Origin of the sequence: Nesterenkonia lacusekhoensis (genome assembly GCF_017876395.1) — a bacterium.
In the GTDB taxonomy this organism is placed as follows: Bacteria; Actinomycetota; Actinomycetes; order Actinomycetales; family Micrococcaceae; genus Nesterenkonia; species Nesterenkonia lacusekhoensis.
Genome location: NZ_JAGINX010000001.1, coordinates 1,894,486 through 1,951,357, shown reverse-complemented (window position 1 = coordinate 1,951,357; position 56,872 = coordinate 1,894,486). Strand labels below are relative to the sequence as shown.

Sequence of the window (56,872 nt, the reverse complement as noted above, 5' to 3'; positions counted from 1 at the left end):
CGTGCGTACCACGAAGGTGTCGATGAGGATCCCGACGGCGACCAGGAAGGCCAGTTGGACCATGAACATGATCGGCAGCACGGCCAACGCGGCAAAGGTGGCCGCCAGCACGACGCCGGCCGAGGTGATCACCCCTCCGGTGACGACCAGGGAGCGCAGCGTTCCCTCGGCGGCTCCGTGCTGAGGCGTCTCCTCACGAGCACGGGTCATCAGGAAGATGTTGTAGTCCACGCCCAGGGCCACCAGGAACATGAACCCGTAGAGCGGCACCGAAGGATCGGCGCCGGGGAAGTCGAAGAAGTGGTTGAAGACCAGGGCTGAGATGCCCAGCGCGGCCACATAGGAGAGCACAGTGGTGGCCACCAGGATCAGCGGAGCGACCACAGAGCGCAGCACCAGCACCAGGATGGCGGTGATGGCGATCAGCACCAGCGGAATGATCACCGTCAGGTCCCGCTGGGCAGTGTCATTGGTGTCCACCTGGGTGGCAGTGCTGCCTCCCACCAGAGCCTCGCCGTCCAGTGAGTCCAGGGATGCCCGGAGCTCGCGGACGGTCTCCTCGGCTTCCAAAGAGTCTCCTGCCCGGTCCAAGGTGGCTGAGATCTGGACCCAGCCGTCCACCTGCTGGGCGGCATCAGGGTCCGCGGCCGGGGCGGAGTCCTCGTCCACCAGGTGCGCGGCGACGATGCCCTCAGTCTCGGTGACCGTCTCCAAGGCTTCGGCGGCCTCCTGCGCAGGCGCGAAGACAGTGCTGGGTGTCCCGGTGCCGGCGTCGAAATGCTCCTCCAGCAGGGCCTGGCCGGCCTGAGTCTCAGTCTCGGCCAACACAATCTCAGTCTGCGGGACGCCGTGGGCCTTCAGCTGGGTGACGCCCGCCGCCGAGGCCAGCAGCAGGAGGGTCACCACCAGCCAGACGGCTCGGGGCCGGCGTCGGACCAGTTCTGCGACGCTTCGCCACAGCCGGAACTGGGAGGCAGCGGTGTCGGTCTGGGCATGCGGGACCTTCGGCCAGAAGGCCGGCCGGCCGATCAGCGCCAGAAGGGCGGGCAGGAAGGTCAGCGTGGCCAGCATGGCGAAGACGATGCCGGTGCTGGCGACCGGGCCGAGGGCCTGATTGGAGTTCAGGTCCGAGAACAGCAGGCAGAGCATGGCTACGGCCACCGTTCCTCCGGAGGCGAGGATCGGCGGCGTGGAACGGCGCACGGCAGCCCACAGAGCGGCATGGCGATTCTCTGTGTGGGCCAGCTCCTCGCGGTAGCGGGCCACCAGCAGCAGCGAATAGTCTGTGGCCGCGCCGATGACCAGGATCGAGAGGATGCCCTGGATCTGGTCGTCCAGAGTGATCCACCCCTGCTGGGCCATGGCCCAGATGACGGTGATGGCCGCACAGAGGGCGCCGATCGAAGAGAGCAGCACCAGCACCGGCAGCAGGACGGAGCGGTAGACCATGATGAGGATGAGGAACACGGCCACCACTGCGACCAGAAGGAGTATTCCGTCGATGCCGGCGAAGGCCTCCTGGAGATCCCCGGAGAGTGCCGCGGGGCCGGTCACGTAGGCCTCCCAGGTGTCTTGGTCGAGGCCCTCGCTCACCAGGGTGCGCAGCTCGTCCAGGGTCCCCTCCTCGGCCGCGGTCTCTTCCATCAGGACCAGCATCTGTAGGGCGGCACCGTCCTCAGACGGCTGGGGCGGGATCACCTGGGTGACACCGGAGAGCTCCGCGACCTGCTCGGAGAGTTCGGCCGCCTCCGCGGTGCCTTCGGCGGGGAGTTCACCGCCGTCGGCGGACGCGGCCACCACTGTGGCAGGGACGGCGTCGTCCTCGGCGAAGCGTTCCTGCAGATCACCGGCGCGGGTGGACTCAGCATCCACAGGGAGGAAGGCGGTCTGGTCGCTGGTGGTGACCTCGGAGAGATCAGCGAAGGTCTGGCCGCCCCACGAAGTCCAGGCCAACCAGAGGATGGCCAGGACGGCAGGCAGCAGGATTCGACCGCGTGAGGTTCTGCTGCGTGGGGCTGGCGCCGCCTGGGGGTCGGCGGACGGAGTCTGCAGGGGAGCGGGGGCATTCATGAGATGGGGGAGTCCTTGCTGGCGAGAGGCTGGGCTGAGTTCTCGGGGCTGAAGTTGGGGAGGCCGGCGTCGGGCTGGGCGGAGTCTGACGGGCCGGCGTCGGGCTGGGTGATGCGTGCTGAGAGTGTTTCGAGGAAACGGGCGATGGTCGTCAGGTCTTCGGCGTCGGTGGTCTCGATGAGCCTGTTCATCGCGCCCAGGTGCCCGCTGAAGTGGGTGAAGAAGTGCTGCCGTGCTGCGGGCGTCAGAGTGATGATCCGCGAGCGGCCGTCCTCAGGATGGCGGGTGCGCTCGACGAAGCCGTCGCGGGCCAGCCGGTCGATCAGGGAGGTGGCGGCGGCGGTGGTGATCCCCAGATGCTCGGCGATGGCATGCGGGGTGACCGTCTCAACCTGCTGCTCGCGGATGGCGAGCATGCGCAGCGCGCGCAGGTCAGAGGTGTGCATCTCCATCCGGCGGGTGAGATCGCTGTGCATGCGGTCCAAGGAATCGGTGAGCAGCTGGACGGCTCGGAGTGCGCGCAGGGCAGGGCCGTCCGGGGCAGCAGGGTCGGACATGCTGCGATCTTATAGGTAGCTAGATGATTTAACTAATTCTCCTCTGTTGAGTGGGCGAAGACGTGCCGTCTCAGCGCCGAAAGCCGGCTCAGACGGCACGTCTTCGCCCACTCAACTGGGGGATCACTCCCACGTGGCGGTGTCCGGGTCGATGCCGTGGGCGCGGGCGTTGGCCTCCACGGCGGCGCGGAGCCAGTCAGCCAGGCCCTCGGCCAGGGAATCGTAGTGGGAGCGGAAGCGCTCATCCTCGGTGTACATCCGGGCCAGACAGATCTGCATGGAGCGGCTGCAGTGGAAGTGTTCGGAGATGGAGGCCCGGTGCAGCTCCACCAGCTCCGCGGCCTCGGAGGAGACAGGGTCCATGCCGGCATCGACGGCCTGCGCCAGGTCGGCTTCCAGCTGCTGGACCCGTGCGGTCAGCTGTTCCCAATGCTGGGCGCTGCGGGAGGCCGAACGCTCGGCGTATTCGGCCCACTGCGGGGAGTCGCCCCAGGTCTGCCGGGCCTCCTGTGCCCACTGCGGATTCCAGGTGGGGCCGAAGAGCCGCAGCTGCTCCTCCGGGGAGAGCAGCAGTCCCTGCTGGTGTGCGGCGATGAGCCGGTCCACTGTGCTGCGCAGCCCCTGCAGACGCTCGATGCGTTCCTCCAGACGGTGGTGCTGCTGCTCCAGCGCGGTACTGAGCTCCTCGGCGGAGGACTCCAGCAGATCCTTGATGGCGGCCAGCGGAATCTCCAGCTCCCGGTAGATCAGCACGCGGTGCAGGCGGGAGAGATCGCCGCCTGAGTAGATGCGATAGCCCCCAGCCGAACGTTCCGAGGGGCTGATCAGCCCGATCTCATCCCAATGGTGCAGCGTGCGGACTGAGACGCCGAGCTGGGAGGCCACGGCGCCCACGGTCAGGGGCAGGGGGGTGTGCGGGACCTGCTCCTGCGGATCCTGCTGCCCCGGCGTCGACTGCTCAGACATGGGGACCCTCGATCCCCATCTCCCGCAGAGTCTGGGCATGCTCGCTGCCGGCGTCGTAGGGCTGCGCGGCAGTCATGATCACAGCAGTATTCTCCGGCGTGGTGACCGTCAGGTCCAGAGTCCCCCACGGGGTGATCGTCGGTTCGGGCGCAGTGCCGGGGAGCAGGCTGTTGCAGGAGGAGGCGATCTCGGCGATCTGGCTCTCCACGCAGGCGAAGCTCACGGTGGCGGGGCCGGGATGCTCGGCCGCCGAACCGGTCACCAGGAGCACGTCCTGGAAGGCCCAGCGGCGCAGATGGATCATCTGACCCGGCAGGGAGAAGATCTCGAAGAAGCCGAGCCCCTCGCGCCAGAACCGCGAGGACGCCTCCAGTTCAGAGGTGGGGACAGTGACGAACATCGGCATCCCGTAGATGCCGCGGAAGAGATCCGGAGCCTGTACGCCGGGACCGGGTGCGGGGACAGGACTGATGCTGAAGGCGTCGAAGTGTTCACTCATGCACCTCAGCCTGGGCCCTCACGCGGCGTGAGACTCAAGCCCGCCATCCCCACCCCGAGAACGGCTGAGGCCCGGCCCCCGTAGCGGGGAACCGGGCCTCATGCCTGCCTCAGGTGTGCAGCCTCAGCTGCTCAGCGTCGGATCACTGCTGCTCCGCCACGGCGGCGGAGGTGCCGAAGCGGCTCGGGAGCACCGAGCTCCACGCCTCCTTGAGCTCATCGATCGGCAGAGTGAAGCTCCCACCCTCGAACGGGCCGGCCACCTCGATCTCGCCGGACTGAGCGTCCACCACGCCGATGCGGATGGCCGCGAAGCCGCGCGCGCTGGTCATATCGGTGAACCGGATCTCCTCCGAGCGCGGCAGCGCCACGATCGCCCGGGACTGGGACTCGCTGAACAGCGCAGTGAAGGCGTCGACGCCGTCGCGCTCGCAGACACCGTCGAGTGCCACCCGAGCCCCGACGCCGAAGCGCAGGCTCATCTCCGCCAGACCGGCGGCCAGCCCGCCCTCGGAGAGGTCGTGGGCGGCGTCGATCATGCCGTCGCGGGAGGCGTTGATCAGGATCTCGCCCAGCGTCTTCTCCGTGGCGAGGTCCACCTGTGGGGGAGTGCCGCCCAGGTGGCCGCGGCCGCGGGCGAACTCGGAGCCGTCCAGCTCGTCGGCAGTGGTGCCCAGCAGGTAGATCGCCTGACCGTCGGCCCAGCGCTCGTAGCCCGACGGGGTCCGGCGTCCGACGTCGTCGAACTTGCCCATCACGCCCACCACCGGGGTCGGGTGGATGGCCCGGCCGGCGGTCTGGTTGTACAGGGAGACGTTGCCGCCGGTGACCGGGATGCCCAGCTCCTGGCAGCCATCGGCCAAGCCGCGCACGGCCTCGGCGAACTGCCACATGACCTCCGGGTCCTCGGGGGAGCCGAAGTTCAGACAGTCGGAGACCGCCATCGGGATGGCTCCGGTGGTGGAGACGTTGCGGTAGGCCTCGGCCAGCGCCAGCTGGGCGCCGGTGTAGGGGTCCAGGTAGGCGTAGCGGGCGTTGCAGTCGGTGGCCAGCGCGACGCCGAGCCCGGTCTCCTCGTCCACACGGATGACCCCGGAGTCATCCGGCTGGGACAGGGCGGTGTTGCCGCCGACGAACCGGTCGTACTGGTCGGTGATCCAGGAGACGTCCGCCATGTTCGGGCTGGTCATCAGATCCACGACGGCGTTGCCCAGCTCTGAAGCAGTGGCGGGCAGGTCCTTGCCGACCTCGGAGGCGCGGAAGGAGTCAGCCTGCAGATCGTCCTGCCAGGACGGACGCTGGTAGGGGCGCTCGTAGACCGGGCCGTCGTGGGCCACCGTGCGCGGGTCCACGTCGACGATGGTCTCGCCGTCCCATTCGATGATCAGGCGACCGGTGTCGGTGACCTCGCCCAGCCAGGAGTACTCCACGCCCCACTTGGCCATGATCTGCTCGAAGCGTTCCTGGTTCTCCGGGGTCACCACGGCCATCATGCGTTCCTGGGACTCCGACATCAGGATCTCGCCCGGGGTCAGAGTGGGGTCGCGCAGCAGGACATTGGTCAGCTCCACGTGCATGCCGCCCTCGCCGTTGGAGGCCAGCTCGGAGGTGGCGCAGGAGATGCCGGCCGCACCCAGGTCCTGGATGCCCTCGACCAGCTCGTTGCCGAAGAGCTCCAGGCAGCACTCGATGAGCACCTTCTCGGAGAAGGGATCGCCCACCTGGACGGCCGGGCGCTTGGAGGGCTTGGTGTCGTCGAAGGACTCGGAGGCCAACACAGAGGCGCCGCCGATGCCGTCGCCGCCGGTGCGCGCACCGAAGAGCACCACCTTGTTGCCCACTCCGGAGGCGTTGGCCAGACGGATGTCCTCATGGCGCATCACACCCACAGCCAGGGCGTTGACCAGCGGGTTCTGCTGGTAGACCTCGTCGAAGACGACCTCGCCGCCCACATTCGGCAAGCCCAGGGAGTTGCCGTAGCCGCCGATGCCGGAGACCACACCGGGCAGGACACGCTGTGTGTCCGGATGGTCGATGGCGCCGAAGCGCAGCGGATCCATCACGCCCACCGGGCGGGCGCCCATGGAGATGATGTCGCGCACGATGCCGCCGATGCCGGTGGCTGCGCCCTGGTAGGGCTCCACATAGCTGGGATGGTTATGGGACTCGATCTTGAAGGTGACCGCCCAGCCGTCGCCGAGGTTGGTCACGCCGGCGTTCTCGCCGATGCCGACCATCAGGTCCTTCTTCATCTCCTCGGTGACCTTCTCGCCGAACTGGCGCAGGTGGACCTTGGAGGACTTATAGCTGCAGTGCTCGGACCACATGACCGAGTACATGGCCAGCTCGGCCGCCGTCGGGCGCCGTCCCAGGATCTGGACGATCCGGTCATACTCATCAGACTTCAGGCCCAGCTCCGCCCAGGGGAGCTCGGTGTCCGGGGTGGTGGAGGCGTTCTCCACGGTGTCGATGTTGAACTCGTCGCTCACTTCGAGCCTCCTGCCAGGGAAGAGATGACGGAGGTGAACAGGGTCAGTCCGTCGGTGCCGCTGCGCATGCCGGTGGAGTCGTCCGGACCGTATCCGGCCTCCACGGCGTGCTCGGGGTGAGGCATGAGGCCCACCACGTTGCCGGCCTCGTTGGTCACACCGGCGATGTCGTTGCGGGAGCCGTTGGGGTTGCCGCCCAGGTAGCGGAACACCACGCGCCCCTCGGCCTCCAGGGCCTTGAGGGTCTCCTCATCGGCCACGTACTGGCCGTCCTGGTTCTTCAGCGGCACCGAGATGATCTCGTCGTCGGTGAACTGGGATGTCCAGGCGGTGGAGCTGTTCTCCACGCGCAGCGCCTGGTCCTTGCAGACGAACTTCAGGTGGTCGTTCTTGATCATCGAACCGGGCAGCAGGTGCGCCTCGGTGAGGACCTGGAAGCCGTTGCAGATGCCCAGCACCGGCAGGGGCCCGGAGGAGGAGGCGGAAGCTCCGGCCTCTCTGACCAGAGTGTCCATGACCGGGGCGAAGCGGGAGATCGCGCCGGCGCGCAGGTAGTCGCCGTAGGAGAAGCCGCCGGGCAGCACCACAGCGTCCACGCCGTGCAGGGAGGCATCGGCATGCCACAGCGAGACCGGGGTTCCGCCGCCGAGGCGGACCGCACGGGCGGCGTCGCGGTCATCCAGAGTGCCGGGGAAGGTGACGACGCCGATCCGGGCGCCGTCCAGGGGAGCGTCGGGTGCGGCGCGGAAGTCGCCGATCAGAGGGGTCTCGGTCATCTCAGCCCTGGTCCTCCACGTGGACGTCGACGACATCCTCGATGACGGGGTTGGAGAGCATCTCGGCGGCGGCCTTGCGGGCCTGCTCGAGGATCTCCTCTGTGACCTCGCCGTCCACGGTGAGTTCGAAGCGCTTGCCCTGGCGGACCGCCGAGAACTCCTCGAAGCCGAGGTGGGGGAGAGCGTTGACGATGGCCTTGCCCTGCGGGTCGAGGATCTCTGGCTTGGGCATGACCTCGACGATGATGCGCGGCATGTTTCTCCTGTGTCAGCTGGATGCGGGTGAGCGCCCGCGGATGCTGATGGAGGTGCCGTCTCACGCTGACCACGACGACGGCGGCCGGCGCTCCGCGAGCTTGCTGAGTCAGTCTACCCGTCGCGCAGAGCGCATGAGGACAGAGGCGAATCGTGACGGCCGGGAACAGGATCGGGCGGGCCCGTGTTCTACAAATTTGAAAATTCCTCTCACCTTCTCAGGAGCACTGTGATGAGCACTCCGCTGACCATCGGAATTCTGGGCGCCGGCCGCGTGGGCACTGCTGTGGCGCGCCAGGCCCTGCGCGCCGGCCACACCGTGAAGATCGCCACGGGCAGGCCGGCCGATGAGATCCGCCTGCTGACCGAGGTCATCGTCCCCGGCGCCACCGCTGTGGGCCGCGAGGAGCTGCGCGGCAGCGACCTGATCATCGTGGCGGTGCCGCTGCACAAGTACCGCAGCATCGACACCTCGATCCTGCAGGGCCACATCGTCATCGACACGATGAACTACTGGGCTCCGGTGGACGGCATCATGGACGAGTTCGAGCAGGGCGCCTCCACCTCGGAGGTCATCGCTGAGTTCTTCGGCGACGTCCGCCTGGTCAAGACCCTGAACCACATCGGCTACGGCGACATCGAGGTGGACTCCTACCCCGCCGGTGACCCCAAGCGCCGGGCACTGGCCGTGGCCGCCGATGACGAACAGGCGAAGCAGATGGTCTCGGCCTTCATCGATTCGCTGGGCTACGACGCCGTCGACGCCGGCCCCCTCTCGGCCGGCAAGACGTTCGAGAACGGCACCGAGATCTTCAACGGCCGGCACACCGCCGAGCAGATGCGCGCGCTGTTGGACACCTGCCAGAAGGTGCTGGCCGAGGTCTGAGGCTCGGGCTTCTCTGAGACTGAGCCCGAGACTGAGATCGCCCCGGGCTTCTCCCGAGATCGGCGTGAAATCGCCTGTTCTCAGGAAAAGCTCGGGGCGATCGGCGCTCGAGCGGTACTGCTGCTCGGCGGATCAGGCGGTGCGTACGACCATCTTGCCGGTGTTCTGTCCCTGCATCATGCCCAGGAAGGCGTCGACGGCGTGCTCGATCCCGTCGACCACCGTCTCGTCGTAGACGATCTCCCCGGCGGCGAACCACTCGGTCATGCGCTGGGCGTACTCGTCGGCGAGGTCGAAGTGCCCGCCGAGGGTGAAGCCCTCCATGCGCAGGCTGCGGGTGATCAGCGCGCTGAGGTTGTCCGGACCGGGGGTCGGCTCCTCGGCGTTGTAGCTGGCGATCGCTCCGCACAGCGCCAGTCGGCCGCCGGTGTTCATCACGTCGAGCGCGGCCTCGAGGTGATCGCCGCCGACGTTGTCGAAGAAGACGTCGACGCCGTCGGGAGCGAGCTCCGGCAGCTGCTCGCGGACCGGGGCGTCCTTGTAGTTGAGCGCGGCGTCGAAGCCGTACTTCGAGGTCAGCAGCTCAACCTTCTCCGCTGAGCCGGCCGAGCCGACGACGCGTTCAGCACCCAGCAGGCGGGCGATCTGTCCGGCGGCCGAGCCCACAGCCCCGGCGGCACCGGAGATGAACACGGTCTCACCGCTGCGCAGCCCTGCGATGCGGGTGAGGCCGACGTAGGCGGTCAGTCCCGTCATGCCCAGGATGCCCAGGTGCAGCGAGAGCGGGGCGCCGTCGATCTCGGTGACCGGACGGAAGGCGCTCGCCTCGGCCTGGGCGATGTCGCGCCAGCCCAGCTGGTGCAGCACTGCCGTGCCGACCGGAAGGTCCTCGGCGCGGGAGGCGACGACCCGGCCGACGGCGCCGCCGGTCATCGTCTCGTCCAGCGCGAAGGGCGGGACGTAGCTCTTCACATCGTTCATCCGTCCGCGCATATAGGGGTCGACGGAGATGAACTCGTTGGCGACTCGGACCTCGCCCTCGGCCAGGTCCGGCAGCTCGACGGTGACACTGCGGAAGTTCTCGTGCGTCGGCCAGCCGACGGGGCGGCTGGCCAGCTGGATCTGGGTGCTGGTGCTGGGGGTCGTGGACGACATCGTGTCCGCCTTTCTGAGCCCGAGACGTGGCCCCGGCGAGTCTTTTTGGAATGACCGTTCCAGTATATTCTGGTGCAGAGCTCACACAAGGGGAAGAACGGAGGGGCCATGCCACGTACGCGGGAGTTCGTGACGGACGACGCCGTCGTCGCCGCCCGGTCGGTGTTCTGGGAGCATGGCTACGACCAGGCCTCGGTCCCGGCGTTGGAGCGCGCCACCGGGCTGGGCCGCTCCAGCATCTATCAGGCGTTCGGCAGCAAACGCGGGCTCTTCGACGCCTGTGTGGAGAACTACCTCGACGAGATCCTCCGGCCGCGGCTGCGGCCGCTTCAGCAGGAGCCCGTGGCTCCCCAGGCCCTGGTCGACTATCTGGAGGGGCTGCGCGCAGCGCTGGCCGACGCCGGCTCCGCCCCCGGACAGCACGGATGCCTGCTGCTCAATGCCGCTTCAGGGCCGATCGGGCGGCAGCAGGCAGTCGCTGAGCGCGTCACGGCCTACCGAGAGGAGCTGCGCACGGCGATGCGCCGCGGGCTGGCCGCCGCGCGAGCTGCGGAGGCACCAGCTGCAGACGCACGACCTGCCGAGGCCGGTGCGGCCGGTTCCGGGGCCAACGGCGAGCCGGACGATGACGTGCTGGAGCGCGATGCTGAGGCCTGCGCCTCACTGGTGACCTCGGCCTTCATGCTGACCCGCGTGGACAACTCCGCGGCGCTGCGCTGCGTCGACGCCGCCCGAGCGATGATCTAGAGCCGCTTCACCTCGGATCGCCCCGCCCTGTTCCTGGAAAGGGCCGGAAATCGCCTGATCTCAGGAAGGCGGCGGGGCGATCCGCCCAGATGCGGGGTCCTCAGCGCCCTCAGCATCCGCCAGCTCATCGACCTCGTCGAGCACGGCCAGGATCCGGCTGCGCAGCACCTGAGCCTCCTCCGAGAATCCCTTCTGCGCCCGTGCATACTCGGCGCGGCCGGCCGGCTCTTCGATCCGCACCGGCGCATAGCCCCAGTCCTGCAGGTCATAGGGAGAAGCGCGCATATCCAGCTCCCGGATGCGCCAGGCCAGGTCGAAGCAGTCCAGCAGCAGGTCGCTGCTGACCACCGGGATGAGCTTATAGGCCCATTTGTAGAGGTCCATATTCGCGTGCAGGCAGCCCGGCTGCTCCAGATCGACCTGGTTCTCACGCGTGGGCTGCAGGGCGTTCAGCGGCCGCGCAGACGGGGTATAGAACCGGAAGGCGTCGAAGTGGGTGCACCGGATGTTCAGCGACTCCACCACTTCGTCAGTGCCCTCGGCACCCAGACGCAGCGGGACCTGATCGTGGCGCTGTCCGTGTTCGCGCGAGCGGTAGACCATCGCCCACTCATGCAGGCCGAAGCAGCCCAACTGCGCCGGCCGGGCCGCGGTGCGGCTCAGCAGACGGCGGGCGAAGTCGATGATGGAGGCCCGCTCCCGGCGGAACCGTCCGACGTCGACCGTGGCTCCTGACGACGGCGTCCCGTCCGGCGTCGTGGTGTAGAACTTCCATCCGGCCTGCTCCGAGGCGCCGGCGCCTTGGATCACGCGGCCTGCTCCGGGGTGCCAGCGGGAGAGCTGCCCCGGCTTATAGGAGTAGTAGGTGAAGAGGAAGTCCTCCACCGGGTGCTTCTCTCCTGCGTTGCGCCGGGCGAGGAAGGCGTCAGCGTAGCCGCGCACCTTCTGATGATGCGCGGCGGCGCGTTCACGGTGCTCCTGTTCGGAGATGACGACGCCGGCGGGGTAGAGGACAGACATAGCCTCACCAGGGTACCGGGGCGCCGGCGGCGGGCCGGCATCGGCATCAGGTCTGCGTCCAGCTGTGGGCCGGAGGCTGGCAGAGTGCTGGACTCAGGCTGTCGGTTCGCTACACTGGCGGTATCTCGCACCTGAAAGCAGAGGCGGCAGAACCCCCGAAAGGGATCTGCCGCCTCTGTCGTCTCGCGGGGAAGGTCTCAGCGGCCGGTGCCGGCGTAGACTGTGGCCTCCTCCTCGGAGTCGAAGCCGAAGGCGGTGTGGATGGCCTTCACGGCCTTGCCCATGTCCTCGACGTCGGTGATCACCGAGACGCGGATCTCCGAGGTGGAGATCAGACCGATGTTGATCCCGGCATCGCGCAGTGCGGTGAAGAACCGCGCGGAGACGCCGGGAGCGGTGCGCATGCCGCCGCCCACCAGAGACACCTTGGCCACCTGGGGGACGAAGTCGAGCTTCTCGAAGCCGATGCGCTCCTGGTGGGTGGTCAGGATGTCGGTGACCTTCTTGCCGTCGGCGCCGGGCAGGGTGAAGGAGATGTTCGTCGTCCGGGTCTCATCAGAGACGTTCTGGACGATCATGTCGATGTTCGCGCCGACCTCAGCGATCAGGTTGAAGATCTCCGCGGCCTTGCCGGGGACATCCGGCACGCCGCTGATGGTCAGTTTGGCCTCAGAGTCGTCATGCGAGACGCCGGAGATGATGGGCTGTTCCAAGGGTTCCCCCTCCTGAAGGGTCACAGGGTCGTCATTGCCTGGGATGACCCAGGTTCCTTCGAGATCGCTGAACGAGGAGCGCACGTGCAGCTTCACCCCGAAGCGGCGGGCGTACTCCACCGAGCGCAGATGCAGCACCTTGGTGCCGGCCGCAGCCATCTCGAGCATGTCCTCACTGGAGACCACGTCGATCTTCCGGGCGTTCTTGACCACCCGCGGGTCTGCGGTGAACACGCCGTCCACGTCGGAGTAGATCTCGCAGACATCGGCGTTGAGCGCCGCGGCCAGAGCCACAGCTGTGGTGTCCGAGCCGCCGCGGCCCATCGTGGTGATGTCCCGGGAGTCCCGGGACATGCCCTGGAATCCTGCGACGATGCCGACGTTGCCGGCGTCGAGGGATTCCTGGACGCGGTCCGGGCTGACTTCGATGATCCGGGCCTTGCCGTGGATGGCATCAGTGATCATGCCGGCCTGCGAGCCGGTGAAGGACTGGGCGGACTCGCCCAGCTGGTGGATGGCCATGGCCAGCAGGGCCATGGACATGCGCTCGCCGGAGGACAGCAGGATGTCCATCTCGCGCTCGGGCGGCGCCTCAGTGATCTCGCCGGCGAGGTCGAGCAGGTCATCTGTGGTGTCTCCCATGGCGGAGACGACGACGACGACCTGGTTTCCCGCCTTCTTGGTCTCGACGATCCGTTTGGCCACGCGCTTGATGCTCTCGGCATCCTGCACGGAGGAACCGCCGTACTTCTGGACGATCAGGCTCATTCTCACTCCTGGTGAGTGGTCTTCTTGAGTTGCTTTCGAACAATGAACCTGACCAGTGTAGGGCGGTTGTGACATATGGCGCAGGCCGGGATGAAAACCGTCTCAGCTTTTGATAAAGGCGCATACGCGCGATCGTCTGCTGAGGGGTGGCTCAGTGCCCCAGGACCGCACCCAGGAACTTCTGGGTCCGCTCGTGGTCTGGGGCGGTGAAGATCGTCTCCGGGTGGCCCTCCTCGACCACCCGTCCGCCGTCGAACATCATGACCTTATGCGACACATCCCGGGCGAATCCCATCTCATGGGTGACGATCAGCATGGTGACGTTGGTGGTGTCGGCGACCTCGCGCAGGATGTTGAGGACATCGCCCACCACCTCCGGGTCCAGGGCTGAGGTGACCTCGTCCAGCAGCAGGATCTCCGGGTCCATGGCCAGCGCTCGGGCGATGGCCACACGCTGCTGCTGACCGCCGGAGAGGCTGGTGGGGTGGGCGTCGGCCTTATCCGGAAGGCCGACCTGCTCCAGCAATGACTGCGCCTTCTGGGTGGCTTCCTGCTTGGACTGGCTCAGCACATGGACCGGGGCTTCGATGATGTTCTCCAGCACAGTCATGTTCGGGAACAGATTGAACTGTTGGAAGACCATCCCGATCCGGGTGCGCAGCCTCTTCTGCTGCTTCTTGGGCACCGGGACGCGCCTGCCGTCGCGCTGCTGATGGGTCAGCGGTTCGCCGTCGATGTGGATATAGCCGCCGGTGAGCTCCTCCAGAGTCATCACCAGGCGCAGGATCGTGGTCTTGCCGGAGCCGGAGGGCCCGATCAGCGTCACCCGCTCCCCGCGGGCCACGGAGAAGTTCAGATCCTTGAGGACCACGTTGTCGCCGAAGCGCTTCTCCACGTCGGTGAATTCGATGACCGGAGCTCCGGCCTCCGCAGGTGCGGGGGAGGGGCTCTCAGTGGGCGTAGGCAAGGCGCTTCTCCAATCGGTTGACCAAGACTGCGGTCGGGTAGCTGGCGGCCAGGAACAGGACACCGGCGATGGTATAGACCTCGGTGTAGCGGAATGTGGGGGCGCCGATCTGACCGGCGACAGTGACCATTTCGGCCACGCCGATCACCAGCAGGAACGGGGTGTCTTTGAACATCGAGATCGCATAGTTGCCCAGCGAAGGCACGGTGGAGCGCAATGCCTGAGGGATGACCACTTTTCTCCAGGTGCGGGCGGCGGACATGGACAGGGCCGTGGTGGCCTCCCACTGGCCCTTCGGTACTGACTCGATGCCGGCGCGGTACACCTCTGACATATAGGTGGCGTAGTGGACGCCGAAGACGATGATGCCGATGGTCAGGGCATCCATCCAGAGGAAGGCCCAGAACATGAAGATCAGTTGGACCACGATCGGCGTCATGCGGATGAAGTTGGTCGCCCAGCGGACGATCCAGGCCAGAGGTTTGGGAAGGACCATGATCAGGATGGCGATGATCAGACCGAGCACAGCTGCGATCAGCGTGCCCACCACAGTGACCAGGAGGGTGACTTCCAGAAAGGCCATGAACATCTGCGGGAAGGCTTCTAAGGCGAACTCCCAGTCCCAGAACGGACTGCCTTGGACCTCCTCGTCATCGACCATCGTGGGATCGTCGACTTCGGCGGCGAGGATGCGACTCATCATCGGGCACCTCCCGTGGTCACCGGTTTGGGCGCGGGAGAGAGGATCTCGCGCAGCGAGGGCCCACGGCCCAACCTGTTCTTCGCCCGGGTCTCCAGAGCCTGCATGAACAGGGTGATGACCAACGCGAGGATGAAGTAGACCACCAAGCCGATGAAGGCGTGGGAGAACCAGATGTCAGTGGGGCGTCGCAGCTGGTTGAGCTCTGCGGTGAAGTCGCTGACGAAGGGCATGATGTAGGCGATGGCGCTGCCTTTGAGCAGGTGGACCCAAAGGTTGGTCAGCGAGGGCAGCATCAGCGCCCAGGCCTGCGGGAAGATGACCCGTCGCATCTTATGGGGCCAGGACATCGACAACGCGGTCGTGGCCTCCCACTGGGCCTGAGGGACGGTGGTCATGGAGGCGCGGACCGCCTCGGCGCCATATGCGCCATAGTTGATGCCCAGGGCCATCACGCCGAGCAGGAAGGTGTTGTAGACCAGGCCCTCGAAGGGCAGGCCGTCGGCGCGCATCCAGATCTGGGGCAGCACGAACATCAGCCAGAACAGCAGCACCACCAGAGATACGCCGCGGAACAGTTCGATGATGATGCGGGCAGGCACTCGGAGCCAGATGCGCGGACTTCCTGCGATCAGGCCCAGTACGGCGGCGACGACGAAGGCGAGCAGCCCGCCGTAGATGGTCAGCTGGATGGTGGTCCACAATCCGTCCAGCAGTCTGTCTGACCAGTTGATGGCCACGTCGACGTATCTGGGCCAGTCTTCGAAGAATTCCATGGGCCTCTCGGAGAGTGCGGTGCGGTGACTGGGAGAAGGGAGGAGAGGTAGGAGAGGGACGATCAGTCCTCGAGGTACTCCTCAGTCAGTTCCTGCGGGTCCTCCTCACAGAGCTCTTGGGCAGTCAGTCCGCTCGGGGGCATCTCGTCCTCGGTGAAGCCGAACTCTTCGACCAGGCCGAGGTACTCACCGGATTCCATCAGTTCGTCCAGCTCCGCGTTGAACTCCTCGATGAGGTCCTCATCATCGGGCAGGAAGGCGTGGGCGCCGACGGAGAGCTCATGGGCGAAGGAGTCGGTGACCTCCAGCCCTTCCATATCCCCAGCCATGGTCTCCAGGGAGATGGCCGTCAGGGCGAAGACATCGGCACGGCCGCCTTCGACGAAGTCGATGCCGTCATCGGCGCTGCCGACGGTCTCGTGGTCGATGCCCTCTTCCTCCATCCAGCCGGACTCCACCGCGCCGGAGAGTGCGACGACGTCCAGGCCGGCATCCTGCAGGTCCTCGAAGGTCTCGATGTCGGTCGGGTTGCCCTCTTCCACCAGGAAGGCCGTGGTGTAGACCAGTTCAGGTTCGCCGAAGGCCGCTTCGGCGCAGCGATCCTCGGTGATCGACATGCCGGCGGAGACCACGTCCCAGTGCCCGGCAGCCAGTCCGGGAATGAGGTTGTCCCAGTCAGGTTCCTCCTCGATGGTGATGTCATAGCCCAGGCGGTTCTCGAAGATCTCCTCGGCCACGGCGATCGTGGCACCGGTGGGTTCGCCGGTCTCCTCATCGATCCAGGAGTAGGGCTCCTCGCCGAAGAGTGCGATGGTCAGCTCTTCGCCGTCGCCGCCGTCTCCGTCGCCTCCGTCTCCGTTTCCGCAGGCGGTCAGTGCCAGCAGGGCGGTTGCGCTCAGCGCGCCCATGGCGCGGGCCGAGTGAGTCTTCTGCTTCATGCCTCAGTACCTCATCATCCGGTGTGCGTAGATCCAGGCGATGCTCACGCGGCGCGTGGTGCATCTGGTGCCCCACGCTAGATGTAGGAGGGCAGGACGTTGGTGACGCGCCCCGGGACGAGGCTGGCAGGAGCTTGACCGTCTGCAGCTGAGTGGGGGCGGTGATGATTGTAGTGCTGAACCCAGACTTTCATCGCTTCTCCTCGGGCCGACTCGGAGTCGTAGGTCCTCGCATAGAGGCATTCCTCGGCCAGAATCCGCTGATATCGCTCGACCTTGCCGTTATGCCGCGGCGTGTAGGGCCTGATCCGCTGATGGATCCCGCCGAGGTTGTTCACCGCCTGCGTGAAGTCGCCGGCAGCGAAGTTCACCCCGTTATCGGTGACCACCCGGCCCAGCCGGGTGATGCCTTCGGCGGCGAAGAATGCTCTGGCCTTGTTCAAGAACTCCACCGCGGTGGCGGCCTTCTCGTCTTGCATCACCTCGGTGTAGGCAAGGCGGGTGTATCCATCGACTGCCGAGTACAGGTAGGTGTAGCCGCCGATCTTGTGCCCCTGCTTCTTCGCGGCGCTCTTCGACCGGCTGGCGGCGCGAGCGGCCTCGGAGTCTCGGCCGTGGGCGAACCAGCCACCGCCCTCGGGGATCCGGCCGGCCTTCTTCACATCCAGGTGCACCATCGCCCCAGGTGCGGTGGCGGTGATCGTGCCGGGCTGCCGGTTGGACTCACCGCCCGGGTCGAGGTGGCGACGCTTATTGATGCCCAGGTGCTTGAACCAGCGGCCCACGGTGCGTGGGTGGATGCCGAAGCCGTGCTCGTGCTCAAGCTCGACGGCGATGCGGGAGGCCGCCCACTTATGCTCCCGGCGCCAGGTCTCGATCAGCTCCACCACCCAGTCCGGGGTGGTATCCGGCGATGCCTGCGGCCGCGACGAGCGATCGTGGAGGCCGTCCTCGCCGTGGTGCTGGTAGCGCTTGTGCCATTTCGACAGGCAGGCTCTCGAGACTCCGGCTTCAGCCGCGACATGGGCCAGGGGACGGCCGTTTTGGATACGGCCGATGAGGCGGAGGCGTCCTTGCGGGGTCAGTGGCGCGTTATCGTGGGACATCGAGGAGCAGGTTCTCTTTCGCTGATGACGGTTGTTTCGCGATTACCCATCATGCCGCGAGAAGGACCTGCTCCTCTTCTATGCCTGGCCCCGGGGAGGTGTAAACAGGCCATTCGCGGTTAAGCGTGGAGGTGTCGTGGGTCAAGGGGCTCGCGCCCTTGTTGGATGATGGGTTCTGCGAGGAATCACATCGTCTACACGAAGGACGCGAGCTATGTTCCAGCCTACGGGCCCTGACCTGTCCCTGCCCACTGCCAGCAGCACTGCCGAGCTCTTTCGGGATCCGGACTCGGTGGTGTTCAACCTGCCCGGCTACCAGGTGGTCACAGCGTGTGATCTGCCGATGGGTGGCCGCCGGGTCATCGCCGTCGCCAACAGCGTCGAGGCGGCCTGCCCAGACTGTGGGGCGATCTCCTCCCGGGTGCATCAGCGCACCCGCCAGCGGGTCAAGGACCTCGGGGTCGGCGGCAAGAACATCGAGCTGATAGTCATCAAGCCTCGGTTCCTGTGCACCGAGGTTGCCTGTGCTCGGCGGACCTTCACCCAGGTCACCAGCCAGCTGCCCTTCCGTGCCCGGTGCACCGCCCGGTTGAAGGCCGCCGCTGTCGAGGCGGTGCTGGATGAGGGGATGCCGATCTGGCGGGCTTGTGCCCGTCACCGGCTGGGCTGGGCAACGATCAACGCCGCAGTAGTAGCCGATACGCTCACTATCCCTGATCCTGATCTGGTGCCGGTGCGGGCGCTGGGGATCGATGAGCACCGCTTCGCTCGAGCGAAGTGGTTCAAGCACCCCGAGACTGCTCAGTGGTGCCGGGTTGAACCGTGGATGTCGACCTTCGTCAACGCCGACACCGGCCACATCCTCGGCGTCGTCGATGGCCGCTCCAGTGCGAACATCACCCGCTGGCTGAACCAACGCTCCCAAGCCTGGCTGGACCAGCTGGAGGTCGTGGCGATCGACCCCGCTTCCGCGTTCCGCAACGCGGTGCGCCAGGTGCTGCCGGCGGTGGAGATTTCAGTTGATCACTGGCACGTAGTGCGCCTGGGTAACCAGATGCTCACCGAGGTCCGCCAACGAGTCACCCGCGAGGTCTTGGGTCGGCGGGGCCGCAAAGACGATTCAGTGTGGGCCCACCGGATGCTGCTGCTAAGAGCCGGGGACCGACTCACCGAGGCCGGGCTGTACCGGCTAGAAGAAGTCCTCGAGGATGCCGACTTCGAGGAGGTCGCTGCCGCCTGGGCAGTCAAAGAGCGCCTGCGGGCAATGCTGGCCGCCAAGGACATCCCAGCGGCCCAGAACACCCGGATCGACTTCGAGATGGCCGTGGCAGCCGCTGACATGGCCGAGACGGATAAGCTCGCCGCCACCGTCGCGAACTGGTGGACCGAGATCAAAGTCTTCATCCGCACCCAAGTCACCAACGCACGTACTGAAGCCGCAAATACCGGGATCAAGCACATCAAACGCACCGGCCGCGGATTCCGCAACCAGAAGAACTATCAATCCCGTATCCTAGGCACCAGCATCAGGCAGACACGCCGACGCCGCAGGATCCCCCACCAACAGGGACTCCACGCTCAACGGTGAATAGCCTGTAAACAACGTCAGGCCCCGCAACAGCTAGACCTGAAGAAGCAGAATTGGAACTGGATAGAGCCTGAGTGAGCGCTCACACACGGCTGGACATCATCACTCGAAACATTGCGGAAAAGTGAGGACCCGGAGATAGGCGCAGCGCCCTTCCCCTGTGCGGCAAGCCTTCTGAGGGCGCGGGAAGGGTGGGAGAAGTGGGCACGAAAATGCGCGTGACATCAAACAATCACGCTTGGATAACGATCTGTCTCCTATGGCTCAGGACAGGTCGGTGCGGCCCTCGAACGCACGTCCGAGTGTGACGTCGTCGGCGTATTCGAGGTCTCCGCCCACGGGCAGTCCGGAGGCCAGGCGGGTCAGCTTGATGCCGATGGAGCCGAGCATGCGCACCAGATAGGTGGCGGTGGCCTCACCCTCGAGGTTGGGATCGGTGGCGATGATGACCTCTTTGATCTGGTCGTCGGAGAGGCGGTTCAGCAGCTCACGGATATGCAGCTGATCAGGCCCGACGCCCGCGATCGGATTGATGGAGCCGCCGAGCACGTGATATCTGCCGCGGAAGCTGCGGGTGCGTTCGATCGCCATGACGTCTTTGGACTCTTCGACCACACAGATCACGGAAGGGTCGCGCCGACTGTCCTGGCAGATCCGACAGGTGCTCTCCTCCGAGACGTTGAAGCAGATCTCGCAGAACTTGACCTTCTCCTTGACCGAGACGATGGCGTCGGCCAGCCGCTTCATATCCTCACCGTCGGCCTCCAGGATGTGGAAAGCCACCCGCTGAGCGGATTTGGGGCCGATGCCGGGCAAGCGGCCGAGCTCATCGATCAGGTCCTGGACTGCGCCTTCATACACAGCAGTGCAGTCTACCTGTCAGCGCCGAGACATCCTGCTGAAGCGGCTCCGCTCAGACGGCTCTGCTCATCCCGGGGCGGCGCCGGTCTCACAGCCGCTCCGGGGAGGGCCTTCCCCGCGAACGGCCTGGGGCATAGGCTCGCATCAGCCGAGCAGTCGAAGGAGACCACATCGATGAACGCATTCAGCAGCCCGGAACGGACCTACCGCATCGCCGTCATCGCCGGTGACGGCATCGGCACAGAGGTGATGCCTGAGGGCCTGAAAGTGCTGGGGCGAGCGGCTGAGCGCTTCGGGTTCCGTCTGGAGACCCAGGAGTTCGACTTCGCCTCGGCCGAGTACTGGACCCAGCACGGCCGGATGCTGCCCGAGGACTGGTTCCAGACGCTGAGCGGCTTCGACGCGATCTATTTCGGAGCGGTGGGCTGGCCCGACGTCGTCCCGGACCACATCTCTCTGTGGGACTCGCTGCTGCAGTTCCGCCGCGGTTTCGACCAGTACGTCAATCTGCGTCCGGTGAAGCTGCTGCCCGGTGTTCCGGGGCCGCTGCGCGGTCGAGAGCCCGGAGACATCGACTTCCTGGTGGTCCGCGAGAACACCGAAGGTGAGTACTCCAGCATCGGCGGGAAGATGTTCGAAGGCACCGACCGCGAGACCGTCGTCCAGGAGACGGTGATGACCCGGACCGGCATCGACAGGATCCTGCGCTTCGCCTTCGAGCAGGCTCAGCGGCGCAGCGGCAAGCTGACCTCGGCCACCAAGTCCAACGGCATCTCCATCACCATGCCCTATTGGGATGAGCGGGTGGCCGAGATGGGGGAGGCCTTCCCTGAGATCGAGGTGGATAAGTTCCACATCGACATCCTGGCCGCGCAGTTCGTGCTGCATCCGGACTGGTTCGACGTCGTCGTGGCCTCCAATCTCTTCGGCGACATCCTCTCCGACCTCGGCCCTGCCTGCACCGGAACGATCGGTGTGGCACCCTCTGCGAACATCAACCCGACCGGCGAGCTGCCCTCACTCTTCGAGCCGGTGCACGGCTCCGCTCCAGACATCGCGGGCAAGGGGATCGCCAACCCGATCGGTCAGATCTGGGCCGGTGCCATGATGCTGGACTTCCTGGGTGAGGCCCAGGCTGCCGAGGCGGTGACCAGCGCGTTCGAATCAGTGCTGGAATCAGGCCAGACGATGACTCCGGATCTGGGCGGCAGCGCGTCCTGCGAAGAGCTCGGCACGGCCATCGCTCACGCCGTGGAGACGGCCTAGGGCCGCCGGCAGGCTTGGCCCCGGAGGGTCTGAGCACTACTCGCCCAGGCGTCGTTCCTCGATGAGCGTGGCGTCGAGCAGGCGCTCCAGCGCTTTGCGGCCGAAGACGCTGGATTCCTCCACCGCGATGTCGTCGTCGCTGGGGACCTCTTCCACCTCCGATGCAGGAGCACTGCCCTGCGACCCGGGGCCCTGGGCACCTGAGGCCTGGGCGGCGGGCACCGCCTGATCCAGATCAGGCGGCGGTCCCTGGTCATACATCGGATCAGGCGGCGGAGTGTCATAGGCGACGCCCGCCGTGGCACGGCGCTGAGCCATCCGCTGTTTGATCTCCGCCAGTCGGCTGTTGGCCGGGGCGGACGGGCTCGCCGCGCTCTGCGAGTCTGCCCCCTGCCCGGGAGCAGGGCTGGAGGAACCGCCCGACGACGCCGGCGCAGTGGGCGCGGACTTCCGCGCGAACACCGGGACCTGAGGCTTCTCTGCCAGCGGCTTATAGGCCTCCGGGGCGGGCTCGTGCGTATTCTGCTGCGGGGCGGGGCTCTGCTGCGAGGTGGGGTTCGACGGTGCAGCGCCGTTGCCCGGATGCGGACCGGACCCCTGCGCGTAGGGATCCTCCCAGGAGCCCGGGTGCAGATCTTCCGGCGGCTCCTGAGCTGCTGGGGGAGCAGATGGTCCAGCCTGCGAGGTCTCGTAGAAGGGGTCCTTCTCCTCCGGGGCATCGTCGGAGTCGGTGACTCCAGCCGGGTCACGGCTGGGCTCACCGTTCCAGGCAGGGTGAGGCGACGGCGGCTGCGGCGGTTCCTCGGGCTCAGGCTGCACCGGGTCAGGTGCTTCTTCCTCGCTCACCCAAGCGGGGGCGCCGTCACCCTCGGAGACAGGGCTCGCCCCAGAGGGCGAGGGCGCTGCCGGTTCCGCCGGTGCTGCGGGGGCCGGATCCGGAGTGCGGGCTGGGCCCGCCTCAACTTTTGGGGTCCCACCACCATCTGCCGGGGGAGCACCTCCAGTGACCAGGTCAAAGCTGACCTGCATGCCGAGAACCTGCTGAATGGCCGCGTTCAGAGCCTGCTCGCCGTTGCGGTTGGCGAAGGTGTTGCGAGCGCCGTCGTTGCTGAAGGCCAGAGTGAGGGTCTGGCCGTCGAAGCCGCCCACCGAGACATTGCCCTTGACCAGCATCCACAGCATGCGGGACTGGCCCTTGAGCGTATCCACGATGTCCGGCCACGCGCGCTGCATCATCTGGACCTTAGAGCCACCGGATAGCTGAGCTCCACCCGATGGCTGAGCCCCGCCTGATTGCGGAGCCCCACCAGCCTGCGGAGGTGCGGGCTGGGAGGGCTGTGCCGGCTGCTGGGACGCGGAGGGCTGCGTGGCAGGCGCCTGCGGCTGGGGTTCAGCCTGCTGTGGCGCGTTGACCTGTGGCACGTTGACCTGGGGTGCCTCGGCTTCGGGTGCCTCGGGCTGTGCGGCATCCTGTTGCGGGGGCTGGCGGTCCACACCGGGGGTGGCCCACTCATCGGCAGGGTTCGGCGCAGGAGCGGGCTCGGACTCACGCGGCACACCGGGCATGGCCCAATCGTCGGCCGACTCCTGCGAGGCAGCGCCTGACTGGGTGCCAGCGCCGGACTGCGAGGAAGCGCCGGACTGCGGGCCGGAGGAGGCCGGTGCCGGGGTGGGCTCGGACTGCTGCGGCTGAGTCGGTGCTTCTGGCTCGCCCTGCTGGGATGCAGGCTCCTGCTGGGCTGCTGCCGGCCGCTCAGCAGCGGCCGGCTGCTCAGCGGCAGCTGCAGGTGCAGCCGCCGGGGCCTCTGGTGCAGCCGCAGCCGGCGCGGCAGTCGAAGCCGCAGCACCTTCAGCAGGGGCCGGCGTCGGGTGCTCGTCTGCGGGGGTCGCACCGGCACCGGAGACGAAGTCGACGCGGCGCTCCAGGCGTTCCAGGCGAGCGGCCACGCTGGCGTGGCCCTGCTCAGCGTGAGGCAGCAGAAGCCGAGCCATGAGCAGCTCCAGATGCAGCCGCGGCGAGGTGGCGCCGACCATATCGGTCAGCGCCTGAGCGGTGATGTCGGCCGCGCGGGAGAGCTCTGCGGCGCCCACTGCGGAGGCCTGCTCCTGCATGCGCCGGATCTGGTCCTCCGGGACGCCGCGCAGGATGGCCCCGGGGGATTCCGGAACAGACTTCACGATGATCAGATCGCGCAGCCGTTCCAGCAGATCTTCGACGAACCGCCGCGGATCCTGTCCGGACTGGACCACACGGTCCACCACGCCGAAGGCCGTGGCGCCGTCCAGAGCGGCCACCGAGTTCACCACATCATCCAGCAGAGCGGTGTGGGTGAAGCCCAGCAGGGCGGTGGCGCGCTCGTAGTCGATGCCGCTGGCCTCGGAGCCGGCGATCAGCTGGTCCAGCACCGAGAGAGTGTCGCGCACCGAACCGCCGCCGGCACGGATCACCAGCGACAGCACCCCGGGAGCCACAGGGACGCTCTCCTGCTCGCAGAGCTTCTGCAGATACTCCAGCAGCGGCTCCGGCGGCACGAGCCGGAAGGGGTAGTGGTGGGTGCGGGAGCGGATGGTGCCGATGACCTTGTCCGGCTCCGTGGTGGCGAAGATGAACTTGATGTGCGCCGGGGGCTCTTCGACGATCTTCAGCAGCGCGTTGAAGCCGGCCGCGGTGACCATATGAGCCTCATCGATGATGAAGATCTTGTAGCGGTCGCGGACCGGGGCGAAGGTGGCACGTTCGCGCAGATCGCGGGCATCGTCCACACCGCCGTGGCTGGCGGCGTCGATCTCGATGACATCCAGTGAGCCCGGCCCGCCGGTGGCCAGGTCCCGGCAGGACTCGCACTGCCCGCACGGGTGGCCGGTGGGGCCCTGCGCACAGTTCAGGCAGCGGGCCAGGATGCGGGCCGAAGTGGTCTTGCCGCAGCCGCGCGGACCGGAGAACAGGTAGGCATGTGAGACCGCATCCTTGCCCAGGGCTGTGATCAGCGGGGCGGTGACATGCTCCTGCCCGATGACATCGGAGAAGGTGTCCGGGCGGTAGCGGCGATAGAGGGCGGTGCTCACGCCCTAGACCTTACCGCGTGGCGCTGACACGATGCATTCGCCGTTCGACCCCCTGTGGAGAGCGGTCCGGGTTCCGCGCAGCCACCCCTTCCCAGCCTCGCCGCGGCTCCTTAGGCTGAGGCCATGACTACCGCGAATGAGCAGCAGTGGGCCGCCGTGGACGCCTATGTGGAACAGACCGTGGTCCGGCAGGACGAGGTCTTCGACCGAGTGCGGCGTCGCGCCGATGAGGCAGGTATGCCGCGGATCGAGGTCTCAGCCGCTCACGGCAAGATGTTGGCGCTGCTGGCTGAGATCTCGGGAGCGCGCCGCGTGCTGGAGGTGGGCACCCTGGCCGGTTTCTCGACCATCTGGATGGCCCGTGCCGTGGGGGATCAGGGGCAGGTCATCACGTGTGAGTACGAACCCCGCCATGCGGAGGTGGCCCAGGCCAATCTGGAGGATGCCGGCGTCGCCGACCGCGTGCAGATCCGCCTGGGTGCTGCTGAAGACTCCCTGCGCCAGCTCATCGCCGAAGAGCCCGAACCCTTCGATCTGGTGTTCCTGGATGCGGATAAGGCCGGCAACGCCCGCTACCTGCAGCTGGCCGTGCAGATGGCTCGTCCCGGAACCGTCATCGTGGGGGACAACGTGGTCCGTGGTGGGCAGATCCTCGACGCCGACTCACAGGATCCGGACATCCGAGGCATCTGGGACTTCCTCGAGGCCCAAGGGAGCAGCCCCGTCCTGGAGGCCACCGCGGTCCAGACCGTGGGGGCCAAGGGTTGGGACGGGTTCAGCCTGGCTGTGGTCCGGTCGGCCTGATCCGTACGCCGCTTTGAAACTTGGCCGGGCATGACGGTAGCCTTGAGTGTCGCATCATGGTGGTCCGCCGCTATGACGCAACAGGAGGCGTGCCGGAGCGGCCGAACGGACTTCACTGCTAATGAAGGATCCTCTTAATCGGGGATCGGGGGTTCAAATCCCCCCGCCTCCGCTTTTGGTAGCAGAGAATTTTTCAGCTACCATTGACTCTGCTCTTGAAGCAGAGCACAACTGAAGGAGGATTCGCCTAGCGGCCTATGGCGCACGCTTGGAACGCGTGTTGGGTTAACGCCCTCGGGGGTTCAAATCCCCCATCCTCCGCTCAGAGAAGGGTCCCGGTGTTCGCACCGGGGCCCTTCGTCGTATATACCTGCTGTCCGTACACCATTGTTGTCCGTACACCTGCTGATCGTCAGAGTATGGCCCACAGAGAGGATGAGGATGCCGCAACCGACTGGGGAGACTGTCATCGCCGTCGTCGGGGCAGGCCCCCGTGGCACTTCCTTCCTGGACCGGCTGTTGGCTCACCTGCAGCGTTCGCCCCGCCGCGGCGATCCCGCCCTGCGGGTGATCATCTTCGATCCGGCACCACACGGCCCCGGCCGCGTCTGGAACCCGGACCAGTCTCCGCTGTACCTGATGAACACCCCGGCCTCGTATCCGACGGCCGCATCTGAGGGGCCCACCTGCGACCAGATCCCGCCCTCCTCGGTCTCCTGCGGCTTCGCCCAGTGGCGTCGTCGCCATGCGCCGGCCGAACTTCGGGCAGCAGCCGCGCCCGACGACGCCGACTACCCCAGCCGCGCGGCCTACGGCACCTACCTGCGCTGGCTCCACCAGCGGGTCACCGCGGGTCTGGAGGACTGCGGCGTCGTGGTGGAGCGTCGCAGCACCGCGGCGACCCGCTGTGCGCCCCACGGTCGCCGCTACCTGCTGAGCACTGCGCAGGGTCAGCAGGAGGTCGACGCAGCGGTCCTGGCGCTCGGTCATATCCCCGCCCGGCTCAACGACCCCGGAGAGCGCCTGGCCCAGGCGGCGCAGGACCTGGGGTTGCGCTACCTGGCCCCGGCCGTCCCCACCGACGTGGACTACGACCTCCTGCCCCAGGAGGAGAATGTGTTGGTCCGCGGGATGGGCCTGAACTTCTTCGACCTGATGATCCAAGTGACCCTCGGGCGTGGGGGCTCCTTCCGTGAGCTGCCGGAGGCCCAACCCGGTCGGCGCCTGGAATACATCCCCTCCGGCCGGGAGCCCAGGCTGATCGCCGGTTCTCGGCGCGGGACCCCGTACCGGGCCAAATCCAGCGCGCCCGGCTTCATCCCGGAGGGGGTCGAGCTGGTGCACTTCACCGATGATGCCATCGATGAGGCGGAGCGGCGCCACGACTTCTTGGACTTCCGCGCGCACCTCTGGCCCCTGATCCTGCAGGACGTGCTGCACACCTACTACCGGACGGGGCCGGACGCAGAGCCCGTGGCGCAGGAGGAGGGGCTGGCCCATCCTCCCGTAACCCATCCGCCCGCGGAGCGTCTGCCGGAGGCGGAGAGGTTCGTGCGGTCCTTGGGGAGGCCCTTCGACGGAGCTGCCTTCACCTCCCACGACGACTACCAGCAGCACATGCTCAGCTATCTGGTGGAGGACGCGGCCACCTCCGACGCCGGCACGGCCAGCCCGCTGAAGATGGCCATCGGGGCTCTGCATGCGGCCCGGATGAAGCTCAAGGAGCTGATCTCCCAGGGGCGGGTGGCCCAGGCCAGCCGGATCGACGACGTCGAGACCTGGTTCGAATCGTTGGTCGAAGGCGCGGCCAGCGGACCGCCGCCGCAGCGGATCGAGGAGCTGGCGGCTCTGGCCCGGGCCGGCGTCGTGGAGTTCCTGGGGCCGGAGCCGGTCTTCGACGTGGACCGGGAGACGGGGCGCTTCACCGCCGAATCACCGTGGGTGGGGGCGGAGGAGCCCTACCGTGCCGGGTATCTGCTGGAGGCGATGATGCCGGCCAACCGGGTCCAGCTCTCTGAGTCGCCCCTGGTGGCCGGGCTGCTGAAGGACGGCCTGGCGCGGCCGCAGGAGCTCATCGACTCCTCCGGTGCCCCGCGTGCGGGCAAGGGCTTCGACGTCACGCCTGCTCCGCACCGGCTCATCAGCGCAGACGGCGAGATCTGCGAGGGGCTCTACGTGTTGGGACTGCAGCTGAGCTCAGTGCAGTGGGGGACGGCCATCGCCGCGGAGTCCGGCGGCAGCCCGAGCGGCTCGGCGCGCACCCTGGCCGACGCCGACGCCGCTGCCCGGGCCATCCTCGGCCTCTAGCGCTCAGCGCAGTTCAGCTCAGCGGTGCTTCCATTCGGGGCTGCGCTTCTCCGCGAAGGCCGCCATGCCCTCGGTCTGGTCCTCCGTGGAGAACAGAGCGTGGAAGAGTCGGCGCTCGAACTGCAGGCCCTGATGCAGCGGTGACTCGAAGGCGGCAGACACAGCCTCTTTGGCCATCTGAGCTGCCGGCTTGGACTTCGAGGCGATGGTCCCGGCGGCCTTGGCAGCCTCGGTCTCCAGCAGTTCGTCGGGGACCACCCGGGAGACCAGGCCGATCCGTTCTGCCTCCTCGGCGCCGATGTGCCGTCCGGTGAGGACCATATCCATGGCTTTGGCCTTGCCCACCGACCGGGTGAGCCGCTGGGAGCCGCCCATGCCGGGGATGACGCCCAGATCGATCTCCGGCTGCCCGAACTTCGCACTCTCGCCGGCGATGATCAGGTCGGCCATCATAGCCAGCTCGCAGCCTCCGCCCAGGGCGTAGCCGGAGACGGCGGCCACCACTGGAGTGCGCAGCCGGGCGAACTCATCCCAGCGCCCGAACCAGTCACGGCTGTACATCTCAGCGAAGTCCTTGGAGGCCATCTCTTTGATGTCCGCCCCGGCGGCGAAGGCCTTCTCCGAGCCGCTCAGCAGGATCGCGCCGATCTCCGGGTCGGCGTCGAACTCCACGGCGGCCCGGACCACCTCGTCCATCAGTTCGGCGTTGAGCGCGTTCAGCGCCTCCGGCCGGTTCAGCCGGATCATGCCGATGCGTTCCTCGGTGGAGACGGTGATCGTCGTGAAGTCATTCATACGTCTGATCCTCTCGGACCGGGGAAGTCCTGACAAGAGGTAGGATCTTCGGAATGACGCAGCAGGCATTCCTCAGCGCTGAGGGGCATCGGAAGACCCGCGAGGAGAAGAAGGTCCTCGCCGGAACCTTGGTGGGGACCACGATCGAGTGGTACGACTTCTTCATCTATGCACAGGCGGCAGGATTCGTCCTGGCTGTGCTGTACTTCGAACCCTTGGGCGAGGAGAACCAGACCCTGGCCCAGCTGGTGGCCTGGGCCTCGATCGGCATCTCCTTCCTCTTCCGCCCTCTGGGCGCCATCCTGGCCGGCTGGCTGGGCGACCGCTACGGACGCAAGCTCGTCCTGGTCCTGACCCTGCTGGGCATGGGCGGGGCCACCGCCTTCATCGGCCTGCTGCCGACCTACGCGGCCTGGGGCATGGCCGCCCCGATCCTGCTGGTGGTCCTGCGCATCCTGCAGGGTCTCTCCGCCGGCGGCGAATGGGGCGGTGCCGCTCTGCTGGCCGTCGAGCATGCCCCGCGCCACAAGCGCGGCCTGTTCGGCATGTATCCGCAGATCGGCGTCCCCCTGGGCATGTTCATGGCGGCCATCTCCATGTTCGGTCTGCGTGCTGCGCTGACCGAGGAGCAGTTCCTGGAATGGGGCTGGCGCATGCCGTTCCTCTTCTCCTTCGTGCTGATCGTGGTGGCCTACCTGATCCGCCGCCGGGTGGAGGAGTCCCCGGTCTTCGCCGAGATGAAGCAGCGGAAGAAGGAGTCCTCGGCTCCGCTCAAGGAGCTGCTGACCACCCATAAGAAGAACGTCTTCCTGACCGCTCTGATCTTCTCGGCCAACAACGCCGCGGGCTACATGATCATCGTCTTCTTCGCCTCCTACGCCTCCAGCGCCGTGGGATTCTCCACCACCGACACGCTGATCGCCTCCCTGGTGGGCGCGCTGGGCTGGTTCATCTTCACCTACTTCGGCGGTTGGATCAGCGACCGCATCGGCCGCGTGCTGACCTATCAGATCGGCTTCGGGATCCTGATCCTCTGGTGTATCCCGATGTGGTTCCTGATCGACACCGGCTCTCTGCTGATGTTCGCGCTCGCGGTGTTCGTGCTGACCATCGGCCTGGGCCCCTCCTATGGCCCGCAGTCGGCCCTCTACGCCGAGATGTTCCCGGCGGATGTCCGCTTCTCCGGGGTGTCCATCGGCTACGCCTTCGGCTCCATCATGGGCGGAGCCTTCGCTGCGACCATCGCCCAGGCCATCTACGACGCCACCGGCCAGGGATGGATGATCGGCCTCTACCTCTCCGGCCTCTCGCTGATCTCGCTGATCGCGGTCTCCCTGGTGCCGAAGACGCTGCAGGGCATCGACCTGGAGGCCGGGGGCAGCTCGGCGGAAGGCTCCGAGACTCCCGAATCCGAAACCCGCAGCTCCGGTGAGCATCTGCCGGTGAAGTGAGCCGCTGACCGATGCCCGCAGGCCGTTATGCACCCAGCCCCTCAGGAGATCTGCACCTGGGGAACCTGCGCACGGCCCTGCTCGCCTGGCTGGCCGCCCACGCCGAGGACCGTCAGCTGCTGCTGCGTTACGAGGATCTCGACGCCGGCCGCACCGTCGCCGGCTCGGCTGAGCGTCAGCGCGCTGATCTGGAGTCTCTGGGGATCACCTTCGGCGGCGACGTCCTCCGGCAGTCCCAGCGTCAGGACATCTACGACGACGCCGTCGCTGAGCTCCGCAGCCGAGGCCTGGTCTACGAATGCTTCTGCACCCGGCGCGAGATCCAGGAGGCGGCGCGGGCACCCCACGCCCCGCCAGGCGCCTATCCGGGCACCTGCCGGACTCTCAGCGAGCAGGACCGGGCCCGGCGTCGGGAGCAGCGTCCGCCGGCGCTGCGGCTGCGCGTTCCGGATTGGCAGCGTGAGCAGAGCGTCGAGGACCGGCTGCTGGGCCGCGTGGACGGCGTCGTCGATGATCTGGTGCTGATCCGCAACGACGGCACCGCCGCCTACAACCTGGCTGTGGTGGTCGATGACCACCTCACCGGCGTGGACCAGGTGCTGCGCGGTGACGATCTGGCCTCCTCCGCGCCGCGGCAGGCCTACCTGCGGGAGCTGCTCTACGGTGCGCAGGCCCGCTCGGCGGTGGAGTACATCCATGTCCCGCTGGTGCTCAGCCCCGAGGGCCGCAGACTCGCCAAACGCGACGGTGCGGTCACCCTGGCCCAGCTCCGGGAACGGGGCATCGGACCCGACGCCGTCCGCGACCTGCTGCTGGACTCGCTCGGTCTGCCCCCGGGGTCGTTGGGCCATGCGTCGGAGGCCTTCCGGCTGGAGGATCTTCCGTGTGATCCGTGGACCTTTCAGGAGTCTGCCCTGCCGCAGCTCTGAGCGGCTACACCTCGCGTAACAGTGACTTGCCCTTTTCACGGCGCGCAGGCAGACTTATTCCCAGGTCAAGAGCGCCAGCGCAAAACCCCGGTTTGCTGGCCGGCAACCCTCCACTTCGCGGTGGGGTGCCCCGGGTGACGACCAGGTCCGGCGGAGGACGCCGCCGGGCAAGCGCGAGTTTCACGGAGTGTATTCGATGGCTGCATCGACCGAACCCACCTTGGACATCCAGTCCGCCCACTTCGAGACCCGGCAGATCCATGCCGGAGTCTCCCCGGACCCCGTCACCGGGGCCCGGGCCCTGCCCATCCAGCAGACCACCTCCTTCGTCTTCCCCGACGCCGAGGCCGCCGCACGGCGCTTCGGTCTGGAGGAGATCGCCCCCATCTACTCCCGCATCGGCAACCCCACGGTCCAGGCCGTGGAGGACAAGGTTGCGGCTCTGGAGGGCGGCGTGGGAGCGCTCGCTGTGGGATCGGGCCAGGCGGCGACCACCCTGGCCCTGCTGAACCTGGCCGAGGGCGGTGGGCACATCGTCGCCTCGCCCTCGCTCTACGGCGGCACGCAGAACCTCTTCAAGCACACCCTGCCCAAGCTGGGCATCGACGTCAGCTTTGTGGAGGACCCGGACGACGTCGCCTCCTGGCGGGCCGCCGTTCAGCCGAACACTGCGGCCTTCTTCGCCGAGACGGTGGCCAACCCCCGCACCGACGTGTTGGACATCGAGAGCGTGGCCGACACCGCCCATGAGGTCGGCGTGCCGCTGGTGGTCGACAACACGCTGGCCACGCCGTACCTGTGCCGGCCCATCGAGTTCGGCGCCGATGTGGTGGTCCACTCCGCCACGAAGTTCCTGGGCGGGCACGGCACGGCCATCGCCGGGATCATCGTCGACGCCGGCACCTTCGACTACTCCAAGCATCCGGACCGGTTCCCCGGCTTCAACGAGCCGGACGAGAGCTATCACGGTCTGGTCTTCGGCAGGGATCTGGGGCCCGAGGGCATCTTCGGGGTGAATCTGTCCTTCGTCCTGAAGGCACGGGTGCAGCTGCTGCGGGACCTGGGCCCCACGCTGTCACCGCACAACGCCTTCGAGATCAACCTCGGCCTGGAGACGCTGAGCCTGCGCGTGGAGCGCCACGTGCACAACGCCGCGGCCGTGGCTCGCTTCCTGCGCGATCACCCGGCCGTCCGCCAGGTCTTCTACTCCGGACTTCCGGAGAGCCCCTGCTGGGAGCATGCCCAGAAGTACCTTCCCCACGGTGTGGGAGCCGTGCTGTCCTTCGAGGTCCACGGGGAGGATGCCGCGGCCCAGGCCGCCAACGGCCAGGCCGTGGTGGACGCCCTGCAGCTGCATTCCCTGGTGGCGAACGTGGGCGATGTGCGCTCTCTGGCCATCCACCCGGCCTCGACCACCCACCGTCAGCTCACCCCGGAGGACCAGAAGGCCGCCGGCGTGAAGCCGGGCGTGGTGCGCCTCTCTGTGGGGATCGAGCACCTGGACGACATCCTGGCCGACCTGCGGCAGGCTCTGGACGCCGTGGGGCAGAATGCGCCGCAGCCGGCGACAGAGGCGGCCGCTCCTGCCGGTGCAGCGGCAGGAACCTCTGCGCGATGACTCTGCAGGCCCCCTGCGCCGCGGCTGCCCCGGCGAACGATTTCGGACACCGTCCCGCCGGGGCGCTGCAGATCGCGGAGGTGGGGGCCTACACCTTCGAGACCGGCAGGTTCCTGCCCTCGGTCGAGATCGCCTTCGAGACGTGGGGGACCCTCAACGAGGCCGGGGACAACGCGATCCTCGTCGCCCACGCACTCACCGGAGACACCCATGTCGCCCCGACGGAGGCGGACCCCGGATCCGGCTGGTGGGAGAGCCTGCTCGGTGCGGGCCGTCCCATCGATCCGGAGCGTTGGTTCGTCGTGGCTCCGGCCATGGTCGGCGGCTGCTACGGCTCCACCGGCCCTGCCTCTCCGGACCCGGAGGGTGAGCCCTGGGGGTCCCGCTTCCCGTTCGTGACGATCAGGGACTCGGTGCATCTGGAGGCACGCCTGGCCGATCAGCTGGGGATCACTGAGTTCCATACCGTCATCGGCGGCTCCATGGGTGGGGCGCGCGCTCTGGAATGGGCGGCCACCTACCCGGATCGGGTGGGCGGCGTCGCCGTCTTCGCCTGCGGGGCGGCGTCGACTGCCGAGCAGATCGCCTTCGGGCAGGCCCAGATCAAGGCCGTGGAGAACGACCCTCATTTCCACGGCGGCGACTACTACGGCGGGACCGTGCCCGAGGCCGGTCTGCAGCTGGCGCGGCGGATCGCCCACATCACCTACCGCACAGAGACTGAGCTCTCGGTGCGGTTCGGCCGTGAGCCCCAGGGCCGGGAGGAACCCTTCGGGTGGTCCTCCCGTCGGCGTGGGCGCTACCAGGTGGAGTCCTATCTGGACCATCAGGCGGAGAAGCTGTCCTCCCGCTTCGACCCCAATGCCTACATCGTGCTGACCGAGGCGCTGATGAGCCACGACGTCGGCCGCGGCCGCGGGGGAGCGGCGCAGGCTCTGCAGAACATCACCGCGGTGCCGTTCCTGGCCGCGGTGGACAGCGACCGGCTCTACTTCCCGGAGCAGTCCCGCGAGATCGCCGAGCTTCTGCCCGGCGAGCATGAGGTGCACATGATCGCCTCACCCATCGGTCATGACGGCTTCCTGACCAGCCCGGACCAGCTGGCAGATCAGATGCGCCGCACATTGGGCCTCTGAGCTTCCCGACACTTCGGCGTAACACGGGGCTGTAACACTGTGGCCTATGACCAGAATCCTCCAGCCCGGCGACCATGTCCCCGAAGGTGCCGCCTACCTCCCCGCCACTGATGAAAACGTCCTGTGGGGCCGCCTGCCCTGCGCCGCCGATGACCCGGTGCTGCGCATCGCTCCGGGGGAGGAGGTCGTGATCGACACCCTGTCCCATGAGGGGATTCTGGAGGACCAGGGGCGGGATCCGCGCGCCTACTTCGCCCGGCACGGAGTGCAGGAGGAGCAGGTGCTCCGCGACGCCGTCGCGCTGGCGGCAAGCGATCATCCGCGCCGCCCGACCCAGGACGGTCCGCATGTGAACACCGGGCCGATCTACGTGGAGGATGCCCGTCCCGGCGACTTCCTGAAGATCACGGTGAACAGGCTGGAGCGCCGCGTGCCCTACGGCGTGATCTCCAACCGGCACGGCAAGGGAGCGCTTCCCGAGGAGTTCCCGCGGGCCCAGGAGAGCGTCTCCGTCTTCGCAGCGGTGGATGAATCGCAGGGGAGAGCCAAGGGCACCATCGCACCCTTCGCCGGCGCGGAGCGGACGGTCAGCTTCGACCTGGCCCCCTTCTTCGGCACGATGGGTGTGGCCGTGGACGGCGAGGACCGCCCGCACTCTGTGCCTCCCGGACGCCACGGCGGAAACATCGACATCGCGCTGCTCACCGAGGGCGCCTCCCTCTATATCCCTGTGCAGGTCCCTGGTGCCCTGGCCTTCGTCGGTGATCCGCACTTCGCCCAAGGTGACGGAGAGGTCGCCCTGACCGCCATGGAGGCCAGCCTGCGCGGACATGTGAGCTTCGACGTGGTGGCGCGCGAGGAGGCGCTGACACGCTTCGGCGACCAGGTGGGCCCCATCGCCGAGACGGCCGAGCACCTGATCCCCACCGGCATGGACGAGGACCTGGACCTGGCAGTGCAGAACTGTGTGCGCAATGCGATCGCGCTGCTGCAGGCCCGTTGGGGTCTGGACCCCGAGCACGCCTACGCGTACCTCTCCGCCGCCACGGACTTCAACATCTCCCAGGTGGTGGATATCGTCAAGGGTGTCCATGCGCGGGTGAAGCTCGAGGACTTCAAGGGGGTCCGGTGAACGTTCAGCACGGTGATGACCAGCAGGTGACCATCGACCAGGATGGAGTCCCGCAGTACCGGCGTCCTGCTGCTCAGGGTGATGATCGACCGGATGTGGAAGCGGCCTTCTGGGCCTATGAGCAGGCGCTGATGGCTGATGACCTGGAGACGATGGCTCACCTCTTCGCCCCGGGGGAGCAGACGCTGCGCGGCGACGCCTCCGGGCTGATGGTCTCCCACGAGGAGATCACCGGATTCCGCGGCGCTCGCGGAGGTGCGCCCAAGCGGCGGATCGTGGAGCTGCATGTGCGTGCGCTGGGCTCCGATCACGCCTCCACCGTGGCGATCACCGAGCTGGTGGATGCCTCCGGCGCCTCCACAGGGCGCGGCCAGCAGACCCAGGTGTGGACCAGATCTGACAACCCCGACGCCGGCCACCAGGGCTGGCAGTGCTCCGTGGCCCATGTGATGGTGGCCCCGCCCGTCTTCGACCGCAGGGTCTGGCGCGTGCTGGGCGCACCGTTGGTGCCCGCTGCGGCGGAGGCGAAGGAGCAAGGCGCGCTGGCCGGTCACACGGTGGCGGTCAAGGATCTCTTCTCCGTGGCCGGACAGCGGGTGGGTGCCGGGTCCCCGGCCTATCTGGCTGAGGCCCAGGTGCAGGAGGCGACGGCGCCCGCCGTGGAGACGCTGCTGGAGGCCGGTGCTGAGATCACCGGTCTGGCGGCCACCGACGAGTTCGCCTACAGCCTGGCCGGCACCAACACCCACTACGGAACCCCGCCGAACCCGCGTGCGCCGCGGCGGATCAGCGGCGGGTCCAGCTCCGGCTCGGCCTCGGCCGTGGCTCTGGGGCATGCGAGCATCGGGCTCGGCACGGACACCGGCGGGTCCATCCGCGTGCCCTCGGCCTATCAGGGCCTGTGGGGCATCCGGACCACCCATGATCTGGTGAGCCGTGAGGGCCTGCTGCCGCTGGCCGACAGCTTCGACACCGTCGGATGGATGACCCGGACCCCGCAGGCTCTGGCCGATGCCGCCGAGGTGCTGATCCCCGAGACCGAGGTGGCGGCCGCCGCGGCCTCTGTGCCCTCGGCGATGGGCGGGATGGCCAGCACCAGTCCGCGGCTGATCGTGCCCAAGGGGCCGGTGGCCTGGCCGGCGTCGCGCGCTCTGGGCGAGCTCAAGGCGATCCCGCAGCTGACCGACCTGGCCGATCCGGAGGTGGCCCAGGCGGTGCGCAGCGCCGCCGCCGAGGCCACCCAGCTGGACGTGGCCCTGGACGAGGAGACGCTGGGGCAGTGGGTGACCGCCTTCAGCACAGTGCAGGGCCGGGAGGCCTGGACCAACCACGGCGAGTGGGTGGCCGAGCACTGGGAGCAGCTGGCTCCCGATGTGGCGGCCCGCTTCCGCCGCGCGGAGAGCTTCAGTGCCGATGACGAGGTGCGGGCCCGCGAGCTGATCGCTCAGGTGCGTGAGAAGGTGCGCGGCTGGGTCGGCGAGGGTGTGTTGGCGCTGCCCTCGGCGTCCTCTGCGGCTCCGCTGATCCGGGAGGCTTCCGCCGGCGGTGAGCTGATCGAGGCTCAGCGGCAGCGGACCCTGATGCTGACCTGCGTGGCCGGCCTGGCCGGACTGCCGGTGGTCAGCGTGCCGCTGCGCACGGAGGGCTCCGAGGGACGTCCGGGACTGCCGGTGGGCCTGAGCCTGGTGGGCCCCTCCGGCAGCGATAAGGCACTGATCCGCTATGCCGCCGAGCTGGTGGGCGCCGAGGTCGCGGGAGCTGGTCAGCGATGAAGCTCGAGGAGTTCAACAGCGCCGAAGCGGAGACCGCGGGAGAGCTGCTGCACACCTGCGCGCCCATCGCCTCCTGGCGGGCGGCGCTGCTGGCTCGACGGCCCTTCGGCTCCCAGCAGGAGCTGCTGGAGACGGCGGAGGAGCTGGCCGCCGGATGGGCCGATCAGGAGGTGGATGCGGCGCTGGCGCACCACCCGCGGATCGGGGAGAAGGTCCAGGGCAGCGGTGCTGAGGCGCAGGCCTCACGCAGCGAGCAGGGGAACCTGTCAGAGGACGAGAAGGCCCGTCAGGAGTGGGTGCAGGCCAATGTGGCCTATGAGGAGAAGTTCGACCGCATCTTCCTGATCCGCGCCAAGGGCCGCAGCTCCGAGGAGATGCTGGAGCAGCTGCACCAGCGGCTGGAGAACTCCCCGGAGACCGAGAACGAGGTCCGGCGCGGCCAGCTGGCCGAGATCGCCCTGCTGCGGCTGAAGGAGTCCGTGGAGAGCTGAGTAGGTAACGCGCACGAAACCTCAGGTTGTTCTGTTCCGCACAGTGGTGATGTACGTTGGGCCACGACGTGAACATAAGGGCGCGAGGTCGGCCCCGGTTCCTCGCGCTGAGGGCAGTGTGAGGTTTGATGATCTACGAAGGTACCCAGACGAACAATATTCTGTTCCCCACTGAGGTGGATGTCCCCTGGGATGACTTGGACTCTTCGGCATCAGGGCTGAAGTCTTCGGCACGTGCAGTTGCTGATTCGGCATCCGATGTGGGTGGTACCTGGACGGGACTGCAGACTGCGTATCAACAGCCGTCGACTCAGGACGTGGTGTGGTCGGCCATGGACGATGTCCCATCCACAGTTGAGGATTGGGCCGAGACCATGGAATCGGCAGGTTCGGCTCTGCAGGACTTCGTAGAGGAAGGACGTCCCCTTCAAGCGCGATGTGAAGAGCTGAAGGCACAAGCCAGGGCGCTGCAGGTCCGTCTGACTTTTTCCGAGATCGATCTCTCTTCACCCACTGTCGATGATGAGGAGACGGCAGCTGCTGAGGAGCTCCTGCGCGAAGATATCGCCCAGCACAACAGTGAGGTTCTGACTTTCAACTCTGACTGGCGGAGCTTGGAGTCTCGTATCGAGGGTGATCTGATCGCCCTCCAGTCCTCCAGCGGAGTGAACGAAGATATTCCAGAGGTCTATGCCACCGGCTCTGGCGGTGTAGCGACGCCTGTCGGCACATTCAGCTCTGAGTTCGACCTGGGTTCGGTGGTCGCGACAGCGACGAGTGGGGAACTGTCGCTGGAAGAGGTTCAGGAGATTGCCGAAGAGATCGAGGGCAATGATGACATGAGCTGGGCTGATTGGGCTGCTCAGAACCCAGAGCTGGCTGCGGAGCTGGCGGAGAACGAGCTGACCAGTGAGGACCAGCTTCCGGAGGGGGCCGAGGATCTCTATGGGCTGTCGCAGCAGGATCAGAACGATCCAGCGACCATAGACGCTATCGCTGAGACGTGGAATTCGTTGGAAGACGAGGAGCAGTGGGCATTGCTCATGATGTTCCCCGCGGTCTTCGGCAACATGAATGGTGTGAAACTAGAGGACCGGGGGAGGGCGAACGCAGTTCACCTGCAGGGACAGATCGTTCACCACGAGCGTGAGGTGGAAGAGCTCAACGAAGAGCATAGGGAGCTGAACAATCCTAGGCAGCAGTCAGAAGCGCGAGAGGTGCGGCAGCAACGGGAGTCAGTTCAGGAGGAACTCAATGCTCTCGAGACTGCAGCTGAAGAGATGCGTACGCAGGATTTCCAGGTGATCTATTTGGACACCGAGGATGCGGGTCAATTTGCCGGGTTGTATGGAAGTCTTGACGGTGAAACCGAGCATCTGCATACTAACGTCCCTGGAAGTGAGAGCGACCTGACTACTTTGGGTACTGGGTTGGGTCGGACAAAGAGTGCTGCAGGGATTGGCTCAGAGGGAGTGCCTGATGATACTGCGGCGATCTACTGGCAGGGCATGGACACTCCGCCGGGTGTTCTGGACAACGTAACAGCAAGCGACGATGAACTTCTGGATATGGTGGACGAAGGGGCAGAGTCGTTGGCCGCCTTTGATTACGCCGTCAACATGGAGATTGACCAAGAGAACGTGCGGACGAGCTACGATGCCCACAGCTTTGCCGCGTCTGTTATTGGAACAGCGGCTGAGGAAGAAGCGCTGACGAACAGCGACACTGGTGAAAACTATGGTGTTCAAGCAGATGCCATAACGATCATGGGGCCCGTTGGCTTTGGCCAGAATATTGAATCACGGGACGATCTGGCGAATGAAGACGTTGAGATCTACTGGGTAGAAACACGGTCAGATGTGGTTGATCCTAGGAGAGATGAGGGGCTCATCGACATGCCTTATATGAGTCATCTTACAGAAGGGGTCACGTTCCATGACCTCATGGGCGATCTCGATGTCGTTCGCCTTGAGTCTGGAGTTGATGAGAATGGTGAGCTGTTGGAGAACAGCGGAGGCTATATCAATAAGAAGGGTGGCGGCCACGGCTCTTACTTTACCTCTGATTCTGAGTCTTTAGAGGCTATCCAGAGAGCGTCTGCTGGAGAAGGCGAAGTAGTGCCGTATGTAGATGATGAGATTTTTGAAGAGCATGTAGAGATTAGAGCAGTTCAGCCGGAAGAGGGAGCTGACTATTACGTCAGGGAGTATGACGTGATTGGATCAGACTTGCCTCCAGTCAGTACGAAGATTGAGGCTATCGAGATTATGCTCGCGGAAGAGATCGTGGATCCCGTTGATGTCAGTGAATACGCTAGAGGGTAGGTGCTTTAGGGGTAATCTATAAGGAGGGGGGCGAGATGAATTTGTGTCGACGGGAGGTGTGGTAGCGAATGACTGGAGCGACCCATCGCGCCAAGGGGGCAATCGCCTCGATTCCTAAATGGGTGCTAGGTTTCGTCGGCGCGTCTGTGATTGTTGTTGGGTTCCTTGTTTACCTATCGTCGTCGCGCATGGGTGAAGATGAGTTCGCTCAAGTAGCTTCTGGGCTCGAAGCGGAGTTTCCCGAGATGCTTCAAGTTGACGAGGCGGCTGAATTCAGGGCTTATGAGGACCTACATGAGTATGAATGTCCGACAGGACTTTCCGGGCATGGGGATCCTGAAGAAACTTCCTTGCGCGCGGAGGTGGTTGCTGAGCTGGAGGATGAGGGTATGGCTGAGGAGCTTCTTGGCGAAATCGAAAGTTCGTGGACCACCGATTATGGATGGTCCATGATTGAGCAGCGAGATCTCCGTGACTCAGGACGGTCTGAAGTGTTGTCGACGACTGAATATAGTCGGGAGTGGGATGAGGGCTATGTCACACAGGCTTTCGTGGAGCACAATTACTTTGAAGATGTAGATGCTCACGCTGTGCACATCCGGGTCAGCGGTGACTGCGTGCGTCACACGGATAGCTCCCGAAGTACTGGTGATTACTCGCTGGGTCTCCCTCCGTTCATCGACTATAGCTGGGCGGGTAATTCTGGCTGAGAGCTGAGTGGCGCTCTGAGGGCTCGGTCTGTCCGTGAAGCGGCCGGAGCGGGTAGAAAGGGTGACGTATGAGCAGCTCGGACAGTCGCGTTCACTCCGCGCTGGCGCGTGTCCCGGTGATGTATTGGTGCCTCGCGGCGTTGGTGGGAACTTGGGTCTTGGTGTACTTAGTCTTCTCGCGGCCATCGATCAGCGCCGAGGATTTCGACGCAGGAGCGTCTGATCTGGAGGAATCATTTCCTGCGATGGTGGAGGTGAGCGATCAGGCTGATTTCGGAGCCAGCGGTGACCCTCACACTACGTCCTGCCCGACAGGGATATCTGGGCAATCTGACCTAGACGTCATCAAGCTGCGAGCAGGAGCAGTCGACGAAGTGGATGATGAAACGGCTGCTGAAGAGGTCCTGGCCGATATCGAGGAGGCCTGGACAGGTGATGATGGCTGGGAGTTGGAAGACGTCGGCACGACGTCCGGCAGAGGGGACTTCACCGGAGTCTCCCGCTATACGTACACACGGGAGTGGGGCGGAACGCTCGACAGTCAGGCGCATGTCGACCATGTGCATCATGAGGAGTCAGACGGACGTGCGATTCAGATCCGGATCACCGGAGACTGCCTGCGCCATATCGACGGTCGGTCCAGCGTAGGGGAGTATGAGTTCGATATGCCGTCGTTCGAAGGTTACAGCTGGGATCAGGAGGACGACTCCGACTGAGCGCTGACTGGAGGCGCGCTGCCGGCGTCGGGCGGTGGTCACACGATGCGGAGGTTGGGGAAGGTCTCCGGGTCGATGCCTTCGCTCTCGGGCGTTCCGGCGGCCACGATGATCTCGATGCCGGCTTCGGCCATCGGGCGCAGCGTCTCGAGACGGACGATGTAGCCGCCCACGAGGTTCACGGTGGTGAGGTTCCGGAGCTGTTCGAAGCCGCTGATGTCTTGAACGGTGAAGCGGTCATCGGTCCCACCCCAATCGCCGCCGTCGGCATCCACCCAGTCGTAGCCTCGGCCGCCGGCCTCGAAGGTGAGCTGCTGCACCGAGTCCAGGGCTTCTTGGGATAGAGGGAGGTCCGCGATGAAGCGCATGATCTCCGGGGAAGGGGAAGGCGAGGGGACTGGAGCGCGCATCAGCATCTCCTGCTCGAATGCTGAAGGGCTGGGGAACACCGCCAGCAGCTCATCGTCGTAGCGGCCCCGAATCTGGTCCAGCGCGTTGACCGTTTCGGGCGGAAGGCCGACCGGGCCTTCCATGATGTCGCTCATCACCGCGATCTTGAACCGAATGTCGGCAAACCGCCCTGTGGAGTCTCGGATCATGGAGGGCCTCCTTCGCGCTGCAGGTTCCTGGCCATGTCAGAGCCTATGCCAAGATGGTCCTGAAAAGCTCACCGGCCCAGCGACCAGGGAGGAGCGGTGGTGCAGGAACGGTACTGGCCCGTGGCCGATGAATGGGCCGGAGATTTCGCCGTGCATGTCGCCGGCCCTACTTCTGTCATCCGCTACACCGCGGCACTTCGGGCACTCTTCCAGACGGTGGAGAAGCATAAGAAGACCGCTGTGCTGCACAGCAGCCCGCAGCATGTGCTCTCTCCGGTCACAGCGACTGCAGTGGAGCTCACCGGTGGCTTTGGCCTTCAGCGGCGATATCGCTACGGGAAGCCGGGCCGTGCCGCAGCCTATTGGCACATCGCCGAGGGACCTGTAGGTCAGCAGGTGTTCTACAACGGGCTGACGGGACGCATGGCCGGAACCCGAGCTGAGCTGCGCGAGGTCGGGGACAACCCGCTCCACCCTCGGTTCGCCGCGGATGCGCACCCTCAGCAGGCTGCTCTGCGCTTCAGCGTCCACCGGCTCCGGCGGCCGGAGGAGGACGTTCCGATGGGTGCACTCGCTGAGTTCCTCCTCCCGCGCCTCGGGGGAGGGGCGCCAGAGGCTTGGGATCTGACCGAACCGCTCGCCAGGCCATGGAATGTGACCGATGTGGATGCCTCCGCCGAGCCTCTGGGCGGGGAGCCGCCCTTCGCCGTACCCGCTGTCTACTTCACAGATGGGCGCGGTGCCTGGGGATCCATCACGGTACGCCGGGATGAGGCGGGACTGATCGAACACACCTCAGGAAGCATTCCGTTGGGCCCCTATCCGCAGGACGTCCGCCCAGCGACTGACCTGGCCACTGCTGCTGCGCGAGATCTGGCCCAAGCCTTCCCATCCTGCGTGCAGGGGTTCTTCAGCCTGCGCGACGTGGACCCGGGCCTGTTCCGCAGCGTCCGTCCTCATGTCCCGGACCGCGCGCTCGCGCTCCTGGTCGGCCCGCGGGCGGCCCCGGATTTCACGTTCTGGGCTGAAGATCCTTCATATGGGGATGGGCGCATCGACGTCGTGGGGTCCCACCCGTACCAAGCCGGGATCGTCACGTTCGGAGGAGACGACCTGCTATGAGCCTGCAGTACGCCATGTTGAGCCGCAATCCATGGACTACGAACAGCCTGGACAAGACCATCGCCAAGATGAAGTCCTCCTTGCCGTTCCAATGGGCGCTGTCCGAGGACGGGGAAGCGGCTGATCTGATCGGCCCCGATGGATACCTGCTGCTCTCCGTGCACCGTTCGCGGCCGATCCTCTACCGGGAGCATGCGGCGTCGATGATCGTCGGTCCGCCGAAGACGTTCCACCTCTGGACCGACGTCAGTGTCCCGGCCTATGCCCCGCAGGGTCCCGCGATGGATGCGTTGAACGCCCTCGCCCGTGCCTGCCGCGGCACAGCCCACCAGGTGGTCTAGAGGAGGCGCGCGGGAGGCGCGCTGCCGGCGTCGGGCCCTGGTGTGACCACCGAGTTCTCTACCGCCTTCGCGACAAATCTCTCGGGAGAACCGGGGTGAGATGTCGTCAAGTCAGGTGAACTCTGCCCCTCCCGCCCCAAGCGACCTCGCCCCACGCCACCCCCCACCCTGTCTCCAGAGTTTCAACCGCCTGTTTCATCCCTGAAACATTCGTTTCAGTAGACTGGTGATCATGAACGACTCCTCTCCTGCCACGGCACAGATCAATCCCCCTCAGCGCCTGCTGATGGGCCCGGGCCCCGTGAACGCGGATCCGCGCGTGCACCGGGCCATGTCCGCCCAGCTGGTCGGGCAGTATGACCCCTCCATGACCGGGTACATGAACGAGGTCATGGAGCTCTACCGGGGAGTCTTCAAGACCCAGAACGAGGCCACCCTGCTCATCGACGGCACCTCCCGCGCCGGCATCGAGGCCGCGTTGGTCTCCCTGGTGGAGCCCGGTCAGAAGGTCCTCATCCCGGTCTTCGGCCGCTTCGGCTACCTGCTCAAGGAGATCGCCGTGCGCGTGGGCGCAGAGGTCGCCGTCCGGGAGAAGGACTGGGGTCAGGTCTTCACCGCCGAGGAGATCGAGCAGGCCATCATCGAGGAGAAGCCCACTCTGCTGGCCCTGGTCCAGGGCGACACCTCCACCACCATGAACCAGCCGCTGGAGGGCATCGGCGAGATCTGCGCCGAGCACGGCGTGCTCTTCTACACCGACGCCACCGCCTCCCTGGGCGGCAACGAGTTCCTCGCCGACGCGTGGGGGATCGACGCCGCCACCGCCGGTCTGCAGAAATGCCTGGGCGGTCCCTCGGGCTCCAGTCCCATCACACTGAGCGAGAAGGCCGTGGAGACCGTCCGCGCCCGCCGCCACGTGGAGGAGGGCATCGCCGACGGCACCGCCGGTCAGGGCACGCGCATCGCCTCGAACTACTTCGACCTGTCCATGATCCTCGACTACTGGGGGCCGCAGCGGCTGAACCACCACACCGAGGCCACCACGATGCTCTACGGCGTCCGCGAATGCGCGCGCCTGCTGCTGCAGGAAGGCATGGACAGCGCCATCAAGCGCCACCGTCTCCACGGCGAGGCCATGCTGGCCGGCGTCCAGGGCCTGGGCCTGCAGGTCTTCGGCGACGTCGCCCACAAGATGAACAACGTGGTCGCCGTGGAGATCCCCGCTGGTGTTGACGGCGACGCCGCCCGCAACGCCATGCTCACCGACTATGGCATCGAGATCGGCACCAGCTTCGGCCCGCTGCACGGCAAGGTCTGGCGCATCGGCACCATGGGCTACAACGCGCGCAAGGACGCGGTGCTGCTGACTCTGGCCGCCCTGGAACAGGTGCTGCGCTCCGCCGGCGCGCAGATCACGGCAGGCGGCGGTGTCGGCGCGGCACAGGAGATCTACCAGAACGAGGTGACTGCGCGATGACCTACCAGCCCTCCGAGGCCACGATGGCCGCAGCCCAGCGCATCATGGACCGCTGTGATGAGCTGGCCGGGATCACAGCCCTCACCGACGACGCCGGCCACTCCGCCGGCATCCTGCGTGCCTACCTCACCCCGGAGCACGCCGAGCACAACGCCCTGGCCGCCGCATGGATGACCGAGGTGGGCCTGTCCACCTGGCAGGACGCAGCCGGCAACCAGTGCGGGCGCTTGGAAGGCAGCCAGGACGGCCTCCCGGCCCTCATGCTCGCCTCGCACCTGGACACCGTGCCCGACGCCGGCCGCTACGACGGCATCCTGGGCGTGCTGCTGGCCATCGAGGTCGCCCGCCGGGTCAAGGAACGGGTCCAGCAGACCGGTGCGCGGCTGCCCTTCGCTCTGGAGGTCGCCGCCTTCGCCGATGAGGAGGGCACCCGCTTCGGCACCACGCTGCTGGGCTCCTGGGCCATGGCCGGCAAATGGCAGGAAGCCTGGTGGGATCAGGCCGACGCCGACGGCGTGACCCTGCGCGAAGCCTTCACCCGCTTCGGCCTGGACCCGGAGCGCGTCACCGAGGCCGCCCGGAGACCCGAGGACCTGGTGGGCTATCTCGAGGCTCATATCGAACAGGGTCCCTACCTGGAGGCCGCCGGCCGCCCGCTGGGCGTGGTCACCAGCATCGCCGGGACTCGGCGCTTCCTGATCTCAGTGATCGGCGAGGCTCGCCACGCCGGCGGCACTCCGTATGAGCGCCGCAAGGACGCCCTGATCGGCGCCTCCCAGGCGGTGCTGGACATCGAACGCATCGCTCGTGAGCAGGGTGCCATCGCCACCGTCGGTCAGTTGGAGGCCCGCCCCGGAGCGGTCAACGTGGTGCCCGGCCGTGCCGACTTCTCCCTGGACCTGCGCGCTGAGCAGGATGCCGTGCGCGACGGCGCCTGGGAGTCCATCCGCGCCGCCGTGGAGGAGTTCTGTGGAGGTCGCGGGCTGCAGGTGGAGATCGAAGAGATCCACAATGCGCCCACGGTCTGGTGTGATGATTCGCTGCGCCAAGCTGTGGTGGCCGGCATCGGGACCACAGGGGACACCGATCCGATGCACCTGTACTCCCGCGCTGGTCATGACGCGATGGCCATGGCGGCGGTCACCGACTTCGCCATGCTCTTCACCCGCTGTGAGGACGGCATCAGCCACCACCCGGCGGAGAATGTGATCCTCGAGGACGTGGCCTATGCGCTGGACGCCTTCGAGGATGCCGTCTGGTCGGTGGCCGAGTCTCAGCAGTCGGAGAGGCCGGCGTCGGCGGAAGCGGGTAGCCTCTGACCATGGCTGAGGAGACACCGCACGAGACCAGGATCGACGCCCGCATCGATGCCAGATACGGCAGCCTGCCTCCGCAGGAGCGCCGGGTGGCGGACTTCCTGTTGGAACATCTGGGTGATCTGGCGATCTTCTCCGCCGCGGACATCTCGCGGGAGACCGGAGTCTCCAAGGCCACCGTCTCCCGGCTGTTCCGCAAGCTCGAGTTCGACGACTTCAAAGAGGTGCGTGACCACGCTCGGGCGCTGCGCCATCGTGGTCTGCCCACGGCTTCTCCGGTGATCACCGGCGACAGTGAGGACAGCGCGGGAGTGGATCGGCACCAGGCCAAGGAGCAGGAGAACCTCTCCCGCCTGGTGGCGCTGCTCTCCGACGGACGGCTGACCGACGCCGTGGAGCGGATCGCCGCCGCGGAGCGGGTGGTCATCGTCGGGCTGCGCAACAGCTACCCCGTGGCGCTGCATCTGCATCAGCAGCTCATCCAGGCTCGCAGCCAGGTGCGGGTGGCCCCGCAGCCGGGACAGACCCTCGGCGAGGAGATCGCGGGACTGGGCGAGAAGGATCTGGTCGTCGCCATCGGTTTCCGGCGCCGCCCGGCGGTCTTCCAGCGGCTGATGGACCGTCTGGAGCAGTCTCCGGTCCAGAGCATCTGCATCGGCGACGGCACCTCGCGCCGTTACGCCGCCCAGGCCGACTGCTGGCTCGAGTGCCCCATCGACTCCGCCGGAGCCTTCGACTCCTACGCCACAGCCATGTCGCTGGTGGGAGTCCTGTCCAACAGTGTGCTCAACGAACGCATCTCCACCGGCCGCAGGCGGATCTCCGCCATCGCGGCCGCCTACGACGACCTCGACGAGCTGGAACTCTGACCTGACCGCTCACCATCGGATACAGACGAGGAGCATCACCGATGAGCTTCATCACCACGCACGTGCTCAACAACGCCACCGGCCTGCCTGCCGCGGGGGTCGGCGTCGAACTCTCTGATGCCGACGGGGCGGTCATCGCCACCGGCACCACCGACGACGACGGCCGCGTCGGCGATCTGGGACCGGAAAGCTTGGACTCAGGCACCTACCGGCTGCGCTTCGCAGTGGGGGAGTACTTCGCCTCCCGCGGCGAGGAGACCTTCTTCCCCGAGGTGACCATCGCCTTCGCCGCAGATGCCGACGCCGGCCACTATCACGTGCCGCTGCTGCTGAGCCCATTCGCCTACTCCACCTACCGCGGCAGCTGAGCCGGCGGGCCTGAAAGAGAGGAACCTCCATGCCGAACCCTGACATCGTCCTGGGCCCCAACCAGTACGGCAAGGCCGAAGTGCGGGTGGTCCGCGTGTACCGCGACACAGAGGTCCACACCCTTCAGGACCTCAACGTCACCTCCCTGCTGCGCGGGAACTTCGACGAGACCTTCCTGACCGGTGATAACACCACAGTGCTGACCACCGACGCGCAGAAGAACACCATCCACTCCTTCGCCAAGAAGAAGGGGATCAGCTCCCCGGAGGAGTTCCTGCTGGAGCTGGGTCGGCACTTCACGGCCATGGACCACGTCACCGGCGGACGCTGGGAGACCGAGGCCTTCAACTGGGAGCGCATCCAGGTGCCTGGTCCCGACGGCGCCCCCACCGGCCACAACCACTCCTTCGTGCGGAACAAGGACGACATCCGCACCGCGGCGCTGACTGTGGAGGACGGCGTCGAGTATGTGCTGGGCGGCTTCAAGGACCTGACCGTGCTGAAGTCCACCGGCAGTGAGTTCCACGGCTACCCCAAGGACCGCTACACCACGTTGCCGGAGACCACTGACCGCATCATGGCCACCGACATCACTTCCCGCTGGCTCTTCCGCCCGGGTGCCGAGGGCGTGGACTACGACGCCGTCTACGCGCGCACCAAACAGATCATCATGGAGCAGTTCGCCCAGGTGCACTCGCTGTCTCTGCAGCAGACCCTCTACGCCGCCGGCGAGGCCGTCCTGGAGGAATTCGAGGAGATCGAGGACATCCGGTTCGTCATGCCGAACAACCACCACTACCTGGTGGACCTGGAGCGGTTCGGCGTGGAGAACGACAATGAGGTCTTCGAGGCCGGCGTGCTGCCCTACGGCTTCATGAACGCCTCGGTGACCCGCGCCGGAGCCGAGCCCAAGCCCAAGGCCTGGGAGTGGATCGGCGGCTTCTGCTGATCGCGGGCTGGGTCAGCCTGCGCTGCCCTCTCCGTGCTCCTGCTCGATGTCCTCTACAGTGGGAGGCTCTTCGGAGCGTCGCTCTTCGCGCCAGCGTTCGCTGAACTCTTCGCGGACGTCCTGGATGCTGGAGTCGTTCGAGCACTTGGTCTGGTAGACGATAGTGACGTTCTCTGCGCCTACTCCTGAGCGGACGAGGAAGATGCGGTCCTCGGCAGAGCCTGCACCGAAGTAGATGGTGCCTCGATCGTTGATGCCGCTGCTGTTGTTCTGATTCTCTGAGAGTCCGAGGTCAGCAGCGGATGCTTCCGCCTGGGAATAGTACTGTTCCAGAGAATCTTCATCGTGGTCCGGTATCTCGAAGCGGATCTCGTAGTTGTAGTGATTCGCAGGGCCGCACTCCTGGGGCCGAACCTCTTGTTCGAACCGGTCGATGTCGAAGTCCTCACCGTCCTCGGAGGTGATGACTCCCTCGCCGAAGTGCTCGCGCAATGTGCTGACCACAGTCTCCAATTCCTGGATCTGATCAGCTTGGGTATCTCCGCCATCGGGCTCCACTTGGGTCACCAGATTCTCCGTTTCTACGTCACCTGAAGATTCGCCGTCGCCACACGCTACGAGGCAAATCGCGCCGAGGCTCACCGTTAGGACCAGTTTCGCAATTCTATACATGGTCCAGCCTTTCATCGTGGGTCTAGAGGAAGTCGACTTCGTCAGCACGTCCCTCCAGAATGACGAGAGAAGTGTTGTAAGACTGGGAATCAGGTTCCCAGTAACCGAAACGCTCGCCCAAAAAGAACTCACGAGCACCCCAGTCGGAGAAGAACCTGCTGTGGCCGTCAGTGGGCTCGCCCTCGATGTTTCCGCTCACTCCGTCAGAAGCGAATACCTGCGCTCCGAATTCCTGGTCGGTGGGATCGATTCGGTGGTTCGACCGACCGAGTCCTGCTGTGTTGTCATCGGGTGCTTCAGTCGCGTAGACGGCCGGGTTGCCATCGGCGTCGGAATTGACGCTTACGTCTTCAGCGGTCTCGGCAACGTGCGGGGGAATGCCAGAAGAACCGTAGATCATCCACATGTCCACGTTGTGCTCCACCGTGGTCAGTGCGTGGGCGCCGGTATTACTGCCGTAGGAATGCGTGTTGAGTGACACGGTGGTGTCGCGTCCCTGTTCCGCCATGGTCTCGTTATAGCCGTCCAGCTCGTGGGCCAGAGCGTAGCCACCGGCTTCAGCCTTGTCGTCTTCCCATACGTCGTCTTCGGGTGTGATCGCGTCGCGCATAGTGGGAGCGTCATAGCCGACCCACGCAACCTGTGCGTGCTCTTGGTCATCGTCTGCGAGGTCGTTGTAGAAACCTTGCGCCATTGCGACTTCGCCGGACATGTTGTGTGTGCCGCTCGACATGCCGGGGACGTTGAAGCTGGTGGTATGAGCTGTGTCCGGGTTCCCGACTGACACTGCTGCCTTCGGCAGCGGGCGTGGGCCTTGGCCGTGTGGATTGTCCGGGACCTCGGGCTGTCCCAAATCAAGGCTAAGCAGGTACCTGTCGCCTGACTGACCAGGCTCAAGGGACTCCTCGATCTCATTGAGTCGCCTTTCCTGCGGCCAACCCATGTTTCCGGATGACTGCAGTTTTGTCAGGGCGTGCTGATTGGCTTGGTCTCGGGTCGTATATGGGACGCCCTGAGTATTTCCTACCATGAGAGGCATATGGGCGAGCATGGCGTTCTGCCACGCCTCATCTTGGTCCCACCATTCGGCGCCTTCATACCCACCAGGCCAGTCGGCGTACTCTTCATCGGTGCTCGGCCCGGGGAGTGACTGCTCGTTGACCTCTTCTCGGGCGTCGGTGAAGGACTCGATCTCTTCGGGCGACATTTCTGCCATGTGGTCGTAGAAGTTGTTTATATCCTCAGCCGTGGCGTCCTCAGACATTGTTGCGTCGTACAGCTCTTCGGCCTCTTCCACGTTCGACGGCTCTGACAGTGCCGAGACCATGGTCGCTAGGTCCGTCATGTTGGACGGGCTGGATGCGATAGCGGTGGATACACTTCTGTCCCCGGACGCCTCAGCTGTGGGAACTTCCTCTTCCCGGCCGCCGTGTCCTTTCAATGCCACTAGGCGGTCAGCGCTCTCCTCGCGGAGTGCCGCCCAATCTCGGTTCAACTCTGCAACAGCCCAATTGTGCTCGGTGATTCGCTGGTTTATAGCATCGGACTTTCCAGAGTCGCCCTCGGGATCTTCGCCTGACTCGTTGTTGATCTGCAGGGCTTGCTGCTCCAACTGGTCGGCCTCAGCGTTCAGGGCTTTGGCGCGATCGGAGAGCCGTGCGCCGTCTTCGCCGAATCGCTGAATGATCAGGGCCAACGACTCCACGACAGTGAAGTTGTCCTGGGTGATCTGTGGGATGTCATCCAGCGCCGTCCAAACTGCGCTTTGTGAGGTGGGCTCCTGATACAGGTGATGTGTGCCGCGCCAACTTCTCCCAGCGGTATCCAGCACGTCGCGTGCCGATGATGCTTCGGACTTCATGCTTTGAGCGACTGAATCCAAAGTGTTCCACTCGGCATCGATCTCGTCGGGTCGCTGTACTGCGGTCATGCCTGTTCACCCCAAGCCATGGTGGTGCCAGAAACGCGTGCGTCGGAGGCCTCGCCGTGCTGGGTCATATCCTGATCGCCTTCGACAATGGCCGCGGCGGCTTGACGGACAATCTGTGAGCAATTTTCGACATAGGCGGCAGCCTTCACCGCTGTTTCTGCTCGTTCGGACCACAGGTCTTGAAAAGCGCTGGATACGTCCGTGGCTGTTCCGAGAAGACCGCTCAATTCAGCTCCGTTGGACGCGAGTTCTGAGCCGTGGTCGTGAGCCTCTGATGCGCGTGTGCCCACCGTATCCATCAGGCCGTTCAGGGCCACGGGTTCCAGGGAGTATTGCGTGCCAGGCAGGGCTGCCTCCTTGACTCACACATGCATGGGTTTCGTTCGATCCTCGCCCCAGACCGTATCTACACATTTCTCAACGTTCTCTGGAAGGTTACGCGTGATCCGCGCCGGAGCCGAGCCCAAGCCCAAGGCCTGGGAGTGGATCGGCGGCTTCTGCTGATCGAGACAGGCGTTTCGCCCACCCCTCACCAGGGGGAACACAGGTTTCTCATGCAGGCAATGGGTGGGTAACACGGACCTAACACAGCGCCCATAGCGTGAGGCTATGAGCACTGAGACCAGCCCACGGCCGGACACAGCCACGCGCCAGACCGCTCCCCAGGAGCAGGATCCGGTCAATCAGATGCCGCCGCTGCGCAAGGCGGTGCCGCTGGCGGTCCAGCACCTGCTGGCGATGTTTGTTGGCAATGCCGCACCACCGCTGATCGTGGCCACCGCCATCGGAATGGCCGCCGGAGAGGTCACCCTCATGGTCCAGCTGGCCATGATCGTATCCGGTGTGACCACTGTGCTGCAGACCATCGGCGTGGGCCCGGTGGGCTCCCGCCTGCCGGTCATGCAGGGCACCAGCTTCGCCTTCCTGGCCGTGGCCATCCCGATCGCCGAGGAGTTCGGCATCGCCGCAGTCTTCGGCGGTGCCTTCATCGCCGGCTTCGCCCAGATCTTCTTCGGCACCACGTTGCGCTGGATCTCCCCGCTCTTCCCGCCGCTGGTCTGCGGGATCATCATCCTGATCATCGGCATCAAGCTGATGCCCACTGCTGTGGAGTACGCCGGCGGCGGGGCACCGGCTCAGGATGCCGGCGACTTCGGCTCCCTGCACTACTACGGCATCGCCGCGCTGGTGGTGGCCGTGACCGTGATCTGCAACCAGTACGGCCGGGGCCTGATCTCTGTGGCCGCCGTGCTGATCGGCCTGATCTCCGGCTATGTGGTGGCCGCGGCCTTCGGCATGGTCAGCTTTGAGGCCGTGGCCGAGGCCGACTGGTTCTTCGTGCCTCAGCCCATGCACTTCGGCCTGGACTTCACCAGCGGCGCCATCATCGCCATCACCGTGCTGGCCCTGGCCAGCTCCATGGAGTCCATCGGCGACCTCACCGCTGTGGCTCGCACCGGTGTGGGCCGGGCGCCCAAGGCCCGCGAGCTCAGCGGCGGTGTGGTGGCAGACGGCGTCGGGACCTCCCTGGGTGCGCTCTTCGGCGCCATGCCCAACACCACCTTCAGTCAGAACACCGGTGTCATCGCACTCAGCGGCGTGGTCAGCCGGTTTGTGGTGGCCCTGGCCGGAGGCATCCTGGTCCTGGCGGGTTTCATCCCCAAGATCGCTGCCCTGTTCAACACGGTTCCTTACGCAGTGCTCGGCGGCTCGGTGCTGGTGATGTTCTCTATGGTCGCCTCCGCCGGGATACAGGTGATGGCCGCCGAGCTCGTCAACCGTCGCTCCCTGCTGACCCTGGCGGTCTCTCTGGGGCTGGGCATCGGGTTCTCCTTCGCCCCGGAGGAGGCCACGGCCTCGTTCCATCCGGACATCGCCCTGCTGCTGACCACCGGGATCGTGCCTGCCATGCTCTCCGCGGTGGCACTCAACGCGCTGCTGCCGGCTTGTGCCCCGGAGGAGACATAGGGTGGAGTTCGGCAGCGAGCGGGCAGAAAGGCAGTCATCGATGATCCGTCATCTCATCGCGGAAGAGGTACTCGTGGAGGGGCGGTTCGTCCCCGCCCACGTGGAGATCGAAGACGGGCGGATCTCCGCCGTCCATGAGCTTGAGCCGGGTGCCAGCCGCAGCCGTGAGGCGAGCGTCTCTGCCGCTGAGCCGTCGGCCGGCGTCGAGACGCTCCGGCTGCGCGACGGCATCAGAGTGCTGCCGGGCAATGTGGACACCCACGTGCACATCAACGAGCCCGGCCGCACCAGCTGGGAAGGCTTCGCCACCGCCACCGCCGCGGCCGCACTGGGTGGAGTCACCACGCTGGTGGATATGCCGTTGAACAGCATTCCGCCCACGGTCAGCACTGACGCCCTGGCCGAGAAGAAGGCCGCCGCCCAGGGACAGACCTACGTGGACACCGGCTTCTGGGGCGGGATCGTCCCGGGCAACACCGCCGAGCTGCGGCCACTCTGGGAGGCCGGTGTCTTCGGCTTCAAATGCTTCCTGCTGCCTTCCGGAGTGGACGAGTTCCCGCCGGTCAGCATTCCCCAGCTGCGCGAGGCCATGACCGAGGTGGTCTCCTTCGACGGGCTGGTCATCGTCCACGCAGAGGACGCGGCCACCATCGACGCCGCCAGCGGAGCCGCCGCGGCCCCCTCCATCCCCAGCTACGCCGCCTGGGCCGGGACCCGCCCCCATGATGCGGAGGTCAAGGCGATCACCGCGCTGATCGAGACCGTCAGGGAGACCGGCTGCCGCACCCACATCCTCCACCTGGCCTCGTCCCAGGCGCTGGACATCATCAAGGACGCCCGCGATGAGGGCCTGCCGCTGACGGTGGAGACCTGCCCGCACTACCTGTGCTTCGAGGCGGAGAAGATCCCCGACGGCGCCGCCGAGTTCAAGTGCTGCCCGCCCATCCGTGACGCCGGCAACCGCGACGCGCTGTGGCAGGGCCTGCAGGACGGGCTGATCGACTGCATCGTCTCCGACCACTCACCGGCCACCTCCAAGGAGAAGTACCGGGGCGCCCCTGACCTGCAGCAGGCCTGGGGCGGGATCTCTGGGCTCCAAGTCGGATTCAACGCCGTGGCCCACCACGCCAGGGAGCGCGGCATCGGCCTGGAGCAGGTCTCCGCCTGGATGGCCCAGAACACCGCGCAGCAGGTGAACCTGGAGTCCAAGGGGAGCATCGGCGTCGGGAAGGATGCCGACTTCGCCTTCTATGACCCCAAGGAGACCCATGTGGTCTCCGCGCGCGGGCTGGCCCATAAGAACCCGGTGTCCGCCTATGACGGCCTGGAGCTGCAGGGGACCGTGGTGGGGTCGGTGGTGCGCGGAACTCAGCTGTTCTCCAGCCTGGACACCACGGATCCGCTGCCGTTGCAGGGCACTTTCCTGACCCACGTGCCATCTCCTGAAGGAGTCCTCGAGTGAGATTCGACCCGCCCGCCGCCGAGCTGCACATCCACATCGAGGGAACGCTGGAGCCTGAGCTCGTCTACGCGCTGGCGGAGCGCAACGGCACGCAGCTGCCCTACCGAGACATCGAGGACCTGCGGTCCCGCTACGAGTTCGACGACCTGCAGTCCTTCCTGGACCTCTACTACGCCACCATGCAGGTGCTGCAGACCGAGCAGGATTTCGCCGATATGACCGCGGCCTACCTGGAGCGGGCGGCTGCCGGCGGGGTCTGCCACGTGGAGCTCTTCTTCGACCCGCAAGCCCACCTGGTCCGCGGCGTGGAGCTGAAGACCGTGGTGGAGGGCATCTCCTCCGTGCTGGCCGAGAGCCGGGAGCGCTTCGGGGTCAGCAGCTCGCTGATCGTCTGCTTCCTGCGCGACCGTGATCCGGCCGAGGCCGTGACCGTGCTGAAGGATCTGCTGGAGATGGAGGCGCCGATCATCGGCGTCGGACTGGATTCCGCCGAGCGGGACTACCCGCCGCAGCTCTTCCAGGAGGCCTTCGAGCTGGCCGCCCGGCATGGCCTGCGCCGCGTTTCCCACGCGGGAGAGGAGGGCCCGGCCGAGTACGTATGGCAGGCCCTGGACGTGCTCGGCGCCGAGCGGATCGACCACGGTGTGCGCAGTCTGGAAGACCCGGAGCTGGTGAGCCGCCTGGCCGAGGAGCAGGTGCCGCTGACTGTCTGCCCGCTCTCCAACGTGCGGCTGAAGGGTGTGCCCAGCATCGCCGAGCACCCGCTGCCCGCGCTGCTGGACGCTGGGCTGCTGGTGAGCATCCACTCCGATGACCCGGCTTACTTCGGTGGTTATGTGGACGACAACTTCCGGGCCATCGCCGAGCAGTTCAGCCTGGACGCCGAGGCGTTGGCCCAGCTGGCCAACAACTCCTTCGTCTCGAGTTTCGTGGACCAAGGGCGTCGGGACGAGCTGCTGGCCGCCGTGGACGCCTGGTTGGCCGAAGACTGAGGCACGGCTGAGCCCGCCCCCGCCCCCTCAGCTCTCGCCCCCTGAGGTCTCGCCTCCTCAGCTCTCGGGCCCTCGGCCCGCGGCCTGAGCGAAGGCCTGCCGGTAGGAGGCAGAGGCACCGTCGAACTCGGCGACATGACCGGCCCAGCGGGCGGCCGCCGCGGCGGCCTCGGGCAGCGGCTCTCCGCGGCAGAGACGGCTCATCAGCACACCGGCGAAGGCATCCCCACAGCCGGTGGTGTCCCGCACGGTCACTGGGATCGCCGGGATGTGGACGGACTGAGCACCGCGCACATCCAACCGCACACCGGCCCCGCCCTGGGTGACCACGACGGCCTCCATGCTCAGCTGGTCTGCGAGGTTCGGCGACTGCGCCCAGCCGGAACCGGCGACGGCGGCGGCCTCCACCTCGTTGACGATCAACAGGTCCACCGCACCGTCAGGCAGCCCGTCCTGCAGCAGGGGAGAGGCGTTGAGCGCCACGCGCATGCCCCGTGCCCGGGCCGCGGCGGCGAAGGCAAAGGCTTCCTGCTCCGGGGCCTCCAGGCTCAGCAGCACCCAGCCGGCGTCGGGAACGCTGTCCCGGGCTGTCAGAGCTCGGTCGGCCGCCTGGGCGCGGACCGCGTGGTTCGCGCCGGGGTCCACCACGATCGTGTTCTCCCCGTCGCCGCGCACGCAGATGTAGGCCGTGCCGGTGGGGACCTCGCTCGGTCGCTGGACCAGGTCGGTCCCGACGCCGGCCGCCTCGAGCGCCTCCAGGGCTTCAGCACCGCCGCCGTCGTGGCCGACCGCGCCGACCATCCGGGTCTGAGCGCCGGCCAGCGCGGCTGCGATGGCCTGATTGGCCCCTTTGCCGCCGATGGCGGTCTGAGTGCCTGAGGCCATGAGCGTCTGTCCCGGCTCTGGGAACTGTGCCACGGAGAGCACGATGTCCTGGTTGATGGAGCCGAAGACCAGCAGCGGTTCAGAAGCAGGATTCATGGCCCCATGATCTCACCTGATCCGAGGGCCCGGCTCACCGGCTGGAGCTGATCAGCTCTCCTCGATGCTGCCGCCGCCGGGAGGCATGGAGCCTCCGAAGAGCGGCTCGATGTTCGGCCGCTTCGGGGTGATTCCGTCTCCCGAAGAACGGCCCCGCAGGCGGCGCGCCACCCAGGGGAACAGATGGTGACGGGCCCAGACGACGTCGTCCACGCGGGCCTCCCGCCAGCTGCGCTCCGGCACCGGGCGGGGCTCCAGCGGCTCCAGGTTATGGCCCACATTCAGCGTTTCCAGCGCCATGCGGGCGATGGTGTGGTGACCCAGCGGAGAGAAGTGCAGCCGGTCCTCGTCCCACATCTCCGGGCGGGTCAGCTCCCGCAGCGACCACATATCGGCGACGACGGCATCATGCCGGGCCGCCACAGTGCGGACGTTCTCGTTGAAGATGGCCACTTTGCCGCGGATGGAGCCCACCACCGGAGTCTCACGCACATCCGGACCGTTGAAGAGCATGATCGTGGCTCCGGTGGTGCTCAGCAGCTGGACCATGGTGTCCAGCGTGCGTGCGGTCTCATCCGGGTCTCCGCCGGGGCGGATCACGTCATTGCCGCCGGCGCAGAGGGTGATCAGGTCGGGCCGCAGCTCCAGGGCCGGGGCGATCTGCTCGTCACGGATCTGCCCGATCAGCCGGCCACGGATGGCCAGGTTGGCGTAGGCGAAGTTCTGAGTGCCCTCGGCCAGGGCCTCGGCCACGCGGTCGGCCCAGCCGCGGTGATAGCCCGGTCGGGTCTCATCCGGATCCCCGATGCCCTCGGTGAAGGAGTCGCCCAGAGCGACATAGCGGGTCCACGGATGGGAGGGCTGCACCGGGCCCTGCTCGCTGATCACATCCAGCTCGGCCTCGGCCACCTCCTCCGCCGAGGTGAAGCGGCCCTCCTGGGCGTTGGGTGCCGGATCGGCGTCGCTGCCGACCTGCTCTGACTGATGACCACGCGTGTACTGACCTGATGAACCGTTCACAGCCACCATTCTGCCAAACTGGTACGCATGAGTAACGAACCCTTCGTCGTCTGGTCCCGCGAACCCGAAGACCGTGAGGGCACCCCGCTGGTGGTGCTGCTGCACGGCTATGGCTCCAATGAGCAGGACCTCATGGGCCTGGTGCCCGGTCTGCCGGAGGAGTTCACCTACGCCTCAGTGCGCGCACCCCAGGCGCTGGAGGGCTTCGGACCCGGCGCCCACACCTGGTTTGAGCTGGACGTGGAGCGCCTGGCCTACTCCTCCGCCGCCGCCAAGGAGGCCGTGGAGGACCTCTGGTCCTGGCTGGAGACGGTCAAGGGCAGCCACTCCTCGGTGACCCTGCTGGGCTTCTCCATGGGGATGGCCATGGCCACTTCGCTGCTGCGCACCCGGCCTGAGGAGTTCGCCGCCGTCGTCGGGCTCTCCGGCTTCGCGGTGGATCCGGCCCGCGG

General features: G+C 66.4%; 51 protein-coding genes, 2 tRNA genes and 1 riboswitch (2 of these 54 running past the window's edge). Of the genes, 29 read left to right on the top strand and 24 right to left on the bottom strand.

The annotated features are described in order from the left end of the window. The 7 genes from JOF45_RS09165 to purS form a co-directional block, all read right to left on the bottom strand. Positions 1–2,070, bottom strand: the 5' portion of a protein-coding gene (locus JOF45_RS09165; protein ID WP_210049222.1) for an MMPL family transporter. 78 nt of this gene lie to the left of the window's left edge; only the first 2,070 of its 2,148 coding nucleotides appear in the window; the start codon lies at positions 2,068–2,070; its stop codon lies beyond the left edge, outside the window. Further along, on the bottom strand, positions 2,067–2,627 hold the full coding sequence (locus JOF45_RS09160) for a MarR family winged helix-turn-helix transcriptional regulator (RefSeq protein ID WP_210049219.1): 561 nt from the start codon (positions 2,625–2,627) through the stop codon (positions 2,067–2,069). Before JOF45_RS09160 ends, JOF45_RS09165 begins: the two co-directional genes overlap by 4 nt. Before the next feature lie 123 nt (positions 2,628–2,750). After that, positions 2,751–3,593: a MerR family transcriptional regulator gene (locus tag JOF45_RS09155; protein ID WP_210049217.1), complete on the bottom strand. Its 843-nt coding sequence runs from the start codon at positions 3,591–3,593 to the stop codon at positions 2,751–2,753. Then, entirely contained in the window at positions 3,586–4,092 is a 507-nt protein-coding gene (locus JOF45_RS09150; RefSeq protein ID WP_210049216.1) for a VOC family protein, read from the bottom strand. Before JOF45_RS09150 ends, JOF45_RS09155 begins: the two co-directional genes overlap by 8 nt. 142 nt (positions 4,093–4,234) lie before the next feature. After that, positions 4,235–6,580, bottom strand: coding sequence for a phosphoribosylformylglycinamidine synthase subunit PurL (purL, locus tag JOF45_RS09145; RefSeq protein WP_210049215.1), 2,346 nt, complete (start codon positions 6,578–6,580; stop codon positions 4,235–4,237). After that, positions 6,577–7,356: a phosphoribosylformylglycinamidine synthase subunit PurQ gene (gene purQ, locus JOF45_RS09140; RefSeq protein WP_210049214.1), complete on the bottom strand. Its 780-nt coding sequence runs from the start codon at positions 7,354–7,356 to the stop codon at positions 6,577–6,579. The genes purL and purQ overlap by 4 nt, the downstream gene beginning before the upstream one ends. 1 nt (position 7,357) lies before the next feature. Then, positions 7,358–7,612 (bottom strand): phosphoribosylformylglycinamidine synthase subunit PurS, encoded by a 255-nt coding sequence (gene purS / locus JOF45_RS09135; protein WP_210049213.1) that lies wholly within the window; start codon positions 7,610–7,612, stop codon positions 7,358–7,360. A gap of 231 nt (positions 7,613–7,843) precedes the next feature. Between purS and JOF45_RS09130 the strand changes: the two genes are divergently transcribed. Next, positions 7,844–8,497, top strand: coding sequence for an NADPH-dependent F420 reductase (locus tag JOF45_RS09130; RefSeq protein ID WP_210049212.1), 654 nt, complete (start codon positions 7,844–7,846; stop codon positions 8,495–8,497). A gap of 132 nt (positions 8,498–8,629) precedes the next feature. On the opposite strand, the gene JOF45_RS09125 is transcribed toward JOF45_RS09130, so the two are convergent. Beyond that, positions 8,630–9,652, bottom strand: coding sequence for an NADP-dependent oxidoreductase (locus JOF45_RS09125; RefSeq protein WP_210049211.1), 1,023 nt, complete (start codon positions 9,650–9,652; stop codon positions 8,630–8,632). 108 nt (positions 9,653–9,760) lie between these two features. Between JOF45_RS09125 and JOF45_RS09120 the strand changes: the two genes are divergently transcribed. Beyond that, the gene (locus JOF45_RS09120; protein WP_210049210.1) at positions 9,761–10,399 is read left to right on the top strand and encodes a TetR/AcrR family transcriptional regulator; all 639 of its coding nucleotides are present in this window, start codon (positions 9,761–9,763) and stop codon (positions 10,397–10,399) included. A gap of 60 nt (positions 10,400–10,459) precedes the next feature. On the opposite strand, the gene JOF45_RS09115 is transcribed toward JOF45_RS09120, so the two are convergent. From JOF45_RS09115 to JOF45_RS09085, 7 genes are all read right to left on the bottom strand, one after another. Further along, the gene (locus JOF45_RS09115; protein WP_210049208.1) at positions 10,460–11,419 is read right to left on the bottom strand and encodes a 3-methyladenine DNA glycosylase; all 960 of its coding nucleotides are present in this window, start codon (positions 11,417–11,419) and stop codon (positions 10,460–10,462) included. A 197-nt stretch (positions 11,420–11,616) separates the two neighbouring features. Beyond that, on the bottom strand, positions 11,617–12,900 hold the full coding sequence (locus JOF45_RS09110) for an aspartate kinase (protein ID WP_210049206.1): 1,284 nt from the start codon (positions 12,898–12,900) through the stop codon (positions 11,617–11,619). A gap of 151 nt (positions 12,901–13,051) precedes the next feature. Next, positions 13,052–13,867 carry an ectoine/hydroxyectoine ABC transporter ATP-binding protein EhuA gene (gene ehuA, locus JOF45_RS09105; protein ID WP_210049204.1) on the bottom strand — a complete coding sequence of 272 codons (816 nt, stop codon included), beginning with the start codon at positions 13,865–13,867 and terminating at the stop codon, positions 13,052–13,054. Further along, positions 13,851–14,528, bottom strand: a complete 678-nt coding sequence (gene ehuD, locus JOF45_RS09100; RefSeq protein WP_210051404.1) for an ectoine/hydroxyectoine ABC transporter permease subunit EhuD — start codon at positions 14,526–14,528, stop codon at positions 13,851–13,853. The genes ehuA and ehuD overlap by 17 nt, the downstream gene beginning before the upstream one ends. A gap of 38 nt (positions 14,529–14,566) precedes the next feature. Next, on the bottom strand, positions 14,567–15,343 hold the full coding sequence (locus JOF45_RS09095; RefSeq protein WP_210049202.1) for an amino acid ABC transporter permease: 777 nt from the start codon (positions 15,341–15,343) through the stop codon (positions 14,567–14,569). 62 nt (positions 15,344–15,405) lie between these two features. Continuing rightward, positions 15,406–16,281, bottom strand: coding sequence for a transporter substrate-binding domain-containing protein (locus tag JOF45_RS09090; RefSeq protein WP_245324191.1), 876 nt, complete (start codon positions 16,279–16,281; stop codon positions 15,406–15,408). 77 nt (positions 16,282–16,358) lie between these two features. Next, positions 16,359–17,387, bottom strand: a complete 1,029-nt coding sequence (locus JOF45_RS09085) for an IS481 family transposase (RefSeq protein ID WP_210049200.1) — start codon at positions 17,385–17,387, stop codon at positions 16,359–16,361. Between the two features lie 214 nt (positions 17,388–17,601). Between JOF45_RS09085 and JOF45_RS09080 the strand changes: the two genes are divergently transcribed. Continuing rightward, positions 17,602–18,975 carry an ISL3 family transposase gene (locus tag JOF45_RS09080; protein WP_245324190.1) on the top strand — a complete coding sequence of 458 codons (1,374 nt, stop codon included), beginning with the start codon at positions 17,602–17,604 and terminating at the stop codon, positions 18,973–18,975. Positions 18,976–19,239: 264 nt separating this feature from the next. On the opposite strand, the gene recR is transcribed toward JOF45_RS09080, so the two are convergent. Continuing rightward, positions 19,240–19,836: a recombination mediator RecR gene (gene recR / locus JOF45_RS09075; RefSeq protein ID WP_210049198.1), complete on the bottom strand. Its 597-nt coding sequence runs from the start codon at positions 19,834–19,836 to the stop codon at positions 19,240–19,242. Between the two features lie 174 nt (positions 19,837–20,010). On the opposite strand from recR, the gene JOF45_RS09070 reads away from it, so the two are divergent. Then, a complete protein-coding gene (locus tag JOF45_RS09070; protein ID WP_210049197.1) occupies positions 20,011–21,102 on the top strand; it encodes a tartrate dehydrogenase in 1,092 nt (363 codons plus the stop codon). A gap of 36 nt (positions 21,103–21,138) precedes the next feature. On the opposite strand, the gene JOF45_RS09065 is transcribed toward JOF45_RS09070, so the two are convergent. Then, a complete protein-coding gene (locus JOF45_RS09065) occupies positions 21,139–24,168 on the bottom strand; it encodes a DNA polymerase III subunit gamma and tau (RefSeq protein WP_210049196.1) in 3,030 nt (1,009 codons plus the stop codon). A 123-nt stretch (positions 24,169–24,291) separates the two neighbouring features. Between JOF45_RS09065 and JOF45_RS09060 the strand changes: the two genes are divergently transcribed. The 4 genes from JOF45_RS09060 (at position 24,292) to JOF45_RS09045 (ending at position 27,279) form a co-directional block, all read left to right on the top strand. Next, positions 24,292–24,972 (top strand): O-methyltransferase, encoded by a 681-nt coding sequence (locus JOF45_RS09060; RefSeq protein WP_210049195.1) that lies wholly within the window; start codon positions 24,292–24,294, stop codon positions 24,970–24,972. An 83-nt stretch (positions 24,973–25,055) separates the two neighbouring features. Continuing rightward, positions 25,056–25,144, top strand: a tRNA-Ser gene (locus JOF45_RS09055). 64 nt (positions 25,145–25,208) lie between these two features. Continuing rightward, positions 25,209–25,293, top strand: a tRNA-Ser gene (locus tag JOF45_RS09050). A 120-nt stretch (positions 25,294–25,413) separates the two neighbouring features. After that, positions 25,414–27,279, top strand: coding sequence for an FAD/NAD(P)-binding protein (locus tag JOF45_RS09045; RefSeq protein ID WP_210049194.1), 1,866 nt, complete (start codon positions 25,414–25,416; stop codon positions 27,277–27,279). Positions 27,280–27,297: 18 nt separating this feature from the next. On the opposite strand, the gene JOF45_RS09040 is transcribed toward JOF45_RS09045, so the two are convergent. Next, positions 27,298–28,074, bottom strand: a complete 777-nt coding sequence (locus JOF45_RS09040) for an enoyl-CoA hydratase (RefSeq protein ID WP_210049193.1) — start codon at positions 28,072–28,074, stop codon at positions 27,298–27,300. Positions 28,075–28,127: 53 nt separating this feature from the next. On the opposite strand from JOF45_RS09040, the gene JOF45_RS09035 reads away from it, so the two are divergent. From JOF45_RS09035 to JOF45_RS08990, 10 genes are all read left to right on the top strand, one after another. After that, positions 28,128–29,525, top strand: a complete 1,398-nt coding sequence (locus JOF45_RS09035) for an MFS transporter (protein ID WP_210049191.1) — start codon at positions 28,128–28,130, stop codon at positions 29,523–29,525. A gap of 11 nt (positions 29,526–29,536) precedes the next feature. Further along, the gene (gene gluQRS, locus JOF45_RS09030) at positions 29,537–30,454 is read left to right on the top strand and encodes a tRNA glutamyl-Q(34) synthetase GluQRS (protein WP_210049189.1); all 918 of its coding nucleotides are present in this window, start codon (positions 29,537–29,539) and stop codon (positions 30,452–30,454) included. A 63-nt stretch (positions 30,455–30,517) separates the two neighbouring features. Beyond that, positions 30,518–30,634, top strand: a riboswitch (SAM riboswitch). Positions 30,635–30,650: 16 nt separating this feature from the next. Continuing rightward, complete coding sequence (locus JOF45_RS09025; protein ID WP_210049187.1) at positions 30,651–32,072, top strand: O-acetylhomoserine aminocarboxypropyltransferase/cysteine synthase family protein; 1,422 nt, start codon at positions 30,651–30,653, stop codon at positions 32,070–32,072. Then, positions 32,069–33,208 (top strand): homoserine O-acetyltransferase MetX, encoded by a 1,140-nt coding sequence (metX, locus tag JOF45_RS09020; protein ID WP_210049185.1) that lies wholly within the window; start codon positions 32,069–32,071, stop codon positions 33,206–33,208. The genes JOF45_RS09025 and metX overlap by 4 nt, the downstream gene beginning before the upstream one ends. Before the next feature lie 46 nt (positions 33,209–33,254). Continuing rightward, positions 33,255–34,340 carry an acetamidase/formamidase family protein gene (locus JOF45_RS09015; protein ID WP_210049183.1) on the top strand — a complete coding sequence of 362 codons (1,086 nt, stop codon included), beginning with the start codon at positions 33,255–33,257 and terminating at the stop codon, positions 34,338–34,340. Continuing rightward, positions 34,337–36,112 carry an AtzH-like domain-containing protein gene (locus JOF45_RS09010; protein ID WP_342591449.1) on the top strand — a complete coding sequence of 592 codons (1,776 nt, stop codon included), beginning with the start codon at positions 34,337–34,339 and terminating at the stop codon, positions 36,110–36,112. Before JOF45_RS09015 ends, JOF45_RS09010 begins: the two co-directional genes overlap by 4 nt. Beyond that, entirely contained in the window at positions 36,109–36,603 is a 495-nt protein-coding gene (gene uraD / locus JOF45_RS09005; protein WP_188686906.1) for a 2-oxo-4-hydroxy-4-carboxy-5-ureidoimidazoline decarboxylase, read from the top strand. The genes JOF45_RS09010 and uraD overlap by 4 nt, the downstream gene beginning before the upstream one ends. Before the next feature lie 128 nt (positions 36,604–36,731). Next, the gene (locus JOF45_RS09000; RefSeq protein WP_210049181.1) at positions 36,732–38,927 is read left to right on the top strand and encodes an alpha/beta hydrolase; all 2,196 of its coding nucleotides are present in this window, start codon (positions 36,732–36,734) and stop codon (positions 38,925–38,927) included. 68 nt (positions 38,928–38,995) lie between these two features. After that, a complete protein-coding gene (locus tag JOF45_RS08995; RefSeq protein WP_188686900.1) occupies positions 38,996–39,637 on the top strand; it encodes a hypothetical protein in 642 nt (213 codons plus the stop codon). A 68-nt stretch (positions 39,638–39,705) separates the two neighbouring features. After that, positions 39,706–40,353, top strand: coding sequence for a hypothetical protein (locus tag JOF45_RS08990; protein ID WP_210049180.1), 648 nt, complete (start codon positions 39,706–39,708; stop codon positions 40,351–40,353). Positions 40,354–40,391: 38 nt separating this feature from the next. Here the strand turns inward: JOF45_RS08990 and JOF45_RS08985 are convergent, their stop codons facing one another. Further along, positions 40,392–40,952 (bottom strand): DUF6892 domain-containing protein, encoded by a 561-nt coding sequence (locus JOF45_RS08985; protein WP_188683450.1) that lies wholly within the window; start codon positions 40,950–40,952, stop codon positions 40,392–40,394. A gap of 99 nt (positions 40,953–41,051) precedes the next feature. Between JOF45_RS08985 and JOF45_RS08980 the strand changes: the two genes are divergently transcribed. The 7 genes from JOF45_RS08980 to pucL all read left to right on the top strand — a co-directional run bounded on the left by JOF45_RS08980 (position 41,052) and on the right by pucL (position 47,395). Beyond that, positions 41,052–42,074 carry a DUF6177 family protein gene (locus JOF45_RS08980; RefSeq protein ID WP_188683448.1) on the top strand — a complete coding sequence of 341 codons (1,023 nt, stop codon included), beginning with the start codon at positions 41,052–41,054 and terminating at the stop codon, positions 42,072–42,074. Continuing rightward, a complete protein-coding gene (locus JOF45_RS08975) occupies positions 42,071–42,415 on the top strand; it encodes a hypothetical protein (protein WP_188683446.1) in 345 nt (114 codons plus the stop codon). Before JOF45_RS08980 ends, JOF45_RS08975 begins: the two co-directional genes overlap by 4 nt. A gap of 232 nt (positions 42,416–42,647) precedes the next feature. Beyond that, positions 42,648–43,892 (top strand): pyridoxal-phosphate-dependent aminotransferase family protein, encoded by a 1,245-nt coding sequence (locus tag JOF45_RS08970; RefSeq protein WP_245324189.1) that lies wholly within the window; start codon positions 42,648–42,650, stop codon positions 43,890–43,892. Then, positions 43,889–45,211: an allantoate amidohydrolase gene (locus tag JOF45_RS08965; protein WP_245324188.1), complete on the top strand. Its 1,323-nt coding sequence runs from the start codon at positions 43,889–43,891 to the stop codon at positions 45,209–45,211. Before JOF45_RS08970 ends, JOF45_RS08965 begins: the two co-directional genes overlap by 4 nt. A 2-nt stretch (positions 45,212–45,213) precedes the next feature. Continuing rightward, positions 45,214–46,077, top strand: a complete 864-nt coding sequence (locus JOF45_RS08960; RefSeq protein ID WP_210049179.1) for a MurR/RpiR family transcriptional regulator — start codon at positions 45,214–45,216, stop codon at positions 46,075–46,077. Positions 46,078–46,118: 41 nt separating this feature from the next. Beyond that, on the top strand, positions 46,119–46,445 hold the full coding sequence (gene uraH, locus JOF45_RS08955; protein ID WP_210049178.1) for a hydroxyisourate hydrolase: 327 nt from the start codon (positions 46,119–46,121) through the stop codon (positions 46,443–46,445). Positions 46,446–46,474: 29 nt separating this feature from the next. Continuing rightward, a complete protein-coding gene (pucL, locus tag JOF45_RS08950; RefSeq protein WP_210049177.1) occupies positions 46,475–47,395 on the top strand; it encodes a factor-independent urate hydroxylase in 921 nt (306 codons plus the stop codon). A 12-nt stretch (positions 47,396–47,407) separates the two neighbouring features. On the opposite strand, the gene JOF45_RS08945 is transcribed toward pucL, so the two are convergent. The 3 genes from JOF45_RS08945 to JOF45_RS08935 form a co-directional block, all read right to left on the bottom strand. Further along, a complete protein-coding gene (locus JOF45_RS08945) occupies positions 47,408–47,962 on the bottom strand; it encodes a hypothetical protein (RefSeq protein ID WP_210049176.1) in 555 nt (184 codons plus the stop codon). Positions 47,963–48,089: 127 nt separating this feature from the next. Continuing rightward, positions 48,090–49,997: an alpha/beta hydrolase gene (locus JOF45_RS08940; RefSeq protein WP_210049175.1), complete on the bottom strand. Its 1,908-nt coding sequence runs from the start codon at positions 49,995–49,997 to the stop codon at positions 48,090–48,092. Further along, the gene (locus tag JOF45_RS08935) at positions 49,994–50,314 is read right to left on the bottom strand and encodes a hypothetical protein (protein ID WP_210049174.1); all 321 of its coding nucleotides are present in this window, start codon (positions 50,312–50,314) and stop codon (positions 49,994–49,996) included. Before JOF45_RS08935 ends, JOF45_RS08940 begins: the two co-directional genes overlap by 4 nt. Positions 50,315–50,606: 292 nt before the next feature. On the opposite strand from JOF45_RS08935, the gene JOF45_RS08930 reads away from it, so the two are divergent. The 3 genes from JOF45_RS08930 to JOF45_RS08920 are packed head-to-tail and all read left to right on the top strand — an operon-like array spanning position 50,607 to position 54,419. Next, entirely contained in the window at positions 50,607–51,965 is a 1,359-nt protein-coding gene (locus tag JOF45_RS08930) for a uracil-xanthine permease family protein (protein WP_210049173.1), read from the top strand. A 40-nt stretch (positions 51,966–52,005) separates the two neighbouring features. After that, the gene (gene allB, locus JOF45_RS08925; protein ID WP_210051398.1) at positions 52,006–53,427 is read left to right on the top strand and encodes an allantoinase AllB; all 1,422 of its coding nucleotides are present in this window, start codon (positions 52,006–52,008) and stop codon (positions 53,425–53,427) included. After that, a complete protein-coding gene (locus JOF45_RS08920) occupies positions 53,424–54,419 on the top strand; it encodes an adenosine deaminase (RefSeq protein WP_210049171.1) in 996 nt (331 codons plus the stop codon). Before allB ends, JOF45_RS08920 begins: the two co-directional genes overlap by 4 nt. A gap of 57 nt (positions 54,420–54,476) precedes the next feature. On the opposite strand, the gene JOF45_RS08915 is transcribed toward JOF45_RS08920, so the two are convergent. Both JOF45_RS08915 and JOF45_RS08910 read right to left on the bottom strand, forming a co-directional pair. Continuing rightward, positions 54,477–55,400, bottom strand: a complete 924-nt coding sequence (locus tag JOF45_RS08915; RefSeq protein ID WP_210049169.1) for a PfkB family carbohydrate kinase — start codon at positions 55,398–55,400, stop codon at positions 54,477–54,479. A gap of 51 nt (positions 55,401–55,451) precedes the next feature. Beyond that, entirely contained in the window at positions 55,452–56,294 is an 843-nt protein-coding gene (locus tag JOF45_RS08910; protein WP_245324668.1) for an SGNH/GDSL hydrolase family protein, read from the bottom strand. Positions 56,295–56,447: 153 nt separating this feature from the next. Between JOF45_RS08910 and JOF45_RS08905 the strand changes: the two genes are divergently transcribed. Further along, on the top strand, positions 56,448–56,872 hold the 5' portion of the coding sequence (locus JOF45_RS08905; RefSeq protein WP_210049165.1) for an alpha/beta hydrolase. It continues 247 nt past the right edge of the window; only the first 425 of its 672 coding nucleotides appear in the window; it begins with the start codon at positions 56,448–56,450; its stop codon lies off the right edge, out of view.

Coding starts and splice junctions, on each gene's coding strand:
- JOF45_RS09160 (WP_210049219.1), bottom strand. CDS start 2,627: ATGTCCGACCCTGCTGCCCCGGACGGCCCTGCCCTGCGCGCACTCCGA.
- JOF45_RS09155 (WP_210049217.1), bottom strand. CDS start 3,593: ATGTCTGAGCAGTCGACGCCGGGGCAGCAGGATCCGCAGGAGCAGGTC.
- JOF45_RS09150 (WP_210049216.1), bottom strand. CDS start 4,092: ATGAGTGAACACTTCGACGCCTTCAGCATCAGTCCTGTCCCCGCACCC.
- purQ (WP_210049214.1), bottom strand. CDS start 7,356: ATGACCGAGACCCCTCTGATCGGCGACTTCCGCGCCGCACCCGACGCT.
- purS (WP_210049213.1), bottom strand. CDS start 7,612: ATGCCGCGCATCATCGTCGAGGTCATGCCCAAGCCAGAGATCCTCGAC.
- JOF45_RS09130 (WP_210049212.1), top strand. CDS start 7,844: ATGAGCACTCCGCTGACCATCGGAATTCTGGGCGCCGGCCGCGTGGGC.
- JOF45_RS09125 (WP_210049211.1), bottom strand. CDS start 9,652: ATGTCGTCCACGACCCCCAGCACCAGCACCCAGATCCAGCTGGCCAGC.
- JOF45_RS09120 (WP_210049210.1), top strand. CDS start 9,761: ATGCCACGTACGCGGGAGTTCGTGACGGACGACGCCGTCGTCGCCGCC.
- JOF45_RS09115 (WP_210049208.1), bottom strand. CDS start 11,419: ATGTCTGTCCTCTACCCCGCCGGCGTCGTCATCTCCGAACAGGAGCAC.
- JOF45_RS09110 (WP_210049206.1), bottom strand. CDS start 12,900: ATGAGCCTGATCGTCCAGAAGTACGGCGGTTCCTCCGTGCAGGATGCC.
- ehuD (WP_210051404.1), bottom strand. CDS start 14,528: ATGGTCGATGACGAGGAGGTCCAAGGCAGTCCGTTCTGGGACTGGGAG.
- JOF45_RS09095 (WP_210049202.1), bottom strand. CDS start 15,343: ATGGAATTCTTCGAAGACTGGCCCAGATACGTCGACGTGGCCATCAAC.
- JOF45_RS09090 (WP_245324191.1), bottom strand. CDS start 16,281: ATGAAGCAGAAGACTCACTCGGCCCGCGCCATGGGCGCGCTGAGCGCA.
- JOF45_RS09085 (WP_210049200.1), bottom strand. CDS start 17,387: ATGTCCCACGATAACGCGCCACTGACCCCGCAAGGACGCCTCCGCCTC.
- JOF45_RS09080 (WP_245324190.1), top strand. CDS start 17,602: ATGTTCCAGCCTACGGGCCCTGACCTGTCCCTGCCCACTGCCAGCAGC.
- JOF45_RS09070 (WP_210049197.1), top strand. CDS start 20,011: ATGAACGCATTCAGCAGCCCGGAACGGACCTACCGCATCGCCGTCATC.
- JOF45_RS09060 (WP_210049195.1), top strand. CDS start 24,292: ATGACTACCGCGAATGAGCAGCAGTGGGCCGCCGTGGACGCCTATGTG.
- JOF45_RS09045 (WP_210049194.1), top strand. CDS start 25,414: ATGCCGCAACCGACTGGGGAGACTGTCATCGCCGTCGTCGGGGCAGGC.
- JOF45_RS09040 (WP_210049193.1), bottom strand. CDS start 28,074: ATGAATGACTTCACGACGATCACCGTCTCCACCGAGGAACGCATCGGC.
- JOF45_RS09035 (WP_210049191.1), top strand. CDS start 28,128: ATGACGCAGCAGGCATTCCTCAGCGCTGAGGGGCATCGGAAGACCCGC.
- gluQRS (WP_210049189.1), top strand. CDS start 29,537: ATGCCCGCAGGCCGTTATGCACCCAGCCCCTCAGGAGATCTGCACCTG.
- JOF45_RS09025 (WP_210049187.1), top strand. CDS start 30,651: ATGGCTGCATCGACCGAACCCACCTTGGACATCCAGTCCGCCCACTTC.
- metX (WP_210049185.1), top strand. CDS start 32,069: ATGACTCTGCAGGCCCCCTGCGCCGCGGCTGCCCCGGCGAACGATTTC.
- JOF45_RS09015 (WP_210049183.1), top strand. CDS start 33,255: ATGACCAGAATCCTCCAGCCCGGCGACCATGTCCCCGAAGGTGCCGCC.
- uraD (WP_188686906.1), top strand. CDS start 36,109: ATGAAGCTCGAGGAGTTCAACAGCGCCGAAGCGGAGACCGCGGGAGAG.
- JOF45_RS09000 (WP_210049181.1), top strand. CDS start 36,732: ATGATCTACGAAGGTACCCAGACGAACAATATTCTGTTCCCCACTGAG.
- JOF45_RS08995 (WP_188686900.1), top strand. CDS start 38,996: ATGACTGGAGCGACCCATCGCGCCAAGGGGGCAATCGCCTCGATTCCT.
- JOF45_RS08990 (WP_210049180.1), top strand. CDS start 39,706: ATGAGCAGCTCGGACAGTCGCGTTCACTCCGCGCTGGCGCGTGTCCCG.
- JOF45_RS08985 (WP_188683450.1), bottom strand. CDS start 40,952: ATGATCCGAGACTCCACAGGGCGGTTTGCCGACATTCGGTTCAAGATC.
- JOF45_RS08975 (WP_188683446.1), top strand. CDS start 42,071: ATGAGCCTGCAGTACGCCATGTTGAGCCGCAATCCATGGACTACGAAC.
- JOF45_RS08970 (WP_245324189.1), top strand. CDS start 42,648: ATGAACGACTCCTCTCCTGCCACGGCACAGATCAATCCCCCTCAGCGC.
- JOF45_RS08965 (WP_245324188.1), top strand. CDS start 43,889: ATGACCTACCAGCCCTCCGAGGCCACGATGGCCGCAGCCCAGCGCATC.
- JOF45_RS08960 (WP_210049179.1), top strand. CDS start 45,214: ATGGCTGAGGAGACACCGCACGAGACCAGGATCGACGCCCGCATCGAT.
- uraH (WP_210049178.1), top strand. CDS start 46,119: ATGAGCTTCATCACCACGCACGTGCTCAACAACGCCACCGGCCTGCCT.
- pucL (WP_210049177.1), top strand. CDS start 46,475: ATGCCGAACCCTGACATCGTCCTGGGCCCCAACCAGTACGGCAAGGCC.
- JOF45_RS08940 (WP_210049175.1), bottom strand. CDS start 49,997: ATGACCGCAGTACAGCGACCCGACGAGATCGATGCCGAGTGGAACACT.
- JOF45_RS08930 (WP_210049173.1), top strand. CDS start 50,607: ATGAGCACTGAGACCAGCCCACGGCCGGACACAGCCACGCGCCAGACC.
- allB (WP_210051398.1), top strand. CDS start 52,006: ATGATCCGTCATCTCATCGCGGAAGAGGTACTCGTGGAGGGGCGGTTC.
- JOF45_RS08915 (WP_210049169.1), bottom strand. CDS start 55,400: ATGAATCCTGCTTCTGAACCGCTGCTGGTCTTCGGCTCCATCAACCAG.